This window comes from Endozoicomonas sp. Z74, assembly GCF_057680865.1.
In genome coordinates, this window is the sequence record NZ_JBLYZI010000034.1 from 1 (window position 1) to 50694 (window position 50694).

Below are 50694 nucleotides of genomic sequence, written 5' to 3' on the forward strand. Positions count from 1 at the left end.
TTAGAGGTCCCTGAAGAGCCGTTAAAGACTATGACGTTGATAGGTTGGGTGTGTAAGTGCTGTGAGGCATTGAGCTAACCAATACTAATGACTCGTGCGGCTTGACCATATAACGCCAAAGCGATTTAGAAATCAGTTGACAGAGGTCAGAGACCGGTTGTCAGTTGAAGCCATACGCAAGAGTGTGAAGCAAGAAAACAGCTTAATTACCGGATTCCAGACGAGAGAAATAGGTTTCTCTTGTTAAAGTTTCGCCTGGCGACCATAGAGCGTTAGAACCACCTGATCCCATCCCGAACTCAGTAGTGAAATGACGGATCGCCGATGGTAGTGTGGGGTTTCCCCATGTGAGAGTAGGTCATCGCCAGGCACTTATTAGAAAACCCCAGTCGAGCAATCGATTGGGGTTTTTGTTATAGGCAAAAAAAACCGCCTGCATCCATCCGTTTCATTATTAGTTGTTTTATGCATCTTCTGTGATTGTTGCGCTTCGCGATGCTCAGTAGCAACCTAAAGCGTAATATTTGTGCGTGCAGTTATACTATTGAAAATAGCCTTTTGACTCATTTCAATGAATATATACGAAAAGTATTTACTTCCACGGCTGCTTAATTGTGCATGCGGCTTAAAGCCGATGACGAAACAGCGTGAGAAGGTTGTACCTCTGGCAGAAGGGCGGGTTTTGGAGATAGGAATAGGGTCGGGACTTAGCCTGCCTTTCTATACTCCGGAAAAGGTCAAGCATTTATGGGGTTTAGATCCCTCCAGAGAGTCATGGTCTTTAGCGCGTAACAAACAAAGGAATCTTGGCTTCGAAGTTGAGTTCATTGAGGCATCTGCTGAGAATATTCCACTGCATGATGGCAGCGCTGATACTGTAGTAATGATATACACTATTTGTACGATTGCTGACGTACCCTCTGCGCTTGGAGAGGTGCACAGGGTGCTCAAGCCTGGTGGTAGTCTTTTGTTTTGTGAACATGGCCTGGCACCGGACGAAGGCGTGAAGCGATGGCAAAACCGTTTAACCCCTCTTTGGGGAAGGATAGCAGGGGGGTGTAACCTCAATCGGCCCATTCCCGATTTGATAGAACAAGCCGGGTTTAGTATCCGCAGCATGGATGCCATGTACATTTCTGGATGGAGACCGGCTGCCTTCAATTATTGGGGAATTGCAAATCATCGTTAATACCAAGTTTTTTAATCTGCAGGTTGTGAAGTCGGCTTAAAGTGAGAAGGGTGAATGTGGCTCCAATGAGCGCCAGGCCCATATCAGACTGAGTGTCCCATACATACCCCTGGGTTCCTAAAAATGCATCAGCGCTCTCGCCGGTTGCCAGAGCTACCCACCATTCAACGAGTTCGTAGAAAGCACTCAGAGCCAGACAGAAGCAGAGAGTGAAGAAAGCCTGCCAGTGTACACCGTTAATAATATGCTTTCGGATGATAATTTCCCGTGCAATCAGGGCTGGTACCAGGCCTTGAAAAAAGTGCCCCAGCTTGTCGAAGTTATTTCTGTCTGACCCCAGCCATCCTTTCAGGTCATTAAATAATGGCACTTCTGCATAGGTATAGTGACCACCGATAAAGAGTATCATGCAATGGCAGAGTACAAGTGTGTAAGCCAGGGGTGTCAGTGGAAAGCGACTGCGCGTCAGTAACAATGCCAATGCGCCTATGATTGCTGGTGTCACTTCCAGAAACCAGATGAAATAGTTTTCTGGATTAATAAAAGACCATGTCAGCATGATAAGGTAAATAACGATCCAGAGTATTGTGCCCATCTCCCGCTCCCAAAGTGTCCAGTATTTTCTTCCTAGGTTCGTGTTGACTGTAAAGTCCGCTTCTCCCAAAGAGGGCGGTTATCAGCAATAGGTTTTCGAGGTAGCTGTTGATAAGATTCTGGCCCATTTAACACTGTGCATGGAGAAGTTTTGCATGATGATTGAGCGTCAGGAAATCAAGCAACGTATGAGCCGGATTGTTAAACACAATGGTACTGTCTACCTGTGCGGCCAGGTAGCCGCTGATGCCAGTAAGGGAATCAGAGAGCAGACGGAAACCATGCTGGCTAAAGTGGATGGTTTGCTTGAGCAGGCAGGCAGTGACCGGGAGCATATGCTGTCGGCAACCATCTACATCAAGGATATGGCGCTATTTTCTGAAATGAACGCTGTCTGGGATGCCTGGGTGCCTGAAGGGCACGCTCCGGCAAGAGCCTGCGTGGAAGCCAGCATGGCGAGGCCGGAGTTACTGGTAGAGATTTCAGTGACAGCTGCGATTAAAGAATAACCACTTTATCTATCACGTCTTTTCTGAGCTACTTTAAAGGCTGCTGGTTTTTTAAGGCATTGTTATGCATCAGTCGCCTGTCATGCACCCAGCTGCATGGACTCGATCAGAAACGGGCAGCATTGCCGCTTTCAGTGAACGTTTCACCGACGATGAGCTTGAGTCACTGGAACGGATTGTTGCCTGTTATCGCCATCACTTGAAAAGTAACAGGGTGGAGTCCCTGTGGGTGGGGTCTGACGTCTTTAAAAGCCTGAAACCATCGATTAGCCGATGGCAGGCCAGGCTTTTTTCTGGCAGAGGGGCTCTGATTCTTAAAGGTTTTCCACTGGATCGCTTCTCACCCAGAGAAAGAGACTTATTATTCTGGATGCTGGGGCAGAGCCTTGGTACGCCGATCGCCCAGTCTGTTAAGGGAGAGTTGCTGGGGCGGGTCGAGGATGAGTTTGGAGAAAAGCCCGGTGCCAGAGGGTTTCGAACAAGGAAGGAGCTGGAGATGCATCGGGACCGTGGCGACCTTGTCATGCTATTGAATGTCAGGCCATCCAGCCATGGTGGAGTCAGCAGATTGGCCAGTGGTTATGCCGTGTACAATGCCATTGTTGATCAGGCTCCTGAGCTTTTAAAGGTGCTTTCTCATGGGTTTCGCTGTCAGCTTTCTGACAGTATCCGGAAAGGGGAAGGCGGGACGGTTACGCCCTTTCGCTGGCCTGTGTTTTCCCGAAGAGAGGGCAGGTTGACGGTTCAGTTCGTCAAGTCATTGATCATCAAGGGCGCTGGAACTCTAGGAGAGCCCTTGAGTGATAAGCAACTGGCAGCCATTGAGTGTTTTCAGAATCTGGCCGAAAGTTCGGAACTATGTCATGGGTTTGAGATGGAGCCTGGAGATCTGGCGATATACAACAATCACATGATATTGCATGGACGAACCGGATTTACGGACCCGGTGGGGGAGAAAGGGCGCCTGCTGTTGAGGCTCTGGCTTCTTTCTCACAAGTCCTGGCCCCTGGCTCCAGTGTTACAGGGCATTCATCATGACTGCTGGTATGCCACACATACGGTGGCTGGGCCTGATCATCCCTTCCGGGCGATTGCCCGGAAGGCAGTACATTGACTGGTGGTTGTAGATGTTACTCAGCTTCTCACAACGGCCTGTTTGGGAGCCACATTAAGGGGAATATTGAGTTTATGAACCAGGAAGTTCAACAGAACGCCGTACATAGGCAGGAAGAACAGCAGACTGATTAGAAGCTTGTAGCCGTAATCCACCATGGCGATTTCCATCCAGTGAGTGGCCATGAAAGGGTCTGCGGAACCGGCAAAGGCCAGGCTGAAAAAGCTAAGGGTATCGATCAGGTTGCCGGCCACGGTGGAGCATGCAGGGGCTACCCACCATGCCGCATACAGCCGGAGACGGTTGAACACAGTGATATCCATGATCTGGCCAATCAGATAAGCGGCAAAGCTGGCAACGGCGATCCGGGCGACAAACAGGTTAAACCGGGCCAGGCTCTCAATGCCCTGAAACGCGCCATCCACAAACAGAACAGACACCAGATAGGAAATCAGCAGGGCCGGGAACATGGCCAGGAATATGATTTTACGAGCCTGCTCTGAACCATAGATTCTTACGGTTAAATCGGTGGCCAGGAAAATAAAGGGAAAAGTAAAGGCCCCCCAGGTGGTGTGCAGACCTCCCAGCTGGAACGGAATCTGTACCAGATAGTTACTGGCGGTAATGGTGATGATGTGAAAAACCGAAAGCAGGAAAATCAGGTTGAGGCTGCTATTGCTCTTTTGCATTGCAAATCCTTTTTGGCTGAGGTGAGGGAACTCAGGTACAGAAAGGAGCCTGCACCAGTAAGAAAACGGGGCATTATATCCCTAATTCCTTTAAGGAATAAAACACAATTTTTGATAGGCCATCGCTCTATTTCGAAGCTTCCAGAAACAAACTATGATAGTTTCCGGCCTTGATAATAATAACGATAAGTGGAGTACCCCTATGATGACCTGGCTGAAGCGGGGCTTTTTTCTGCTGACAGCACTTTTGTTTGTTGTCATTCTCAGTGTGTTTATTCTATTGCGTCAAAGCCTTCCCGCTCTGGATGGAGAGGTTAAGGTTCCAGTGTTGCAATCTTCAGTCACTGTGAAGCGCGATAAGCTGGGAGTGCCCCATATAGAGGGGAGCTACCGCAATGACCTGGCTTTTGCCACCGGCTATCTCCACGGACAGGAACGTTTTTTCCAGATGGATCTGAACCGGAGAAACTCTGCAGGAGAGCTGTCTGAACTGGTTGGCGCTGTCGCTCTTGAGCATGACAAAAAACAGCGGAAACACCGGTTTAGAGACGTAGCTAGTGTAGTGGTCCGGCAGGTTCCCGATGAACAGCGAGCCCTGTTAGAGGCTTATACTGCCGGGGTTAATCGAGGTCTTGGGGATCTCGCCGCCAAGCCTTTTGAATACCTGTTGCTGAATGCTGAGCCGGTACCCTGGCGGAATGAAGATACTTTTCTCTCTGTATTCAGTATGTACATGGATCTCAATGATGATGAGGTCAAGCTGGATAATCTGAAAGGGTATCTCAGTAGAGTGGTGCCTACTGTGGTGATTGATTTCCTTTCGCCCCTGAAAACCCGGTGGGATTCTCCTATACAACCGGGTGAACTGGCTCTGGTGCCTACGCCTGGCGAAGAGCTGGTCAATCTGAGAAGTCAGCCGCCCGAACTCTATGCCAATCTTGCGGGTACATACCAGGAAGCGGATTTGGGAGACAGTGTTATTGGTAGCAATAACTGGGCGGTTTCCGGAAAGCTGACGGAACATGGTGGTGCCATCGTAGAAGATGATATGCACCTCAGTCACAGGGTGCCCACCCTCTGGTATCGTGCCCGGTTGACTTATCCACACCCGGATCAACCGGGCGAGACTGTGGATATCACTGGAGTGACATTGCCTGGCACTCCTATCATTGTGGTGGGCAGTAACACCAATGTGGCCTGGGGCTTTACCAATACGGCCGGTGACTGGGTCGATCTGGTGGAACTTGATATTCAGGGGAATCAGTACAGGACGCCGGAAGGGCTCCGGCCTTTGGCAGTATGGAAAGAAGTCATCCGTGTGAAAGGGCAGGAACCGGTAGAGGTTGACTATCAGGGAACCCACTGGGGGCCGGTTATTGAGTCGGCCTATGACAAGACCCGTTACGCTTTGCGCTGGACAGCCCATCAGCCAGAAGCGACCAATGTTAATTTGCTGCACCTGGAACTGGCCAGCAATATTGACCAGGCCATGGCTATTGCCAATACCAGCGGTATCCCTCCCCAGAATTTCACCACCGGTGACCGGGAAGGGAATATCGGCTGGACGGTGGCTGGGCGCATCCCTAACCGCTCAGGGATTGATTCTACTTATCCACTGCCCTGGCAGAAGGCGGATAAAAACTGGGATGGCTGGCTCCCTGCGGTGGATTACCCTCGAGTGGTTAATCCACCGACCCAGAGAATATGGACGGCCAATGCCCGGATTGCCAGCGGCAGTGACTATCAGAAAATCGGTAATGGGGGGTATGCCCTGGGGCCGCGTCAGATGCAGATCCGAGATGCCTTGATGGCACTGGACTCTGTGGATGAGTTAGCCATGTTGGACGTGGCTCTTGATCATCGGGCGCTCTACATGAATAAATGGCGTCGTCTTTTGCTGACAACATTGTCTGATGGCTTGTCTGAAGATAGCGGGGCTGGCCATGCCGGGCGGCAGCGCTTTTATGAGCTTGTGGATAACGGGGCTGCCATGGCGGCAACGGATGATGTGGGGTATCGACTGCTCAGGGAATATAACGATGCTTTGAAATTGAAAATCCTCTCTTCACTGGGACGGTACTTCCTTTCTCTCTCACCTGAGGCCCGTACAGATGTTGATGATGGGTTCATGCAGAAACTGAATCATGAGACGGAAATGATCTGGCGCCTTCTGGATGAGCGTCCTATGAACTGGCTTTCTCCTGAATACGGTACCTGGGATGAGCTTTTGATTGAAACGGTGGATGAAGTGGTGATTAAACTCGGTGGTGTGGATAAGTTATCCACTGCCACCTGGGGGGAAAGAAACCGGGCCGATATAAAACACCCTTTGAGCAGTGCTTTACCGGGTATCGGGAAATGGTTGAACATGCCTGCTGTCCCTCTGGCGGGGGATATATGGATGCCACGAGCACAGAAGCCGGATAAAGGGGTTTCCCAGCGTATGATTGTTGCCCCGGGCAGGGAGCAGGAGGCCATCTTTCATATGCCTGGAGGCCAGAGTGGCCATCCGCTCTCTCCCTTTTTTAAAGCGGGTTATGAGGATTGGGTGGAAGGGGCCGCCTCTTCTTTTCTTCCCGGAGAGACAAAGTATACTTTGACCCTGAAACCTGAGTGATGGTGTTACCCGTCTAGCAGCCTGTGGTGAGCCCGACAGGCTGCTAGCATTTCATGGCGGGGTAATCTGTATGTCAGTACTGTCAATAGACTGAAAAAGTGAAGGGCTAAAGTGACTTCCGATGTTAGCATGCTGCCCGGATATTCAATTCTGATCCTGAACAATCAATAAGAAAACAGGTGACAGGATGCGTTTTTTTCAGAAAAGAAAACCTCAACCAAGGTTATACCTTGGGGATGTTTTTGTCGTCAAAAGGCAAGACTGGAAGCGGTTTATTGACCAGTGGAGTCTGATGGGGGCGGAAAATTTTGACTGTATTTTAACGACAAAATTAAGAGACATTTTTGAGCTGCCACTGGCCAGAGACATTCGCTCCCCGGAAGATCGTGATCTGGCAATTGATATCATTGTGCCCAGGTATCAGCTGGGAGCAGGACTGTCAGGTTCATTAGCGGGTCATAGACTCTTCTTTTTCTGGCGCCCAAAGATTCAGGTTAAGGCCAGAATATACCGGATTAATACGGGAAAAACCCTTCAGGAAGTGCAGTGCCGGGCCTGCCTGGGGTGGAAGGCGTTTTTCTCTCGTATTTTTTCAATCAGAGGGATTCTGCCATTTCAACCAACGTTTGATTCAAAAGATATGGAACCCCTGCTTTATAAGGGGTGCCTTGATGCTATTGAAAAGCTGAGCAGCCAGAAATACAGCTGATTGGCAGAATTTCAAATTCCAGTCTCCAAATAATGAACCGGTTTTTTTCGGATACCAAGGCTGGTATAGCAAGCATAGCTCCGGCAGTCTCCAGACTTCAGTTGATCATTCCTGAATAAAATCTTATAAAGACTACCCTTTTGGAGAATGGTCTGTATCACCATGAGTCGCTTTATTCGGTTTGCCTTTGTTAGCCTTGCTCTTGTGTTGTTCGGTTGTGATCATCAGGAGGTCGCTTTTACGAGTCAGGTCAGCCTTGTCTCCACGGAACAGCCTGGTGTTTATGATGTAAACCTGGTTTTGGAAGAAGCTCAGGGCAAGCAGGTATTATTGGCGCTTAACCCTTCTCTGAGGGTGCTTAGTGGCGAAGAAGGTGAGCTGGAAATTGGGGACAGCGAAAATTCATTGAAGTTCAGTGCTACTGTCACGGGGAGAGACGCTTCTGAAGAAGCACGGGTTAAGGTTGTTCTGAGCAGAAAAGGAAGAGTCGTATACTCAGAGGAACGAACCGTGTCCATTAATGAGCACTGATATCGGTTGATTTCATGGAAACATCGAGTTGGTAGGTAAAGTTTCAGTTTTTTTAAATGCTAAATGCTATCCAGTTGCAACTGATATCGGTCTTCCCAGCGGATTGCCAGAAGAATAAGCAGCATGCTCAGGGTGGCGGGCCAGAGCCCTGGAGCAAGAAGGTAGCCTTTGCTGCAAAGCCACTCCAGCATCATTGGAGTGATTCCTCCAAAAAAACTGAATGCAAGGTTGTGGCAGAAAGCGACACCGGTATAACGGGTTTCAGTTGAGAAGAGCTCTACCATACTGGCTTCGTAGATGCCCATGATCATTCCTGCAGAGATCAGCAGAGGAAGAATTGCCATAAAAGGCGAAAGTACCCCTCTGCTCAGGAAAAACAGGGAGGCAGGGACTGCAAACAGCATGATAAAGGCACCTGACCAGATCAAAGGAAGTCTGCCGATACGGTCTGATAATATCGCCATAACCAGGCTGATGGAGGCCAGCAGTAAAAAAGCAATGAAACTCATTGATAGAACTGTTGTCTGATTCAACCCAAGATAATGCTGTTCGTAACGGGGCATGAAAAACAGAACCGAAATGGCCACTGCAGGAACACCGGACAGAATGACTCCCCTGGTTAGATCCATTCCGTTCTTTTTAAGCAGGTGAAGGCTTGGCCATGTTTGTTTTCTTTCTCTGTTCATGGACTTATAAACAGGGGTTTCTTCGAGAGAACGCCGAAGCCATAGGCTGATCAGCCCGAGCCCGGAACCCAGCAGAAAGGGAATGCGCCAGCCCCATTCGTAGACAGCCTGTTCACCTAACAGGTAAAAAAGCAGGGCGACAGAACCGCTGGCAAGCACATTGCCAAACGTTACTCCGCTGACTACCAGACCTGTCACCAATCCTCTTTTGGCCTGGCCTGTATATTCTGAGGCAAAGACCACCGATCCGGGGATTTCTCCCCCCAGAGACAGTCCTTGAAGAATCCGGAGTACCAGCAGGGTAAAGGGAGCCATTGCTCCCCAGAGTTCATGGGTTGGAAGCAAAGCAATACCCAGTGTGCTCAGGGACATGGTGATGATCGAAATCATGTAATAGCGTTTACGCCCTCTGGTGTCACCACCGTGGGCAAAGAACAAACCGCCAAAAAAACGGGCCAGATAGCCTGCAAAGAAAAGCATCAGTACAGGCATAATCCCCCCGAGCCCTGAAGAGGCGGGGAAAAAATTGGCGGCCATGACGGGAGCCAGGAAGATCAAAAGGGTAAAGTCAAAAAACTCCAGAGTCGCGCTTAATGTAGTGATGGCTCTTAATCGAAGAAGAGGGTTCATATTGTACATTCGTATTGGTTCTTAGTTATTGATAAAAACGGATAGCCTTAATCATGGAAGGAAATGGGTGTCGAAAAAAAATGCTCCAAAATTTTTTGAATAATGTTGTTCAAAAGCAAAAAGATAGCTATGGAATGAGTGTTGTCAAATAAAAGGTTGAGATGTAAATAGAATTTTTATTACTCATCCTTTATTGATAACAGGGCGTTATTTAAATATTTTTGAGCTCTTTCTGGTAATTGTCTTTCCAGCGAAATGCAAGCAACATTAGTAGGCAGGTAGTCAAGGCTGGCCATATACCAGGGGCGATCAGCCATCCATGGCTACATAACCACTCCAGAAGCATGGGGGTTGCCCCGCCAAACAGGCAGTATGCCAGATTGTGACATAAGGCTACGCCGCTATAGCGATTTTCTGTGGAAAAGAGTTCAATCATGGACGCTTCATAAACACCATTGATCATGGAGAGGGATAAAATCAGGGGAGTGAGAGACCAGGCTAGTGATAGATAACCATTTACGAGTAGATAAGTGGCTCCTGGCACAAGAAGTATCATTGTCAGAGCACTGCAACGAATGAAAGGGAGTCGGCCTATTTTGTCAGAGCAGATAGAAAACACCAGACCAAGAGCGGCAATCAATGAAAAGATGATAAAGCTGAGTGAGAAAATAGAAATATCACTTATTTTCAGATATTCAATTTGAAATCTGGGAATATAGAAGAGAGTGGAAACAGCAACGGCAGGCACGGAGGCCAGGCTGACTCCCTTCAGTAAGGAAAATCGACAGAATTTCAGTAAATGAAGGCAAGGTACTGACTGCTTTTTCAGGCTGCCCAGGGAATGGTAGACCGGTGTTTCATCCAAAGCATAACGTAGCCAGAGACTAATGATGCCAAGGGCAGATCCACAGGCAAAGGGAATGCGCCATGCCCACTCATTAACGGCGGGTTCTTCAAAAAGATAATAAATAAGGCTAACCACAGCGCTGGCAAGAACGTTTCCCAGCATAAGGCCACTGACGATCAAACAGGTGGCAAGTGCTCTTTTTCCTTTTCTGGAATATTCTGCAGCATAAACCAGGGATCCTGGTACCTCTCCACCGAGAGATAATCCCTGTAATATTCTTAAGACCAGTAATAGAACGGGGGCTATGGATCCCAATAAATCATAACCGGGAACCAGGGCAATCCCAAGGGTACTTAGAGACATGATAATCATGGAATTCATGTAATAAGGTTTTCGGCCCCTGGTATCACCGCCATGACCATAGAACAATCCGCCAATAAACCGGGCAAGATAGCCAGAAAAAAACAGAATCAATACCGGCATAATGCTTCCAAATCCTGAAGAGGCTGGAAAAAAGTGATAGGCGATCGCCGGAGCAAGAAAAATAAACAGAGTAAAATCATAAAACTCAAGGGTGGCGCTAAGAGTCGTTATAAGCCTTATCCGGAAAGACAGTTCCATAATCAGGCCTTTTTACCTGGGGCAGGGAATGTTAGATTTTTACCTTATTGGTTTAAAAACTAAAGATAGGTTTTCCAAAAGTATTGTCAAATAAATGGAGTGTTTAGTTTATGGTTTGAGATTAATATTATTTTTTTGTTGGGGTAATTTGATTGATGGCTATTTTAATAGTTGATTGTTACCCATTAATTGAGTCACAAAAATTCAGGGCCGTTCGATACCAGGTGTTATAAACCGGTAGTATGTCTTTGAGAAGAATCCATTCGTTATCTGCATGAACATTTCCGGAGTGAACACCGAAGCAGTTGATGACTGGTGCCATATGGGCCAGAACACAGCCCACACTGGTAGGGCCACTGGCAACCAGAGGGAGAGCCTGTCCGGTGGCACGCTGGGCCTCGGTATGAACAATCTGGACCAGCCGGGATTCCGGGGGGGTAAGAAAGGCTGGGTAATACTGCACTTCTTCGAGACTGAAGTGGCTGCCAGGAAAGGCATCGACCACCGAGGCAATGGTTGTATTCAACTGTTCCAGAACACTGGCTTTGTTCATGGAGGGAAGCAGCCGGATATCGAGAAAAGCGGCACAGAGATCAGGAACCTTGTTCAGGGCATCCCCCCCCTTGATCAGGGTCGGCTGGAGTTGGCTGCCAAAAGGGAAAAAGGCTTCCTGAGACTCTGACAACGTGGTTTGTCTCAGTACTGAAAGTGCCTCCGTCATAATTGTAATGGCGTTGACCCCTTTTCGGGAGCGTGAGCCCGGGTGAGCAGAAAGGCCCTGAATTTTGAGCCAGAGACGGAAAAGGCCCCTGGCGCCAATGGAAATTTCATTGGCTCCCTGATAGCCAAGAATAATACCATCCGGTTTGGGGGCTTGACGGATGATTTCACGAATTCCGGTAAAGCGGCCAGACTGTTCATCCGCATCAAAGGCAAGCACCAGTGTTCCCTTAAACTGGTTATCCTGGGATAACTGCCGTGCCAGCACAGAAAATAGAGCGACTGCCAGCCGGGCATCGGCCACGCCGCGACCGGTCATTCGATCGCCATGTATTTCAGCCTTAAAGGGGGATTCCGTTTTCCAGTTGGCCGGGTCTCCCGCAGGTACTGTATCCAGGGGACTTTCCAGCCAGAGCACCGGCCCATTTCCTTTTTTGAGGGTACACAGGACAGAGGGGTGTTGTTCAGGTCCGATGAGGGTTGGGGATAAACCAAAGTGGGTCAATTTGTCATGAACAAAGTTGGCAATGGCCTGCTCCGTGTCCAGGTCGGTCTGGGCAGGGATAGCGGTCAGATCTGCCGTCAATTGAATAATTTCTTCTGTTAACGAGTCGTAGGAGAAGGAGGGTTCAGGCATGACAGTGACTGGCGGTTAATTATTCCATTCATTATTTGATTAAAGCAGTGATTGCAGAGGGTGTGTTGTATTTATTAAAAGCCCTCCTGCACGTTCTGTACGGCAGGAGGATTTTCAGTCAGTGGCTGGCGATGAGTTGATCCCTGGGGGCATAGGTTTTGTGAACGTAATCCTCGATCATCTGTTTATATTCTTCGGTGATATTGTCACCTTTGAGAGTCGTTACCTTGACGCCATCCACAAATACGGGGGCTGAAGGCGCCTCTCCGGTTCCCGGCAGGCTGATGCCGATATTGGCGTGTTTGCTTTCACCCGGCCCGTTAACCACACAGCCCATCACCGCGACTTTCATCTCTTCCACACCTACAAACTGGTGCCGCCAGTTGACCATTCGGCTGCGCAGGAACCCATCCACTTCATCGGTGAGCACCCGGAAGAACGTGCTGGTGGTTCGGCCGCAGCCTGGGCAGGCCGTAACTTCCGGTGAAAAACTGCGTACATCCAGGGCCTGGAGTATCTGCTGGGAGACGATCACTTCTTTGTCCCGGGAGGCGTCTGGTTCCGGGGTAAGTGAGGTTCTGATGGTATTGCCAATACCCTGCTGCAGAAGCACCCCCATGGCGACACTGGAAGCAACGATCCCCTTGCTGCCCATGCCAGCCTCGGTCAACCCCAGGTGCAGAGCATATTGGCAGCGGTCTGCCAGCATCTGATAGACACTGATCAGGTCCTGAACCCGGGAGACCTTGCAGGAAATGACGATCTTGTCTTCTCCAAGGCCATGTTTCACGGCGGCATCTGCACTGGTCAGAGCTGAAAGCACCAGAGCTTCGTGCAGAATCTCCTGAGACGATTTGGGGTTGGCCGACTGGGCGTTCTCATCCATGAGGCGGGTGGCAAGTTCTTTATCCAGGCTGCCCCAGTTCACACCGATTCTCACCGGCTTGTTGTGCTTGATGGCCACATCAATCATGGTATTGAAGCGGTCATCTTTCTTGTTGCCGAAGCCCACATTACCGGGGTTGATCCGGTACTTGTGAAGCAGCCTGGCGGTTTCATCGTATTTGGTCAGCAGGGTATGACCGTTGTAGTGGAAATCGCCGACGATCGGCACATTACAATTGAGCTTTGCCAGGCCTTCGTAGATTTTCGGAACGGCTGCTGCTGCCTCTTCTGTATTGACCGTTATACGCACGATTTCTGAGCCCGCATCCGCCAGCAGCTTAATCTGGTCGATCGTTCGTTTTACGTCCGCCGTATCCGTATCGGTCATGGACTGCACCACCACTGGAGCATCACCACCGATGGTGACATGTCCAACCTGAACAGCATGGGTTTTATGGCGCCTGTCCATTAACGGGAATCTCCTGAAATTTAAAATAGGGTGATGACAGTTTATCAGAACTTCACGTGCTGTCTTGTCCTGTGCGCTTCTGTTGGCCTGTCCGGATCAAATTAAGTACTTCAGTGCATTATTTTGGGAGGAGCTGTCGGTTTAAGAACTGCTGGTGTAACGAAGAGTACCATGCTGATAATCTGGCAGCGCCGGTAGCATCCATTTTCTTTGATTCATCATTCAGGTTCAGTTCCGGCCAGGAAATGTAGAAACGCCTGGTTGGCCCTGGAAAGGGTTCGTCCCTTCAACCAGGCCAGTGCCAGTCCAAAGGATTCCTCTTCCACAAGGTCGATGCCCACAATGCCAGGCTCCTTTTCCGCCATCATGGTCAGGCCCACACCGATGCCAACCCCCTGGCGGATCATGCGAGCAATCAGTGGCAGGAAGTTGGTTTCCAGCTTAAGGGTGGGAGTGACCCTGTTGTTCAGGCAGAGCTGATCCAGTCTCTGGCGAAGGTGGTAGTCGGGCTGATAAACAACCATGGGTTTATGATGGAGTTCGTGGATGGATATTGCTGTTCTGGATGACCAGGGGTGGTTTTCAGGAACACACAGCTGCATTCGCTCACTGACCAGTGGCTGAGTGCTCAAGGCTGAGGGCGTATTGTCCAGGGTTATTACACCCAGTTCACACTCCTGTTCGAGCAGTTGTTTCCGGATATTGGCTGTTCCCGCCTGTTGGACTGAGGCGTTCAGGCCAGGGTACTGCTCCAGAAAAGGCGTCAGCAGCTCAGGCAGTGCATAGTTGGCCAGCATTGCCGGGCAGAGCAAAGTGACGGTGCCTGTGACCAGGGTGTTGACCTCCCGGAGCTGGCTTTTGAAGCTTTCCATTTCAGCCAGGACTTTCAAGGCCTGGTGATAGGCTACCTCTCCTTCTGCAGTGAGTTGAATTTTACGACGGTGTCTGTGCAGTAGCGGGCAGCCGGTCTGTTCTTCCAGCTTTCGGATGGCAATGCTCACGGCGGGTTGGGCCATATGAAGCAGGCGTGATGCCTCACTGAAGCTGCCAAGTCTTGCCACTGTCGTAAAGATTTCAAGCTTGCGGATATCCATACCGGTAAATCATATATGAATGATATTAAATAGATATGAAATATATATTTAATTTATTTTGCCTGGAGAAGTAATCTGATTTCCATCAGAAACCTTCTTATTAATGCGTCAGAAGAGAGATAACAACGCTATGGGTGGATGGGCACAGATGGACTGGCAGGACCCTTTCTTGCTGGAGCAACAACTCAGTGAAGAGCAGCGACAGATTCGGGACAGCGCCCGGGAGTTTGCCAGGGAACAACTGCTGCCCGGGGTACGTGAGGCTTTCCGTCAGGAGCAGACCGATCCGGAGCTGTTTCGGGCCATGGGACAGTTGGGGCTGCTGGGATCAACGTTAAAGGGATACGACTGTGCCGGGGTGGATTATGTCAGCTATGGACTGATTGCCCGGGAGATCGAAAGGGTGGATTCTGGCTACCGCTCCATGATGAGTGTCCAGTCGTCCCTGGTGATGTATCCGATTTATGCATTCGGCAGTGAAGCCCAGAAAGAGCGGTATCTGCCAGCGCTGGCCAGGGGCGAAAAGATCGGCGCCTTTGGATTAACCGAGCCAGATCATGGTTCGGACCCGGGAGGTATGCTCACCCGGGCAAAAAAAGTGGAAGGGGGATATTCCATCAGTGGTGCCAAGACCTGGATTACCAACAGCCCGATAGCGGATGTGTTTGTGGTCTGGGCAAAAACCGATGATGGCCAGATCCGGGGATTTGTCCTGGAGCAGGGAATGACAGGGCTGACCACCCCGAAAATTGAAGGCAAGTTGGCGCTTCGTACGTCGGTAACCGGACAGATTGTCATGGACGAGGTTCGAGTGGGTGAAGCCCAGATGCTGCCCGGAGTTTCAGGGTTGAAAGGTCCGTTCAGCTGTCTGAACAATGCCCGTTACGGGATTGCCTGGGGAGCGATGGGGGCTGCGGAAAACTGTTGGCACACGGCCCGGGACTATGTGATGGATCGAACCCAGTTTGGGCGCCCCCTGGGAGCGACCCAGCTGGTGCAGACCAAACTGGCCAATATGCAGACGGAAATCGCCCTGGCGTTGCAGGGAGCTGTCCGGGCGGGGCAGTTGATGGAGTCTGGAACCATTGCGCCGGAGTTGATTTCTCTGATCAAGCGCAACAACTGCGGCAAGGCCCTGGAGATAGCCCGGCAGGCCAGGGATATGCTGGGTGGGAACGGCATTTCTGATGAATATCCGATCATGCGCCATATGTGCAACCTGGAAGTGGTGAACACTTATGAGGGCACTTACGACATTCATGGTTTGATTCTGGGAAGGGCACAAACGGGTATTCCTGCATTCTAACAACATGGACTGGGAGCGTTGCATGGGGGCATTGACGGGAATCCGTGTGTTGGATCTTTCCAGAGTCTTGGCCGGACCCTGGGCGGGCCAGTTACTGGCGGACCTGGGGGCGGAAGTGATCAAGGTGGAACGTCCGGAGCGGGGGGATGATACCCGTGCCTGGGGGCCGCCGTTTCTTAAGGACAGTCGGGGAGAGGAAACCGCAGAGTCCGCATATTACCTCTGCGCCAACCGGGGCAAACGATCGGTGTGCCTTGATTTGAGCAAAGAAGCGGATCAGAGGAAATGCCGGGAGCTTGCCGCCACCTGTGATGTGTTGATCGAAAACTTCAAGGTGGGTGATCCGGTTCGGTTGGGACTGGATTATGAGCGGCTGAAAACGTTAAACCCGGCTCTGGTTTATTGTTCCATTACCGGTTTTGGTCAGACCGGGCCTTATCGTCATCGACCGGGTTACGATCTTCTGGTCCAGGCCATGGGTGGGCTGATGAGCATTACCGGAGAACCCGATGGTCGGCCTCAGAAAGTCGGGGTGGCCGTCACCGATATTATGACCGGGCTATATGCCACGGTGGGTATTCTTGCAGCACTTAAGGAAAGGGAAGCCTCTGGCCTGGGGCAGCAGGTGGATCTGGCATTGCTGGATGTGACCGCTGCAACCCTGGCGAACCAGGCCAGTAATGCGCTGGTGGGGGGCGTTAATCCGGGCAGGCTTGGCAATGCTCATCCAAACATTGTGCCCTACCAGAGTTTTGTCTGCTGTGATGGGGAGCTGGTTCTCGCGGTGGGTAATGACCTGCAGTTTTCTCGACTGTGTCTTGTTATGGAGATGCCTCAGTTGAGTTCTGATTCACGCTATAGCACGAATGCCGCCAGAGTGGCCCATCGTGATGCGCTGATTCCTCAGTTGGCACAGCGCTTTTTGCAGCATTCCAGAGACCATTGGCTTGGCTTGCTGGAAGAGGCGGGGATTCCGGCCGGTCCTATTCATTCGGTAGCGGAGGTGTTTGATGATCCGCAGATTCAGTCCCGGGGGATGGTGGTGACCTTGCCCCATCCGAAAGCAGGTGCAGTGACAGTGGCTGGAAATCCGATCCGGTTGTCGCGAACCCCTGTTGAGTACAAGGGGGCTCCTCCTGAACTGGGAGCCGACTCTGAATCGGTTCTGGATGAACTGGCTCTAGGAGTCTGTCGGACTTACGACAATTCCGGCCTAAAATCCAGAAAGAACGGCCAAATTTTCCGATGAATTCGATTAAATAGGTCAACTATTCGCACAAATCCATCGAAAAATACGACTCGTTCTACTGAATTTTATGCTCGGAAGCATAAGTCCGACAGACTCCTAGCAGCTTGTCCCCCCTGATGCGGGTGAACCAGGGGAATCAACGCACTGTCGTTGTTGGAGTGTTCTGTACTACAAGGGGCTGGCGGTTTTCCGCCAATGTCAGAGTTGCAGCCTCTTTACGGGAGAACATCCGAACGGGCTGGTTTTGAAGGCTGCTGTAGATGACCCGGAAGGACAGGACATTCTGGACGTAGTTGCGGGTTTCATCGTAGGGGATGGTTTCAACCCAGATATCCAGGGGCAGATGCCCTCTGTCTCTCAACCAGCGCCGGACCGGGGTGCTTCCTGCATTGTAGGCGGCTGTCGCATAAATCCGGCTGTTATCGAAATTATTGGCAAGCCAGGCCAGGTGGGCGGTGCCCAGGGCGATATTGGTTTCCGGATTGAACAGTTCGGAGGTTTTGCGATAGGGGATTCTGTGTTTTTGCGCCGCCTGCTTTGCAGTGGCAGGCATTAGCTGCATCAGCCCCCTTGCACCGGCACTGGATTTCGCCCTGGGGTGAAAAGCACTTTCCTGTCGGGCGATAGCGATCACCCAGGGATAATCCAGTCTGCGCAACCGGGCATGTTTGTTGAATAACCGGGATTGAGGGGATGGAAATCGGAGATCAAGGTCATTCCAGATGGATTCCCGAGCCGCCATCATAATTGCCTGATGGTGCCAGTTCCATTGCTGGGCAAGGTGGGGAACCAGCTTGCGTTGCTGACGGCTCAGCATGGGAAGGATTCGATTTAGCTCAGACTGGGCACGGGTCAATCGTTCGTGATACAGCCATTCCCGGATACGTTTGAAGCCCTGGAACTGGACTTGCAGTTTATGGAGGGCTTTCCGGTTCACCACGTCGTCTTTGTGATTCAGCTGGAATGTCTGTTCCTTAAGGTCGGCCACCAGAAAAGCATAGAAGTTTCGTTTCTGGCTTAAGGTGGCCAGTGGAGCAGGTGTTTTTTGCTTCTTATCACTGAAACTGAGTTTCAGGCGGGCCACGCCTGACCAGTATTGCCAGCGACTGTGTTTTTGGAAGGATAGAGGCAGCTGGCTGGTCAGGGCCAGAACCTCCCCCCAGTTCTGGTCCTTGAGAGCCAGGCGGATGCGCCATTCGGTAATATCCGGGTAGTGAAAGTCTGGATCAATTCTGGCGATCTGCTCGCTGGCATTGCCCATAAAGTTTTTGGCGGCCTTGAGAGCAAGGCGCTTATCAATGGTAGACACTTGTTCTTCGGAAAAGGGGTAGATGTCCCTGAGTTTCAACCAGAGTTCAACCGCCTGATCGTAGTCTCGGGAGATCAGCCGTTTCAGACCATGGAGCAGGATGATCCGGTGGTGTTCAAGCCGACCGTTCAGGCGACTGGATTCAATGTGTGCGGGGTTGTTATGAATGCGCCAGAACAGCCGGGTTGAGGCTTTGAAGGAGGGGTCGGTGATGCTGCGGTCCAGGTATTTTGCCAGGGCGGTGTTGCCGGTTTCGGCCACCATCCAGAAGCGGGCAATGGCCAGGTTCTGGGTCAGCCCTCCTGCTTCTTTCCAATTGGCAAACAAAGAGTCGCAGGCTTCATGCTGTGACTGTCCGGTCAGCCACAAATGGCGGGCTTCTTCCCAGGCCTGTTTTACTTTGCCCAGCTTAAACAGGGCAGTTCCTTTCAGGCATTGAAAGCGGCCATTGTCATCCTCCTGATAGGCGGCCAGGTAGTCTTCCCAGCGTTTCTGTTTTGCCAGATAACTGAGCCACTGGCTGGCTAGTTGTTCGGACTGTGGAAGATCAGGGTGCTGATTGATAAACCGGTCGACGTCTTCCTGTTTGATAGAGCGGAGCCGACGGGTAAGAAACAGGTACTCAAGGTAGGGAGCCAGCGGATAGCTGTTGAGGTTCACCCGATGTTGGAAGTAGGGTTTGAAGTCCCCCCGTTTGAGGGCTTTTTCCACTCTGATGAAGAGGGCCTGCTGTCGGGTGGGGACTGCTTTTTTTGAATCGGATTCTGAGCCCGAAGATGCTGCGGCAGCAGAAGTCAGAACTGTCAGAAGAAAGAACGTTTGAAGCAGGCCATTAAGAGTGAACTTGCGCATAGTGAAAAAAGCCAATCTCAGGTTCCAGTTTGTCGTTAAAAATAACTTCCTGTTATTTCTTGAGAGCTGCTTAAGACTTGTGCTTTTCGTGTTTATGATGCCTGTTTCTGACGTCAGCACGGGCCATTTTTGCCTCACGGAAGCAACGCCTCTGGGGCGCCTTTTTAATAAGCCACAGCTATTGTTATATTTGGCAGGCTGATACGAGTCAATCGGCAAATTGTCCACCGACTGTAGCAGCGATTGCTTACAGAGCGGTTAAGGTCCTGGTACACGGGTTCACACGGTGGAGTAGCAGTAGCTGGTACGGAGATAGATTTTTTTCTTTTCAAAGGCGCAGTTCTATTAATGAAGAGTCATAATGTGCTCAGTCTTTGATAGCGGGAGTGCAATAAAACGATGGCAAAAGAGACAACGGTCAGGGCGCGGATGGATGAATCTCTGAAAACAGAAGCGGAAGAGATTCTCCGACAGCTGGGATTGACCACCTCTCAGGCGATTAACCTCTATTTCAGTCAGATTGTTTTGCACCGGGGAATGCCTTTTGATGTTCGTATTCCGGATGAGGAGGCATCAACGGGCAGGCAATAACACGTTCTGGCTGGAGCCTGGTCACCAGTACAAAAGGTATTGGCTGCTGTTTTTTAACACACCGTGCCCCTGCAGGGTGATGCGACGCTCATCGGGCTGAAAGGTTTTAATGGGGGCGATCTGATGCAGCAGATTTCCAGAATGGACCGCCAGGTAGCCGGGCTGATAGGCCACATACTGTCTATTTTCGTTATTTCCATGCCATGGCAGCAGGTCTGACAGGAAAGGAAGCCGGTCCAGAGCCTCTTTATCCTGTGGCCAGGTGTTCAGTCCTGCTCCGCTGGTCGGAAGCTCCAGTGCCAGAGTAAAAGACAGGGTATGGTGTTCAAAGTCGATGGACTCCGGGTCTTCCCACTCCAAGTCCTGGTATTGAAGGTCAATATGTCGGCTGGCAACGGGTTCCAGGAACTGTCGATGGGATTTGAAGATATGAAACCCTGGCAGTGCCTGGCCATCTGCCAAAGCACAAGTGTATCCGGTGGCTTGCTCCAGTGTTTCAATCAATCTTGAATACAGCCAGTCAAATTCTGATTTCAGAAAAGGGTTCAATCGGGCGGCTTTGCGATAATACCGAACATTGCTGATTTTTGAACTGTCCAGGTAGCTGGCGGCGCCCAGGGTAAAAAAGGGGAGTTCAAAATGCCTTTGTTCCCAGAGGTCGGATAACCTGTCCACCTGGCTGATGGCCTGGGTAATCTGATCATTGGAGAGCATGGGTATCAGTTGCATGGCCATTTAGTCATTCAGGGTTGTTTCTTCTGTATCGGAATGGCTGTTAAAGTCCTGATGGTGATCATCGTTAAAAACGGAGCAGGAATGATTCCACTGTGTTCATTGGGAGAACTGGAGGACCCGGGCAGTAAAGGGTTCAGTCATGAAAAGGGGCAGATCTTTGCTGTGCGAAAGGGGGATCAGGTATATGTTTATGAAAATGTATGCCCACACTTCGGAATCAACCTGGAGTGGCAGCCTGACCAGTTTCTTGATTCTGAGAAGCGATTGATTCAGTGCGCCACCCATGGTGCCCAGTTCCTGATTGAAAGTGGGGAGTGTATTGCCGGCCCCTGTCCCGGTGATCAGCTTAAGGCGGTTCCTGCTGAGATTCGAGACGGCGTTGTGTATCTGCTTTAAGCTGAATACCGCCTGTTTTCAGCCTCGGCGAGACCGTTTTACTCTACGGGAAGCCAGCTTCTCTTCCTGTTGGAGTGGATCTGCGTCAGTCTCCGGGAGTAATCGATACAGCAAAAACGTTAAATCACCCAATGCCCTTTGAGTGACACCACACTGTTTGTGCCTTATCAGATCTGAAACCAGCTCGGATTCCAGTTGAATGGCTGAGAAGTGGTTCTCTGTCAGGTGAGCGGGTTTGGGGGGAAGATGCTCTGTGACGCCACAGGCTTCACCTATCTGATACAGCCACCCATTAATGGAGGTTTCTGTCATTTCTCCGTGGATGCAGTTGAAGGCTTTCAGAACCAGTTCAAACCCTGCAAACACATCATCGTACTGCTCAGTCAGGTAATCCCGATCCCCAAGATTGGCATAGACGTTTTCCTGAAGCTGGGACAGTTGATCAAGCTCACTGATACTTCCGGAAAGAATATCATCCAGTAGTCGGCTGTGTGCCGCTTGAGGTCCTGCCAGATAGTCCGAGAGCTGCTCAGGGGGGGCTGTGTCAATCCGGTGATAAAGGATGTAGGTCAGGTCGCCCAGGGCAGTCCTGGCCAGATCTGACCCCCTGTATTGATGGATTTGATCAAGGGCTGTCTGGTGAAAATTGAACCCTGGAGGAGGCACTGAAGGCTGCTCTTTACTGGCAGCGGTGCAACAGAATAACTCCAGCTGAGCGAGGACGTCCGGCAGGTTATCTGAGGTTACTGCTGAAGCATTGATACCTGAAAGCATGGCCTGGGTCAGGGAGGCGATCTGTAACTGTCTGGGGTATTCGGTGAAGTCCGGTGACTCCTGAACCAGGTAAAGTATCCGCCTTTTAAGCGCTTCCAGCTCAGCGGGGTCTGTTAATTCTCCTCTCTGCAGTCGTTCCCTGAGCAAGCTTCTGGTGGCGTCCGGAGACCTCAGATATTGTTGCTTTTCGGCTTCGAGTTCGTCCACTGCCTGCTTCAGAAAGCCAAGGGTAATGGCTTTTCTGGATTGCAAGGCTGTGACAGCCCTTCCTCTGATATACGTGGGCATTGCCCGGGCAAGTCCCATCATTTCTTTCTCAGCCAGAGCCTGACAGTGCTCTTTCCAGGTGACAGAGCGGTAAATGCCCAGGACTTTTTTTAATCCGTATACGATATAGCCAAGCCAGCTGGCTATGGGGTCACCCGTTGTCACTTTTCCCCTGTGGAGTCTGACCATAGTGGAAGAGGCTGTGTGGGCGCTTTTAGCGTTCAGGAAAGATTTCAACTGGTTTAGTGAAAGAGGTCCACGGGCTGATCTCATCCAACGGGTTCCTGATGGTTATTATTTTGGAAAAGGCACTTCCTGTATTTGGAAGGATAGCCTGCTGTTACGATACACCTGCGTTTTTATTCAGAAGTGATCCTTCGTCAGAATGTGCAGCTGCTAGTGTTAGCTCTTTCCAAGTACCTGTTTTTAATAGCAGTCGGCTGGTTTGACGATGAAACTTTCTCAATACGGTCATGTAGCAACGTTCGCCGCTACGGTTATGATGTTGTTATTCACTGGCTATGGCTCTGCAAAGGACGAAGTTGCAAAGGACAGGGGAGCTAGTGTCAAAACTCTGATGCCTGTCAGTAAAGTGATTTTCATGGGGGACAGCCTGACGGATGACGGTGGCAAAAACTCTACTTACCAGCTGCTGAAGGTACTGAATGACAAGGAAGACAGTGCCTATCTTCAGCCCTATGTTCATCGTTTCCTGAGAGACCGTTTTTCCCTGTACAGCGCCTTGTGCAAAGTGGCCAATTGCAAGCTGTATGAGCAATATGTTCTGCTGAATCTGGTGTCACTGACGAAGCACCTTGATATCCCTGTTATACCAGCCCCCCCTTATGTCGATGGCAAGTTCAGCAACGGCCCAGTATGGGCTGAGTACCTGACAGCCCGGCTGGGCCTGGACAAGAAGAATCCCGCGCACTATGTGAATCGATCTCATGGGGGGAGCTGGAGTCTTTGCGCAAGGGATAAGCTGGGGTATATCACTCATCTCGGGACTGAGAAAGTGACCGCGATTGTGGAGAAAATGTTTGCTGGAAGCCTGATTCCTCCCTGTTCAGACCTTCTGGTTCAAGCCTATCTCAGGGAGTACCCAAAGTTTGGCCCGCGTGATGTTGTTGTTTATTTCTTTGGGGGTAATGATTATCTGAATATGCACAGGAATCCGGGTGATGTGGTTAAGGCACAGAAGCGCAGTCTTGAGAAAATGATGAAACAGGGCGCGCGTCATATTGTCTGGGTCAATATGCCCGACATGACCCGGGCGCCCAGGTATCTGAAGTCTGATTATCGAATCAGAAGTGAAGCAAAATACCTGATCAGCCTGCACAATCAGTGGCACCTGAACACACTCAATGAGATGAAAGCAAAATACGCGGGCAAAGGCATCGCCATTCACCTTCTGGATGCCAGGCAACTTTTCTGGAGTGTGTTGAATAATGCATATGCTTATGGCATCACCAATCTCAAGGAGCCTTGTGCCATGGTCAGCTTACCAGGGGTAGGGGATGCCCCGGAGCAGGCACCTCCAGCCGGTGCTATTGCCTCTTTGGTTGGCGCTTCAGCAATGACGGCAATGGCGCCCGTTGTTAGCACGGAGTTTCTTCGTAACCCGCAACTGGCCCATCTATTCAAGAGTGCTGGCCAGACACCACCGGTCTGCAGCAAGCCTGACCAATATGCATTCTGGGACGACGTGCACCCGACCACCCGCTTTCATGCCATCTTTGGCCAGAAAATCTGTACCCGGTTTCGGGAAATGGGGTACCAGTGTGATGATAAAGCGCCCTATTAAAAGCCCGACTTGTGTTTCATGATTTCCCGTCTCTGTTTTTTGTCGGGGCGGTGCTCCGGTCTCGGGGTGGCGCCACGAAGCGCTTTCCGGTTTTCGGCGGCGTCAGCCCGGGCCTGAAGGCTTTCCGGGGTTTCTTCATAAAGCTGCTGAGCCAGCTCAGCCTTCTGACGTTTGTCGCTTAATGCCCGGACGATCACGGTGCGCTCATCCCATCCCGCCCGCAAACGAATGGTGTCCCCTGGCTTGGGCTCTTTGCCCGGTTTGCAGCGCTGGCCGTTCAGGTGCACCTTGCCTCCGTCGATGGCTTCTTTGGCAATGCTCCGGGTTTTGTAAAAGCGTGCGGCCCAGAGCCACTTGTCGAGTCGAACTTTGTCGGTAGCGGTCATTGGTTGGGATCACCAGGTGGATGGTTCTTTAGAAGGCTTTTCAGATGCCATCAGGACGGCATCAGCAGCTCCCGGAAATCGTGGACGGCCGGGTAGTTGCCGGTATCCCAGGCACCTTTCTGACTGTCCGGATAGCGGATGGCCAGTAACTCAGCGATGCCATAGGTTCGGGCAGCCTCAAGAATACCGGTATTGTCATCAATAAACAGTGCCCGTTTTTTGTCCAGGGCGATATCCGCCTCCAGTGCCTGCCAGAAGCTCTGGTCTTCCTTTGGATAGCCGTAATCATGGGAACTGATCAGACGATCAAAATAGTGGGCCATGGGCAGCCGCTCAAGCTTCAATGACAGGCTGTCCCGGTGAGCGTTGGTGATCATAATCACCTGCTTCCCCTGGTCTTTGAGATTTTGGAGAAAAGTGTCGGCATGGGGTCTGAAGGAGATCAGGTGAGTGATTTCCCGTTTCATGGCCATGATATCCAGTGCCAGCTCCCGGCCCCAGTAATCCAGGCAGTACCAGTCAAGGGTGCCATAGGTTTGGGTGAACCTTGGCTCCAGCTCTTCTTTTGCCCTGGCCAGAGGGATGTTGTGCTTTTCGGCGTACTTCAGGGGGACGTATTCCTGCCAGAAATAATTATCAAAATGAAGGTCAAGCAGGGTTCCGTCCATATCCAGCAACACTGTGCTGATTGAGTTCCAGTTGATCATGGGTATTGTCAGTTGAAGGCTCGTTTGAGGTTTCATCAGGCGGGTTCGAACCTATAATACCCTTTCATGTTCAGGCCGAAAACACCGTCAGGGAACCATGACCATAAATGCAGCCCATAAGCCAAAACCACAGATCCGCTCTGCCAGAGAAATTGCCCGAACCCGCCTGTTCCGGGTCGAAGAGCTGGATATTCGTTTTTCCAATGGGCAGGAGCGTATTTATGAGCGCCTTGGGGAGTTTGATTCGGGCCACCGGGGGGTGATGGTGGTGCCGCTGGTGGATGATGACCACTTCCTGATGATCCGGGAGTATGCTGCCGGAACTGAAGATTACCAGCTGACCCTGCCCAAAGGGCTGGCCGAACCGGGAGAGAGTCTGGTAGAAGGGGGTAACCGCGAACTGAAGGAGGAAGTGGGATACGGTGCCCGTGAGTGGCACCATCTGGATGACTTTACTTTGTCGCCTAACTATATGTCCCGCAAAATTCACGTGATGGTGGCCCGTGACCTCTATGAAGAACGATTGGAGGGGGATGAGCCGGAGCCGCTGGAGGTGGAAACCTTTGCTTTCGCTGAGTTGCTGGAGCTTTGTGGCCGCCCGGATTTTACCGAGGCCAGGGCCATGGCTGCGCTTTTTCTGGTTCGTGAACAGCTGGGATCAATGGCGTTTACGTGCGGTGAATCTGAAACATTACGGGAGTCTTCATAAGTATGTTGGATCAGTCACTGGAATCCTTGTTTCCTCATCTGGAGGCCATCGCCGAAGAGGCCGGTCGCGCCATTCTCGATATTTATGAACAGGACGACCTGGGCATCGAGACAAAGCAGGACAGTACCCCGGTAACCCGGGCGGACCTTGCTGCCAATACGGTCATTGAAAAAGGGCTCAGGGCGCTGCCTGTTCAATATCCCATTTTGTCCGAGGAGTCAGAGCACACTCCCTGGCCTGAGCGCAGAAACTGGCATCGCTACTGGCTGGTGGACCCTCTGGACGGTACCCAAGAGTTTATCAACCGGAATGGACAGTTTTCGGTGAACATTGCCCTGATAGAGGGCAATTATCCACTGCTTGGGGTCGTGTATTTGCCGGTTTCCGAGACCTCCTACTGGGGGGGCAGGGACCTGGGGGCCTGCAAAAAGGTTCCGGATCAGCCTGCCCATGAGATTCACCCAAGACCCTTTCAGCCAGAGCGTGAAGTGCTCGTTTTGGGCAGTCGGAGTTACGGGACAGAGCGGGCAAAAGCGTATCTGGAGGGGCTGAAGGCTCTTTATCCAAATCTTCAGGCCCAGAAAGTGGGCAGTTCCCTGAAAAGTTGCTACATCGCGGAAGGGCTGGCGGATGTTTATCCCCGGCTTGGCCCCACTTCAGAGTGGGATACCGGTGCGGTTCAGGCTGTGGTTGAAGGGGCTGGTGGCGTGCTTCTGGATCCGGAAGGTCAGCGGTTCAGTTATAACCGGAAAGAGAGTTTGATCAATCCGGATTTTCTGGTGCTGGGGGATCCGGCTGTGGACTGGTCCGCGTTCTGGAATCAGGAGGCGCTTAACTTTCCAACGAATCCTCAAAACACATAGCGAATGTTGTCAACATCCACCTGAAGGGGCCACAGGGAGGATTTTTCCACCTCGCCATTGAGAATCACCGGCAGATTGAAGGGAAGTCCCTGGGAAGGGATCAGGTCGTCATCAATAAAGACCTTGATCTCGCCGGTCTCATCCCTGAACAGATAGGTGTTGCATTTCACTTTCTGGATAATTTCACCAGAGAGTTTGACCAGCTCAAGATCCTCGGAGTGGTCAAGAATGTCATCAATGTTTGCTTTGTGGTACTGCTTTTTTTCGGAGAGAGCCGGGTTTTCCGCCGGTAAGGGGGGAGCATTTTCCGAGCCTCCTGGAAAGGCAAGCAGAGCCAGAATCAGTACGCCAGTGAGCGTAACCAGCATCCATAACTGCTTTTTAGTCATTGAACATTCTCTGAAGGTTGTTCACTGTTTTTTCGGCTGGCAGACGCTTTGTTGAAGGCTTGCCCGGAGGTATAGTGGGAGAGTTCTGTGATGGCGGTCTGTTCGTAGAAGAAAAATAAGGAGAGTGACTGGATGCCAAAGCCTGTTTCATTGTTGTTCTGGAGCCTTTCCCTGGCATACCTGCTCCTGGTGGGTGTACTGCCCGTAGAGGCGGGGATTGTGGCAAAGGCGGCTCCAGTTGTCCTGTTGATGGTACCGGTCTGGAGTCAGCTCACAGGTAAGTTAAGAGTGGGGATGCTGGTTGCACTGCTGTTTTCTGCGGGCGGTGATGTGTTTCTTGCACTTGATGGCGCATTTGGAGATTTTTTTATACCCGGCCTGGGCAGTTTCCTGATAGCACAGCTGACCTACAGTGTGCTGTTCTGGAGTGATCGCACTTCGGATGTGAATCGCAAATGGCTGGCGCTCGGTTTTTTACCTGTAGCATTGATTCTGGCCGGAGTGATCCTGCCGGCCACCGGTGAATTACTGATCCCTGTTCTGGTCTATCTGCTGGCGATCTGCTCAATGGTACTGGGAGCTGCGTTCTGTAACCGGCCATGGCAATGGTTGTTTACCGGAGCCGCTACCTTTGCGGTGTCTGATAGTCTGATCGCAATCAACAAATTCCTTTTACCCATCCCTTATGCCACTGTTCTGATCATGGTCACTTACTACCTGGCGCAATATCTGATTGTGGCAGGAATGCTTAAGCCGGAAGAGAGAGCGCCGTGAAAACCATTGGACTGCTCGGGGGGATGAGCTGGGAATCAACGGCCCATTATTACCGGTTATTGAATGAAGGGGTGAAGCAGGCCTTGGGCGGTTTGCATTCAGCCAGAATTTGTCTCTACAGTGTTGATTTTGCGGAAATCGAACAGCTGCAGAATCGAGGAGAGTGGGGCAAGGCTGGAGAGTTACTGGCAGAAGCTGCCAGGAACATTGAAGCTGCTGGTGCACAAGGGATGATGATTTGCACCAATACCATGCACATCGTTGCTGGCATGGTCGAAGAAGCGGTTCAGTTACCTCTGTTGCATATTGCCGATGCTACGGCTGAAAGCCTCCTGGAAGACGGCATTGAAACGGTGGGTTTGCTGGGCACAGCCTTTACCATGGAACAGGATTTTTACCGGGGTCGTCTGGAAAAGAAGTTCGGTTTGAAGGTTTTGGTACCCGAGCGCAGTCAGCGACAGATAATACACCGGGTTATTTACGATGAACTCTGCCTGGGGAATATCAGGGAAAGCTCCCGGGAGGCCTACATTCAGGCCATTCACTCCCTGAAGGAAAGAGGTGCGGAGGCGGTTATTCTTGGTTGTACTGAGATTGGAATGCTGGTTGCTGACCATCATGTTGATTTGCCATTGTACGACACCACAGCCATACATGCCCAACGGGCTGTGCGCTGGATGCTGAATTAATAATTTCAGTGTTTCAGGTTATCCTCTGGCCGGCTGTAGGGGAGGTGCTTCAACAAGTGCGGTAGCCTGGAGTTGGTTTGTTGGTCACGAATAAAGATGTGACTGTGGCTGAGTCCTCCAACACTTCTTAATTTGGGAGCATTAACATGAATCACCCACTCGATTCCAGGCTCTTGAAAGAGTTCGGGTATCTGTTCTCGAAGCATCTGCTCCGAATGTTTTTTAATGGCTGCCTCATTCCAGTCTTGGCTGGTTGTGAACATGAGTAATTCGAAGACACCGTCCTCAACCCAATAGTGGTAGCTATTGATGACCAGCTTGGAGTGACCAGGGCACTGATGCTGAATGCAAGTGATGGCCTGGTATTCATCCATTTCAAACACATCATGAAGAATTGCAAGTTCTGGAGATATATTGTTGGATTTGAGGTTATCCAATTGTTGTTTGTATCGTTTGGTATTTTCTGGGGTGCGGTCAGGAATGAATGTTCCTGAAACAAGATCCTTCCAAAGAATCATTTCAGCGATGGCCAGAGGTGGCAAGGAAGAGGCCAGAAGAAAAATAATTAACAGTGTCTGTGCCATTCTCATGAATCAGATCTCTTAACCGGAGAGATGAATGATTCAAAATAGTTAAAGTTGCTCTATTGACAAGCTCTGTTCCATGAATTGCCCGAGATATTATCTTTTTTTGATTTGCAAATGGCTCAAGAGAAGAGATTGAGCTCAAAGTTTGAGTCAGTAGACAGGGTTGGGGCGGTGTATGGCTATTAGTTGGCTGATTATTTGCATACATATTTAAAAGCTGATCAAATGGTCAGCTCTGCTTCCTTGAAACTATAACAATGAAACGTCACAAGGTTCGTGGCTGTAAAGGGGAAATGCATGAATAATCAACAGGCAGATAGGGAAAACCCGGAGCTGATCTATCAGCTCAATGACCGTCCTCCGGTTCCTCAGGCGTTTTTTGCGGCGCTTCAGCATGTGCTGGCAAGCTTTGTAGGGGTTATAACTCCAACATTGATAATTGGTGGTGTTTTAGGGTTGGGAGAGCAGGTTCCTTACCTGATCAGCATGGCATTGATTGTCTCAGGTGTGGGCACCTTTATTCAGGCGCGACGCTTTGGCCCGGTTGGTGCGGGGATGATCTGCCTGCAGGGCACCAGCTTTGCATTTCTGGGATCGGTACTGGCTGCCGGATTCATCGCCAAAAGCCGGGGTGGTGGCCCGGATGAAATCCTGTCCCTGATTTTTGGTATCTGCTTTTTTGGTGCCTTTGTGGAAATGGTGCTCTCCCGGTTTCTGGATAAACTGAAAAAAGTGGTGACACCGCTGGTGACCGGAATTGTCATCACCATCATTGGTATCTCTCTGATCAAAGTGGGTATGACGGATCTGGCGGGCGGCTATAAAGCCCCTGATTTTGGCAGCCTGGACAACCTGGCTCTGGGGGGGACCGTGCTGGCTGTGATCATTGCCTTGAATCGCTCTTCAAACCAGTGGCTTCGACTCTCTTCCATCGTTATTGGTTTACTGGCAGGAATGGCTCTTGCTCTGACCATGGGCAAAATGTCCCTGGGGGCGGTTATGGACGCGATTTCCCAGCAGCCCTGGCTCAGTGTGCCCGTCCCTTTCAAATACGGTTTCTCTTTTGACTGGGTAGCTTTCTTACCCATTGCCATTATCTATCTGATCACGGCCATTGAGTCTACCGGGGATCTGACGGCTAACTGTATGATTTCCCGGCAGCCTATCCAGGGGGATGATTACCTGCGGCGCATTAAGGGCGGGGTGCTGGGAGATGGCTTCAATTCCATGTTGGCAGCCGTGTTTAATACTTTTCCCAATACCACATTCAGTCAGAACAACGGGGTGATTCAGTTAACGGGTGTGGCCAGTCGCTACGTGGGTTACTTTGTGGCAGGGCTGCTGGTGATATTGGGGCTGTTTCCTGTGGTGGGGGCCATTCTTCAGCAGATTCCCAAGCCGGTGTTGGGAGGCGCTACCCTGGTGATGTTTGGAACGGTGGCTGCCGCTGGCGTAAAGATTCTCGCTACCGAAGCTCTGGATCGCCGTAAGTTGTTGATTATGGCCGTTTCTTTCGGTATCGGCCTGGGGGTCACCATGGTGCCTGACTTGCTGGTGGCCACGCCCAAGGTGGTTCAGAATATTTTTGGCTCTGCGGTCACCTCCGGAGGCCTGTCAGCCATCATTCTCAGCCTTTTACTGCCACAGGCAGAGGATGAACCATCCGTAGATGGAGTGGTTGCAGAGCAGTCATAGGTCCATAGCAAAAGGCTTTTTACAATACATACAGTGCTGGGGGCTGAAAAGCCTCCCCTGTTTTCTTTTGCAATGGGCTTCAGGGGAGACTGCTGTCCATTTATTGAGAAGGTTGTTGAGCTTTTCGATAACTCATCCACTGGGCGTAGGCCTCAATCATGGACTGACTGGCCAGGTCATTCCGGCTTGAGTCAGATTTCTGGCGCTCTGCCTGTTTTCTGTAGTGTTCAATCTGTGCGTTGATGGCCAGGGACTGGAGGTTTTCAGGGTGCTTTCTGCTGTCCTGCCACTTCTGGAAAGCCGATCGAATCGAGTTAAGCCCTTTTCCCGCCTGGTTGTCTGCATCTGTGATGGTGGTGGCTGCATGAACGGGCTGGTGCAAGAGAAGAAAAAGAATAGCGGTTATGGCCAGTTTAAAGCGGGGTTGAGGCTCTTCACTCATGACATACTCCTTTATTGTCAGTGAACGTTCTTTTTAAGAATAGGACTGGATTTTCCGGTGGGTTGGCGCAGGAATGGTTTTGTGTTGGGTGGCCGACGAATGGTTTTTTTACTGGGCACATTGGGAGGGCAAAAAGGTTTTGGTCTTGAATTGATCATTGAGAAACGTGCTGTTTTTGCAGTCTGCCAATGGATTTGTATGTTTTGCGAATCAAGTAAGTTGAAACGAGGGCAAATGCCGTTATCGCCGAAAGACTCACAACTCCACGGCTGTATTGAGCGATCGTATTGCGAACATCCTGCAAAGCATGGGATATAGACTGATGAGAAGAGGGCGGTGCCTGAATAGCCCACCGGCAGCCTCCCGGAATAGGGGTTAAGAGGGAAGGATACTCCCCTTTTCCATGATGAATGATCATTGCAAGTAATAAGTGATTGGCCTCTTTTTCATTCAAAAGATTACGTTTCCACTCGGTAAACTGGTTGCTGTGCTGTTGTATTGCCTTGGCTTTTTCAGCGGGGGTGATCAGGTTACTGAAAACGGGTTTCAGGTGGCCTGAATGATCAAATTGAGCCAGATGCTCGTTAACTCCACTTTGAAGGCTGGTGTTTGGAGAGTATAGGGGCAACATTCCGAGGGTAATGGCCAGAAACAGGCTGTGGTTGCTGGTGGTTCCCATGACGGGCTGGGCATGCATCAGCACTTCAGTATATAACTCATCATTCAACCAGGGCAGCTGAACCAGATTAACAGTGGCTCCTTCCCCCTTCTGGGTAACGATCTCTTTTACTGGCTTGTTCTGTTTGTGATAAATGACTCTGGCAATGCCGTGGGCGCCAAGAAATCTTGAAAAGAGTTCTCCTCCAAAGACAGATCTTTCATCAATATTGGCCATGACCCATGACTCGGTATCGTGCCCTTCAAGGTAGCTGGCTATGGCCAGGAATTCACCTAGATCCAGAGCCCCATGTTTATAGGCCATGTAATAGTGAGGAGGGCTATCCGTTGACTCAGATGGCAGTTTTGTCATGAGGTTCGCTAAATCGGGTGATACCTTCTTCAGCTTATGAACTGTATTTGCAAAGGAGATGTTTTTGTCCTTCTTTGTCTTTTTCCGAACAAATGGGTCGACCAGCATGCCATCGCTCTGGCTTGAAAAGCCCGTAGCCAGAGAATATTGACACTGGCAGCCCAAGGAGAAATGTGACTGGTTTGAATGCCTGTGTTGCGCAATTTGCTGTTGAATGTCTTTTGAGCTTTGCCCGCTGGCCATTAGGGAGGACAGGACAGCAAGATCTTCCATGGAAATGTCAGTCCGGTCCAGCCAGTAGTTCTTGAGAAGCCCATAGCCAATGCCAGAAGTGTCCGGTAAAGAAAGAACCTCCGCTGTCAGTGACATTGATTTCTGGAGAGATCGGTAATTCCTGATCGTCTCTAGCTGTAGCTGTGAATCGGCGGAGGCACCCAAGAAAAACAATGGGGTATTGATTTGTTGAACATCGATGCAGTTGTAGTAAGGAATGTTTATTCCCTGAAATCGAGCTTCTGCTGCCAGCAAGATGATAAAAGACTCATTGATCCATTGCTGAACTTTGGTTTTATCGGCCTCAGGGTGAAGGTAAACTTGATTTTCTGGTGAATAGCTTGAAGGCAGATAAAAGACTTCGGCTGTATCCGGGTAATAAAATAGGGTCTTATCGTTTGCAGCTTGCTGCCTCGAACGCCCAGAAAAATCTTCTATGACGACCCGGATACGCCAGCCTGGAAAATAAAAATGAATAAAATGGGACAGGGTGAGGGCATAGGCTTCATACCCAAGCCCATTGATGGGAGAGGTGAGAATAGTGACGGAGTAATCGGCTTCTGAAAGAGTGTCCGGTGGGGCTGGCAGGGGTGAAGAGTATCCGGGTACCAGAAAAAACATCAAGATAACCAGTGACCACAGGCTTTGTACAAGCAGGTTCTCTGGTTTTGGTTTTGCCAATAACTGATGATATTCACCCATGGCAGAAAAGCGTAGCAGATGAAATGGATCTCGTGAGTGAGATTTATCCATTGTTGAGTGTGTGGGGATTACACATCTCAGATCTCAGGGAAGCCAGTCTTCTTCCATAATTTGCTCGAATGACCATGGGCTGCTTTCAGGAAAGCTTTCAGGGGGTAGAAAGGTCTCCTTTGCGGCTTCGAGGATGGCATATTCATAAGCACTTGAAAAAATATCATCCAGGCGGTGTTTCAGGCTGGGGTTTTCGTTCAGACAATGCGCTACCTTTTTTCTTTGCTCAACAATGGTGTATTGCCAACTATAGCCCGTAAGCCTTTTTTCTGGTTGGTAGTGCCATTTCAGGCAGTGCGACAAAAGATGAGTCAAGTGGCTGTGAAGGCTTTTTACTTCTTTTTTGCCCATATCCTCGATTTCTTCTCTCAGATTTTCAAAATCAAGCTCATCCAGACGATTCTGTTCGATCAGTTTGATTTGTTCCTGTGTCCACTGGTAATAGTCACGATCGTACAGGTTATTGGTGGTCATTGAAGAAGCCGCTCTTTATCGTTTGAGTTTCAGTATAGAAGGGGTTGCCCAGTAATGGCATTGGCAAAGAAAAAAACTGCCGTTCACCGGGCACACCATTGGACAGGTAGTTCTGCTCAGTCCAGTGCAGAGTTTCCGCCTGGTCGAATATCAGAACACTGGTATTGCGTGTGCCATAGTTGTCACTGGCAATAAAGCAGCTGGATACCAGCTTTTCAAATTCCAGACTGACCCCTGTGTCTGGTAGCTGCTCAACCGGGGGTCTTTTGTCGTCTTTCATTAACTGAATCAATTGATCCGGGTCCGGTGATGCTGTGATGATATCGGCAAAACCTTGGCGGGCTTGCTGCAGTTTTGGCCAGGGAGTATCCAGAAGGTGGTTGCAAAGTCCATAAATGCCCGGTTGCAACGGCTTGATGGTCTGGTCAGGTGCTCTGTTGGAAAAATAGTAAAGGCCAGAGTGGTCAGCGATCAGCAGATTAAACCCTGACCACTGGCGGGCCCGCTCTGAAACAGAGCTCAGGTATTCACGGGCTGAGAGCCTGGAAGTGAGGAAGCCGGAAACCAGCTCGCCCCGGGATCTATTCCCCTTGTTAACAGGAACTTCCCGGTAATTGGTAACCGCAGCAAAGCGCCCATTGCGGTTCACAGCCAGCCAGCTGCCACTGCCTTCCAGGTCGCGGCCTCCAAAAATATCCGGGTCATCCTGCCAGTGGCTGACGTCCAGCGTGGGTCGCTGATAATATTCATCACGGTTGGCTGCCAGAACCAATGGATGTTTACTGCCTGGTTGCCAGGAAAAAACAATTAAACACATGACGTTTTATAATGGCCTGATGAATGGCTTTTTGTTTTGTGTTCCAGCTATCTTATAGGTGGATGACCGTGCTCAGCAATTGGCGATTCATTGGGAGGGGGAGATGGCGAACCTGAACGCTGCAGTGGTTCAGTTGAATTCCGGGCTGGAAGTGGCCGACAACCTGGCTTGTGTTGAGCAGCTGTTGGCAGGCAGTGAAGTCACCAATACAGATATCATTTTGCTGCCTGAGTGTTTTGCCATGCTGGGTGGGTCCCAGGCTGAGCTGGGTACTGATGCTGCAATGTTGAGAAGCTGGATGGCGTCCATAGCGGTGAAGCACAATAGCTGGTTAGTGGGTGGGTCCATACCGGTGCTTGAAGCCAGTGATGGCCGAAGTCATGCCGCCTGTTTTGTTTACAGCCCTGCCGGTGATGAAGTGGCCTGTTATCACAAGATGCATTTGTTTGATGTGCAAGTAGCAGACAGCAAGGGAAGTTATCAGGAATCCAGTGATTTTATTCCCGGTAACAAACCTGGGCTCGTAGACATAGAAGGTGTTCATGTGGGGCTTTCCATTTGCTATGACCTGCGGTTTCCTGAGTTATACCGGCATCTGACCAGGCAGGGTGCCCGCATTCTATGTGTACCTTCCGCATTTACCCGTGTGACTGGAGAAGCTCACTGGGAGCCGCTGTTAAAGGCAAGGGCCATTGAAAACCAGTGCTATGTTCTGGCAGCCAATCAGGTGGGGAGGCATCCTGATGGCCGGGAGACCTGGGGGCACAGCATGATTATTTCTCCCTGGGGAGAGGTTCTGGCCAAGGTCGATAGGGAAGGGCCTGCAGTGATTCAGGCAGAGCTGGATCTGGGGCATCTGGAGCGGATTCGCCAGCAGATGCCCTGTCTCCATCATCAGAGGTTATAAGCTCACTCTGTAGAGGGCTTGTTGGCAATCACGCCCAGAGCATCCAGCAGGCGAGCCTGGGTATTTCGCTTCCGCTGGCCCCGGGTGGGTTTGTTCTTCTCGTAGGAACCTTCACTTTGCAGTAGCCAGCTGCGGGAATTATCGGTCAGATAGTAATCCAGCTCTTTTTTCACCCGGGCTGCCAGCTTGGGGTCTTCAATGGGGAAGCAGGTTTCCACCCGCATATCCAGGTTGCGGATCATGGCATCGGCGCTGGAGCAGTATACCAGGGCATCCTCATCGCCATTTTCGAAATAATACACCCGGGTATGCTCCAGGAACCGGCCCACCACGGAACGGACTCGAATATTATCAGACAGACCTTCAATGCCGGGTCTGAGGCAGCATATCCCCCGGACGATCATATCAATCTCAACACCGGCCTGGGACGCTTTAAACAGAGCCTTGATAATGTGTGACTCGGTCAGTGAGTTGATCTTGATAATAATCCGGGCAGGTTTGCCTGCCCTGGCATTGGCTGCTTCCTGGTTGACCAGCTCAATCAGGTTTTTCTTAAGGGTGAAAGGGGCGTGAAACAGCTTTCGAACCCGTACTGCACGACCCATACCGGTCAGCTGCTGGAAGATCTTGTGAACATCGTTGGTCAGAATCTTGTCACAGGTGAGCAGGCTGTAGTCGGTGTACAACCGGGCATTACCGGTGTGGTAGTTGCCGGTTCCCAGGTGGGCGTAGCGTTTGATCTGGCGGCCTTCCCGGCGGACGATCAGCATCATCTTGGCGTGGGTTTTGTAGGCAACTACACCGTATACCACCACAGCCCCGGCTTCCTGGAGTCTTCGGGCCAGTGCCAGGTTTTCTTCTTCATCAAAGCGGGCTCGAATCTCAACCACGACGGTGACTTCTTTGCCCGCTCTGGCCGCTTCCACCAGAGCATCCACCATTTCGGAATGGGCACCGGTACGGTAAAGCGTCTGGCGAATGGCCAGAACGTCAGGGTCTTTGGCCGCCTGGCGCAGCATGTCCACAACCGGGGTGAAGGATTCGAACGGGTGATGCAGAAGAATGTCCTGCTTGGCCACAAGATCCAGAACATTGTTACCGTGCTTGCGCTTGCTGTGGAGCCCCTTGGGGTAGCCCGGCGTAAAGGGAGGGAACAGTAATTCCGGCTTGTCAGTGCGGTCGCAGATGGACATCATCCGGGTCAGGTTAACTGGGCCATTGACCTGATACAACTCATTTTCCGAGAGGTCAAACTCTTCCAGAAGGAAATCCACCAGGGGCTGGGGACAGTTATCGGCCACTTCCAGGCGCACTGCCTTGCCATAACGTCTGGACAACAGTTCACCCTGCAGGGCTTTGGCCAGGTCTTCCACCTCATCTTCCAGGTCAAGGTCGCTGTTCCGGGTGATCCGGAACTGATAACAGCCTTTCACGTCCATGCCCGGGAACAGGTCACTGGCGTGGCGGTGAATGATCGAAGACAGGAATACATAGTCATTTTCGTTGCCGTCGCAGACGTCGGCGGGCATTTTGACAATCCGGGGCAGGGACCTGGGCGCAGGAATAACCGCCATACCGGTTTCCCGGCCAAAGGCATCCTTACCTTCCAGAGACACAATGAAGCAGAGCAGTTTATTGGCCAGCCTGGGGAAGGGATGTGCGGGGTCCAGCCCGATGGGACTGATAATGGGCATGACTTCGTGGTAGAAGAAGCGCTTGATCCAGGCTTGCTGTTTTTCAGAGAGCTCATTACGCCGCAGGAAACGGATGCCTTCTTTTCTCAGGGACGGTAACAGGCTTTCATGAAGAATAGTGTATTGGAGCTTTACATACTCTTTGGCCTGTTGACTGATTTGCTTCAATACCTGTTGTGGGCGAAGGCCGTCCAGACCCACCTGTTCCCGGGAAAATTCAATCTGCTGTTTGAGGCCTGCCACACGGATTTCAAAAAATTCATCGATATTGGAGCTGAAAATCAGCAGAAAACGAAAACGTTCCAGCAGGGGGTGCTCTTCATTTACCGCCTGATCCAGAACCCGGAAGTTGAAGGCCAGGTGGCTGAGTTCGCGGTTGATGTAATAATCGGGGTTTTGGTAATCAGTGACCCGAGGGGGCTTGTTGACCACAGGTTCTGAAGATTTCGATGAATCAGCCAGAACCTCCTGAACATCCGTATGCAGGGTAGTATCCATAGGACCTCTTGATGGTAGTGATTCTGACATTGCCCCGGTTACCCCTGGTGGTTTGCCATGTGTTGAGTGGCGGATGGTGCAGATGAATCAGAGCGTTGCTATTTCTCTTTTTATTCTATCAGAAACCGGTAGAACTATTGTTGTGAAAACCAGTTTGCTTCCGCCTTTTCTGTGATAGAGGGGGGTGCAAAATGGTTTTCCTGAGCTATGGGCATCTGTGTCTATCGAGCGTATGACTGACACAAGGGGCCTCAGGTTCACTTATTTTTTTGTGTTGTTGTCCGATGGAAGTTAAACAGATCTGATTTCAGGACATGGAGATGGATAATATTCCTCCTGAGGGAACCGGGAGCGTCAATCGTTATTCCGGCGCTGCAACGTCAGGGAAAAAGCCGTTCACCCTTAAGCCTGGGGTCCACAAAGGCAAAAAGGTGACAGAAGCGGCTGCAAGATTATCTGGCTCAGAGTCAGGCCTTCCCCCGAAAGACAGGAAACTGGCCGAGAGAAAGGGAAAGGACATTCCTGGCCAGACGATACTCAACTCTTCTGGAAACAAAGATACAGCAAGCCTGGCGGAGCACAGTGTTGAAAAGCTCAATGATATTGCCCATGAGTTGATGGGTGAAATCAGAGGCAGCCAGAAGAGCAGGATGTTTAGCTCTGCCGGCGAGGGAGTGGAAAATCTTCTGGAAGCTCTGGACAACAAAGGCGAGATGGACCGAGTTCAGGGAGGGCTGGCTGGACTGAAGCTGCCGGGGGATATCCATGTGGAGATCATCAGGAATGGACAGGCTGTCAGTATTATTCCTCCTGCTAAAAGCCTTCATGACTGTACGGTTAAAGAGCTTCGATTTTATTGCACCTTGTGTTTAAAAGTGATTCGTCAGGAAAGTGGCAATGACCCACTCAGCGCCGAAGACCATTCGAGCAACATAGAGCAAGCCAGAGCAAAATTGCAGGTTGTTCACCGTCAGATTGTTGAAAAAGCGGGAAAGTCAGACCTTTCTGGCCAGTTGGAAAAGCTTGACAGTGAACCCTGCAGTCACAGTGTTGATTTGAAAAAAGAGGAAATTGAGCAGCTGGTTCCAGAAAAATACCGGGATATAGCCACCGACTGTATCGTCAAGCTGGCAGCTCACGCCCGCAAAAATACTACCGCAAGTAAGCCTGACCCAAAGCCTGAGCGGAGAATGTCCCGGCAGGAAAAGGAACGTTTAAATCCGCAGAGGAAAAGGGAACTCTCCGAGGGAAGGCCGTCCCTTGGGCCTTCAACGGGTAAGGTAACGTCAGCCAGGCCAGAAAACCTTGGAGAGGGCGAGAAGAAGCGTGAGCTTGAGGCCAGGGTAAAGGCACTGGAAGCAGAAAATCTGCGGCTGAAAGACTGGGTGGTTGAGCTGGAGAGTGGAGATGCTGACAATGCGGCACTCTCAGAGCTGAATCGGGAGCAACAGAAACAAATTAATGACTTGAGCAATGCCCATCAGCGACTGATGGAAGAAAACCACCAGTTGGTAGCAGAAAACCAGCAGCAGAAAAAGTTAAACGTGGACCAACAGAAACAAATCAAGGAACAGAGCAATACCCATCAGCGGTTGATGGAAGAAAACCGGCAGCTGAAGGAAGTCAGTCAGAAAAATAGAGGACGCATCAATACCCTGGAAAGCAGGCTGGAAGAACAGGAGCATGCCAATGATCAGCTCAGAGCACAAAACCAGCGGTTGATTCAGTCAGGTGAAGCCGCGTCTGGCAGTAACACTGAACTGGAAAGGAAGCTGGTGGAGTTGGAAAAAGCCAACCACTTGCTGAATAACGAGCGCAGTCAGTTGAGGGAATCCAACCAGGTTTTGTCCGAACAGGCTCGGCGTTTGGAGGGTGACATTCGAGCCCTGGAATCAGATGCACGCACCTCCTCAAAACGCCTCCAGCAACTTCAGGCCAAATATGAAAGGCTTTCTCAAAGGCCCCCAGCTCAGCCAGCTATTGACAGTTCAGCAGAGCTGGCCCAAGTGAATCGAGCCCGGGACCAACTGAAACAGGAAAACAGCAAGCTCATCGAAAGCAACCAGTCAATGGCTGCCCGTAATAAGGTTCTTGAGGAAGCCGCACGTCGACAACAGGGGAGTGAAAGAGCCAGTGCCGAAAAAATCCGCCAGCTTGAGGGTGAGAAGGCCAGGCTGGTTAGCCAGCTAAATCGTCAGGAAACACAAGGAAGGCATCAGGCCCCAGAGCAGGATAAGGCGTTAATGGGGGAGATTCAGAAGCTGAAAGACCAGATTAGTATCCAGGGTCAGAGGCGGCAACGATTGGAAGAAGAGAAAAGGCAGATTCAGGAAGAACTCAATGAAGTGAAGACCCGGCTGTCAAAAGCAATGGGGAACCAGCTTACGGATAATAATCCCGGTATTGCGGATCTCAGTGACCAGAACAGGCCGACAAAGCTTGGGGAGCAATGGAGTCAGCTATACGATAATGAGTGGACGGATGCTTTTGACCAGCTGACTGTTAAGCAGGGCAAGTCAGAGAATGTTGCGATAGAGCGCCTGTTGAATGCCTGCACTGATACGCATTCACTGGCAAATAAGATGGTCTCAGAAAAAAAACAGGCATTTGCAGAACTTTTTGGCTGTGATCGGTACGAAGCTGTTGATCTGGAGGCAAGAAAAGCCTTTGTCAGTGCACTGAAAAAAACAGGGTATAAGAGTATCAGTCAGCAACTGTTCAAAGAAATGCAATCTCGGGTGAAAGCCGACGGCAAAATGAAGGAGTATCTCCAAACATTATCAGAGTTCATGGCCATGGCTGCAGTTCAGGATCCACCTTGTGCATTGAAGTTGCTTAAAAAAGGGGATGCGTTAATTGATCCTTTCAAACACTACACAAGTTCTGGAGCCAAGGTTCAATTTATGGTCTGGCCTGCCTTCCTGATACATGAGGGGGGGCAACCGCTTGCCAACGGCTGCGCCCAGGGCGACGGCTCAGAAGTGGAAAAGGTTGCAAAAAAGAAGTAAAGATAAAGGTTTCCACTCAGGCAGCTCTCAGCTGAACCGGACTGACGTCAACCTCAATCCGGATCAGAGCATATTCAATGGATTATGACTGTTTGAGGCAGCGTGCAGCCTCTTTGGCAAAATAGGTCAGAATGGCATCAGCACCGGCCCGTCGAAAGCACATCAGGGACTCCATCATCACTGCTTCGCCATCCAGCCAGCCATTGGCGGCTGCGGCTTTGTGCATGGCGTATTCACCGCTGACCTGGTAGACAAAGGTGGGGACCTTGAATTCATCTTTTACCCGGCGGACCACATCCAGGTAAGGCATGCCCGGTTTAACCATGACCATATCTGCACCTTCCGCCAAGTCTGCCGCCACTTCATGCAGGGCCTCGTCGCTGTTGGCAAAGTCCATCTGGTAATTGAACTTGTTGCTTTTGCCGAGATTAGTGGCAGAACCCACCGCATCACGGAAAGGCCCGTAATAGCTGGAAGCATACTTGGCGGAATAAGCCAGAATACGGGTGTTGGTGAAATTCTCCGATTCCAGGTGGTTGCGGATGGCGCCAATCCGGCCATCCATCATATCCGACGGGGCCACAATATCGGCACCGGCCTGGGCGTGAGAGAGCGCCTGGCGAACAAGCACTTCCACGGTTTCGTCATTCATCACGTACCCTTCTTCATTGATCAGGCCATCCTGTCCATGAATCGTGAAGGGATCCAGAGCAACATCGGTGATCACACCCAGCTCAGGGAATTGGGTTTTCAAGGCTCTGGCGGCTCGCTGAACCAGCCCTTCCGGGTTCCAGGCTTCTTCTGCGGTCTCTGACTTTTTGTCCACAGGGGTTACGGGAAACAGGGCGATGGCAGGAATGCCCAGCTCAACCAGCTCTGCGGCTTCCTCCAGCAGCAAGTCAACACTCATACGCTCAACACCCGGCATGGAGGCTACCGCCTGGCGTTGGTGAGTGCCCTCAAGAATGAAAAGAGGGTAGATCAGGTTGTCCACCGACAGCTGGCTTTCCCGCATCAGCCGTCGGGAAAAATCATCGTATCGCATTCTTCGGGGACGGGCTGAGGGAAATGGGCGTTGAATCAGTTGCGTCATCAAGGGAATCCTGTCTATGTCCAGAGGCGGCTCAATGTAAGGAGGTGGCTGTAAATCCATCTTGTATGGAAAACAAGCGACAGCGCAGTGAGCTAAGGACGGTTTTTGTTCGTCACCAAGGAATGGCATTATAGGAAAACAGCCATGACCATGCACTCCTGCATCCTTCTTTGCCCAGCCAGAAACGGGGAGCACGATGAATAAGAAAAAAATGCTGTTATTGGTGGCGCTTGTGGGGTTGATCGGGGCCTTCTTTGCCTTCGATGGACAACAGTATCTCACCCGGGATTTTTTTCAGGGACTGAACCGTGATGACCCCACCCTGACCATGGTTGTCTTTTTTGTTATCTATGTGGCGGTGACCGGACTGTCTCTTCCGGGGGCAGCGGTATTGACGGTACTTTCCGGAGCCATCTTTGGCCTCTTGCCGGGGCTGCTGCTGGCTTCTTTTGCCAGCTCCATCGGGGCAACCCTGGCTTTTCTTTGCTCCAGGACGTTGCTCAGGGACTGGGTTGAGAAGCAATTTTCCGGTTATCTGGACACCATTAACCGGGGGGTGAAAAAAGACGGTGCCTTTTATCTGGTCACTCTGCGGTTAATTCCTGCAGTGCCTTTTTTTGTGATCAATCTGGTGATGGGGCTGACGTCCATGAGAGTCACCACCTTCTACTGGGTCAGTCAGCTGGGTATGTTGCCGGGAACCGCTGTTTATGTGAATGCCGGAGCCCAGCTGGGGCTGGTGGAGGAGCTTTCCCTCAGTGGAATTCTGACTCTGCCGCTCATTGGTTCTTTTGTCCTGCTGGGGATATTCCCCTGGATTGCCCGTTTTGCCCTGGAACGGCTGAGAGTCCATCGTCTCTACTCCCGTTACCAGAAGCCGGAACAGTTTGACAATAACCTCACCGTGATCGGTGCCGGTTCTGCGGGACTGGTCAGCAGTTATATTGCAGCGGCGGTCAAGGCCAGGGTCTCTTTGATTGAAAAGCACAAAATGGGCGGAGATTGCCTTAACACCGGGTGTGTTCCCAGCAAGGCATTGCTTCGTTCGGCGAAAATGGCTCATTACCTGAAGCGTTCTGCTGATTATGGGATTGAAAATGCTACAGCAGACGTCAACTTCAAGGCGGTGATGGAGCGGGTGCAATCGGTGATCAGGAAAGTGGAGCCCCATGATTCTGTTGAGCGTTATTCCGGATTAGGGGTTGACTGTATTTCCGGAACCGCGCGCATTGTCAGCCCCTGGGCTGTGGAAGTGGAGGGGCGTCTGATCACTTCACGAAATATTGTCATTGCCAGTGGCGGACGCCCCTATGTTCCTCCTCTGGCGGGTCTGGACCAAGTTCAATACTACACCTCGGACTCCATCTGGGAGATTCGTGAGAAACCGGAACGATTGCTGGTGATCGGCGGTGGTCCCATTGGCTGTGAACTGACCCAGGCGTTTACCCGGCTGGGGGTCAACGTCACTCAACTGGATCATGGAACCCGGCTTCTGCATCGAGAAGACGAGGAGGTTTCGGAGCTGGTGATGGAACAGTTTCAACGGGACGGAGTGGATCTTCGCCTGCAGCATGAGGCCCGTTCTTTTCATAAAGCCTGGGATGAGGATAAAGAGGCTGAGCGGCAGTGGCTGGAGGCCGGGTTCCAGGGGCAGCGGGTTGAAATTGACTTTGATGCCGTGCTGTTTGCCACCGGGCGGCAGGCAAATACGTCAAACATGGGGCTTGAAGATCTGGGGATTGAGCTGACCGAGCGGGGCACTGTTGAGGTCAATGAATACCTGCAGACCCGCTACCCCAACATCTATGCCTGTGGTGATGTGGCAGGCCCCTACCAGTTTACTCATGTTGCCGCCCATCAGGCCTGGTATTGTGCGGTGAATGCCCTGTTTGGCCGGTTCCGGAAGTTCAAGGTGGATTATTCGGTGATTCCCTGGTGCACCTTTACCGACCCAGAGGTCGCAAGAGTAGGCCTGAATGAACAGGAAGCCCGTGAACAGGGGGTGGCGTATGAAGTCACCCGCTTTGGGATTGATGACCTGGATCGGGCCATTGCGGATGAAGAAGCAAAAGGGTTTGTGAAGGTGCTCACTGTGCCCGGCAAGGACCGTATTCTTGGAGTGACGATTGCTGGCTACCATGCGGGGGAGCTGATCACCGAATACATCAGTGCCATGAAGCATGGTCTGGGACTGAACCGTATTCTTGGCACCATTCATATTTATCCAACGCTCAGTGAGGCGAACAAATACGCAGCCGGAGAGTGGAAAAAAGCCCATGCCCCTGAGGGCGTTTTGTCCCTTGTGGAAAAATACCATGCCTGGATGAGAGGGTGACTATTATTAAAAGACCAGAGTGAACACAGGGATGTTGAATGAGCGACCCGGATTCGACCTCTGGCAGCTGCCCGCAACCGGTGGCTGCCGGGGGAAATAACAAACCCTCCACAAACCTCTCTTTTGAAAAAAACAGCAAGCACTGGCATCTATCCCGGCATGTATCAATAGTGGCTGCGGCCCTTCAGCAGGGGCTGCGAGCCCGAATCCAATCCTTTCTTCCTTACTCGCTGTATAAATGGGTGGCTCGAATTGAGTCGGTCCGGCATCAAAAAAAGCTGGGCCGGATGATTGCTGCGGTTCGTGAGCAGAACGATTGTGCCTGGCAGAAGCTGGGAGAAGGTCGGTCCGGGGGAGCCAGGGGGCAAGCCCTGAGAAGGTTGCAGCTGGACTGTGAGCAGACCCAGCTCTGGCTGGATATTCTGGAAGGTCGGGGGGCATCCTCTGTTACTGCCGATAGAGCCCGGGTGGTTGACTGGCTCGATGTGTGTGCCAGCACCAGTGACCCATTGGTGTATAGAGCAGCAAATACCCATTACCTGGATGCCAACAACCGGCTGAAAATCTCCGCAGTCCACGAGATTGACCTTAAACAGGAGCTGCAGGCTCCCCACTCATCACTGTTTCTCAGCACGGAACTGAAACAGCTGGAGAAAATGCTGGTGGATGAAGAGAGCGCCCAGGAAGCTTACCGTCGTTTTGGAAAAGTCAGTCAGTGAACGCTACAGCTTTTGATTTCTGGTCTAGTCTGATCCTTTTTGTTTCCAGGCTGGACGCTTTCCATGATCTCAAAAAGGCAATTGATCAAACTGGCTTCTCTGGGCAGTCTGCTGGCTTCGGTCGGGCTCAGGGCAAAGCCTATGCCACCATCGACCGCCAGGGCAGCTTCGTACCCTCAAACGGTGAACAAAACGGTGAACATTGGCATCTGTGGGCTGGGGACCGTCGGGGGAGGAACCTTCAATGTTCTGAAGAGAAATGCGGAAACCATTTCCGGTCATTGTGGTTCGAGGCTGCAGGTCATGGAAGTAGCAAGCCGAAGTTTCAACCCGTCCTGTACCCTGGAAGGCGTTTCCGTCGCCGGGCATATTTTGGATATCGCCCGGAATCCTCAGATTGATATTCTGGTGGAAACCATTGGCGGTTATGATGCCGCCAAAATCCTGATTCTTGAGGCGATCCAACAGGGAAAGCACGTTGTAACAGCCAACAAGGCACTGATTGCGGAGCATGGCAATGAGATTTTTGCCGCTGCCCGGAAACATCAGGTCATTGTGGCTTATGAAGCAGCCGTTGCCGGTGGCATTCCTATTATTCGCTGCCTTCGAGAGGGGCTGGCGGCCAATCGTATTCAACAGGTGGCCGGTATCATTAATGGCACGGGTAATTTCATTGTTACCCGAATGGCAGAAGAGCATTGCTCTTTTTCGGAGGCATTGAGGGAAGCCCAGAGCCTGGGGTATGCGGAGGCAGACCCGGCCTTTGATGTAAAAGGAATTGATGCCTGCCACAAGCTGACCATTATGGGAGCCATCGCTTTCGGAATTCCCCTGCAGTTCAACCGTGCTTACACCGAAGGCCTGGAAAGTATTGATCCGGTTGATATTCAACAGGCTGCGGAGCTTGGATTGGTCCTCAAACATCTGGGAATAGCCCGAAAGAGAGGCGAGGGTATTGAGTTAAGGGTGCATCCGACGTTAATTCCGACTTCGTCCTCCCTGGCCTCAGTGGACGGAGTGATGAATGGCATCCAGGTAAAAGGTGATGCCGTTGGGGACAGTTTTTACCAGGGAGCAGGAGCGGGTTCAGAAGCAACAGCCTCTTCAGTGGTGGCTGATTTGATGGACATCAGCCGTATGATCCAGCACCCGGAGCTGGCGGTGGCGCCTTTTGGTTTCCAGAATGATTGGCTGGATACATCGGTACCCGTGATACCGATCTCAGAAGTTGAGTGTGGCCACTATCTCAGAGTGCAGGCTCGCAAAGGCAATAGTGGGGTGAAGTCCAGGGTTCTGGAGATTCTTGAGGCTCAACAGGTTCCCATTCGAGAAACCCTGCAGATCAGCAAGCTGGAAATGGTGGTGTTGACGGAGGTGGCCAGAGAAAAAAAACTGCTCGGTGCTATGAGTCTGATGAACAAACTGTCTGGCATTGAGGACCCGGTTATTCGAATTCGAGTTGAAGAGCAGGTGTAAGACGATTAAATCCTGTGGTTGATCAGGATATAAGGTTAAGCAATCAATATTCGAGTTATTGAATAGCCATATATTAAGGCAGCCATCCTCAACCATTGATAAAAGCTGGCCAACGTTATGAAACAAACCGATAGACAAGAGGGAGGGAGAGAAGCTTTATCTAAGGAATAATTTCTATTAGGTTTATAAAAAAGTAAGAAGGAACTTATGATGACACCCATCGGAGAGCATCTGCCAGATATCAGTGTTTTTGAATACACGGATGAAGATAATTCTCACCCGGAGGGGCCAAAGGTTTGGCGTCTGCCGGATCTGGCCCACAAAAAGAAAGTGCTGGCCATTGGTATTTTTGGTGCGTATACCCCGGTCTGTACCGGCAGTCATGTACCGGGCTATGTGGATGCTTTTGATGACTTCAAAAAAAAGGGGATTGATGAACTCTGGTGTATTTCAGTCAACGATCCCTTTGTGTTGTGGGCCTGGTCTAAGGAGATCGGCAGCAGAGGTAAAATAAGAATGCTCAGTGACGGTTCCGCAGAGCTGGTTACTCTGATGGATGTGACCATTGACCTCTCTGCCCGGGGAATGGGGGTACGATCAGACCGGTTTGCCATGGTGATTGAAAACGGTGTGATTACGGATTTCCTGAGGGAAGATCCGGGCCATTTTGCCTACACCGATGCCCAGACCCTGTTGAAAAGGCTGTAATTTGTTTCGGTGCTCAAGAGTGCGCCGTTTTTGAAAGCGGTGCTCAGGGAGTGATCGGGTTGAACATCGGGTCAAACTGGTCAGCCAGTTTTTTCTGCACGGCCTGCTCTTTCTCCAGGGTCAGCTCCGGCTTGATCTGTTCCGCCACATCCAGCAGGTTGGAAATGATATTGTCCAGCTCCTCTGCCGAGCTGTTTTCAGCGGTAATTCGATAAGAAAGCGTCAACCGTTCTCCAATGGTATCCCAGCCCAGAATCCCGCCCCTGGTTTCCAGACCATAGGCATTGATTTTCATAGCCGCTTCCAGCCTTTTACGACGAATTTCTCCGATGCCAATTTCCGCAAGCTCCATTATGACAAACAGGTCATCGCAATAAGGTGGCGCTTCAATACTGACCGGCAAGTGGTCGTTGTAAATAAAAGAACAGACTCGTCCGGTGCTATCCAGAATATCGTCTTCAGCGCCGGCTCTTTTGATCCATTGGTGCAATAAGTCGATGGTGGTCATGGGATTCCTTAAGTGTTGATGGAATGGTTAAGGGGCAATGAGACAGTAGGCCTTACTCTTTCCGGGTGAACAAATGTAACCGCTTTGCGTTGATGTCGCCCCATTGGGGGTTTTGATTTAAGGCTGTCTCCCGCGGAATTGCTTCTGCTTTTGTTTCTACTGGGCATCAGTCTGGCCTTCAGCCAGAGGGATCCGTTTTTGATTCGCTTGCCCAAAGCACTTAAACCCACCACGTGAGAGAGCGTTTTGGCGGTTTGCTTTAATTGCAATCCCTGGTATTTGACTTTGTCCTGGTACAGAACTTTCCGGAGTTTTTTCATGGCGGCTGCTCTGGGTGCCAGTTGCAGCTTTTTGATGGTTCCATCGGTGAGTCCAAAGTGCCGGAGAAAATCCACGGCTTCTTTCAGCTTTTCGCCACGGGCATGTCGGAGTCTTAATAGAAATGCTTTTTCTGCAACGCCAATATTGTGGGTGGCCAGAGCACTGGTGGATTGCCGGTACTCCATCAGGACGTCGGTTAATTGCCTGTTTTTTTTCATTTTCCGGTGATGCCAGGCACTGAAGGCACCGTTCCCTATGGAGACAGCGGCCCCGATGGCTCCCGTTGCAATAAAGGCTGCAGGAGCACCCACGCCCGAAGCTGTCAGGCCTATGGCTACCCCGGTGGATGCAAAGTTGACGGCGGTACTGGCCAGGTGCTTTCGAGCCTGGAGGGTTCGCTCCTGTTTGATGTGTCCGGCCAGAGCGTGAAGCAGAGGGTCTTTTGTGGCTGCTTTGGCCCGCGCCAGGTTATTCAGGGCACTGATCTGGGAACCGGTTTTGACCGCTGATTGCACGGTACTCATTGCGGCCAGGGCGATGCCCACTCCGGGGAGTGCCCTGGCGGCTACCTGGCTGCTGTGTTGCGCCAGCAGCATTGCAGAGTGGGTGATGCTACTGGCCTGTTCTGCCTGCCCCGCAATTTGTGTTAACCGGTCGATGGCTATCTGGCTCTTGCTTCGGGAAAGGTCTGAGCCTTTTTCGGCCATCAGGGTTTTCAACTTTTTCCGTTGACGGGTTCGGGTAGCCTGGTCAAATCCGCGGGTTTGGGGATCATAGGTTTTCAGCAGGGCCCTGGCTTCTTTCCTCTTCCCGTGGGCTGCGGCATCTTTTACCGCCCCATAAACCGTTTCGCCTGTGGATTTAATAAATGAGATGCCCTTGGTGGCAATATTGATTCCTTCCAGAGCTTCAAAAGCCGTATTGAAGGCTTCATTGGGGATATGGGTGGTGCCATGGGTAATCCGTCTAGCCATTCTGGCCATTTTCATCCCCAGCAGGGTCATATGGGAGGTCTCTTCAACCAGCTCATTGGTTTTTTCAGCGACCGATGCGGCTTTTCCTGCCAGAGATTTTTTATGTTTCGTCCCCACAGGGACCAGTGTTTTTGCGGACAGCCAGACTTTGCCTGGGGGACTGCTGAGAGACAGGTTTTGTTTTCCTCCGGGAGCCACAGGCACCTGGCTGGCCAACGGTGGCCTGTAAAGCCTTTTTGTCTTTCGGGTTCCTGAGAGGTGAGGAGGTACGGTGAAGTGCCCTCCAAGCCGGGTTAAGTTTTCCGTTCCTGAACTCATGCACCACCTCTCTTTTCAGGGGAATGAAGGTGTTCCAAGGTGGCTTCCAGGGCAGAATAAAGATCAACCTGGCGGTCAGTCAGTCTGACCAGCTCTGTGAAAATGATGCCGGTCAAATGACGCATAATGACAATGGCTTCGTTAATCACCGGTACCAGGTTTTTTAAAGAGGTCGAAAGGTTCAGCTGGAGCACCATTTGCTGATCAAGGGAGACGATTTGTGCTGGCGCAATGTTGGGAGAGAGGGACAGGGCAAATACATCCAGTTCGAGGTGTTGAGTGACATCCATTGCTGTCAACAGAGACAATTCTGCTTGCTGGGGACTGGAAGGCAGCACAATCAATTCAGACTGGATGCCCTCGGACAGGGAAAATACCAGACTCTGATAAGGTGTTTCCTGACTGTCCGGGTTCAGCTGCAATGTTTCCAGGTGGCTTCTGACCATCTTCAATATTCTGGAACTCATGATAGAGTAGCCCCGTAGCAGCTTTCAGAGAGGAAGTCCGCTATTTGCCGGGCATCCCTCACAGAGCGTTGACCCGATTCCAGCTGGGCCAGGGCAGATGTAAGATCATCACTCAACTGTTGTACCGAGCGAATAAAAAGAGTGGGGTCAGGCTGCACATCCATTGCACAAACCCGGTTCTGGCGCATTAAAACCTGTCTGGTTTGGAGGTCGAGCAAAAAGTGAAACGGTGATAGAACCATTGACAACTGGTTTAGAAAAGCGGCAATAGCACCAAGGTTTTCCCCCAGCTTTAAAGGCTTGCCTGGCAGGGCCGTCATGATGACATTGCAGGTGTCAGGCATCATGCCATTGGCAAGAATGATATAGCCCGGAATGTCCAGTTGATGAGAGGAGGAAGTAGAAAAATGAATAATGATCTGGCCATCTATTTCTTCGGCAATACAAGAGCAAAACCGGATTTTTTCAAGAATGCCTGTTATTTTTCTGGCTTTTTTTGCTAGTTTTTTATTGTCTGTTGCCATAATTAAATGCTGATTCTTCCTATCTTCTTTCCTTACTGTTCAATATTTTGAAACAATCATCAAGGGTCTGTTTATACCTTAAACAAGTCATTGGTTAATTCAATGGGCTTTGGTGGTTTTCCACTATCCAAGCGGTATTTTATCTGTCGTATATTCGCCGGGCTAATCTACCCGTTGAGTCGGGTTTTTAAAGTACCTTAGTACTAAAAAATGATTTCTTTTGAATCATTTATGGGGATTGCTCGGCCATGAAAAAGTACAAGTTTATTGTTTTATCGTTGTTTCTAACGGTTCTTTATGGGTGTCAGTCGGGAAGTGATAACCCTACTCCTGCTCAGCCAGAAAATGACAGGCCTTCCGCACAGAAGGAGCTGGTTTACTATAACGAATCAGTCCACCTGTTTTCCGATAAAGTATATGATGTTCTTCCCGAAATTTTGTGGCGTGAAGGAGATGTTCAGTATATTCGGTCAGTAACGATCAAAAATGCCCATAAAACCCGGGAATTCACAGATGTTGATGAGTTGCTGAACTATCGATTTGCTACCACTGACTGGATGGAGCCTGGGGATTATAAAGAACCGTACACTATGTCCCTCTCCTATCCAGGGCAAAAACATGATCAAGAATCAATCAGCCCAAGCACTTTCATCATATAGTCTTCATCCCAGCCACAGGTTTTACGTTTGTTCTTGATACCAGCCTTCACTGAAGTATCAAGCTTGAGAAGGT

At 50.9% G+C, this 50694-nt stretch carries 47 protein-coding genes and 2 rRNA genes; 25 read left to right on the forward strand and 24 right to left on the reverse strand.

Going from position 1 to position 50694, the window contains the following annotated elements; translation table 11 throughout:
- From ACNRUY_RS11780 to ACNRUY_RS11790, 3 genes are all read left to right on the forward strand, one after another.
- Window positions 1-109 (forward strand): 23S ribosomal RNA (locus ACNRUY_RS11780); the annotation flags it as partial.
- Between the two features lie 145 nt (window positions 110-254).
- A 5S ribosomal RNA gene (gene rrf, locus ACNRUY_RS11785) occupies window positions 255-370 on the forward strand.
- A 264-nt stretch (window positions 371-634) separates the two neighbouring features.
- Entirely contained in the window at window positions 635-1189 is a 555-nt protein-coding gene (locus ACNRUY_RS11790) for a class I SAM-dependent methyltransferase (protein WP_488111833.1), read from the forward strand.
- On the opposite strand, the gene ACNRUY_RS11795 is transcribed toward ACNRUY_RS11790, so the two are convergent.
- Window positions 1158-1853: a DUF2238 domain-containing protein gene (locus ACNRUY_RS11795; protein ID WP_488111834.1), complete on the reverse strand. Its 696-nt coding sequence runs from the start codon at window positions 1851-1853 to the stop codon at window positions 1158-1160. The genes ACNRUY_RS11790 and ACNRUY_RS11795 overlap by 32 nt on opposite strands.
- Window positions 1854-1938: 85 nt before the next feature.
- Here ACNRUY_RS11795 and ACNRUY_RS11800 point away from each other — a divergent pair, with 85 nt between their 5' ends.
- Together ACNRUY_RS11800 and ACNRUY_RS11805 are read left to right on the forward strand one after the other, a co-directional pair.
- Window positions 1939-2292, forward strand: coding sequence for a RidA family protein (locus ACNRUY_RS11800; RefSeq protein ID WP_488111835.1), 354 nt, complete (start codon window positions 1939-1941; stop codon window positions 2290-2292).
- Between the two features lie 64 nt (window positions 2293-2356).
- Window positions 2357-3406 carry a TauD/TfdA family dioxygenase gene (locus ACNRUY_RS11805; protein WP_488111836.1) on the forward strand — a complete coding sequence of 350 codons (1050 nt, stop codon included), beginning with the start codon at window positions 2357-2359 and terminating at the stop codon, window positions 3404-3406.
- Window positions 3407-3426: 20 nt separating this feature from the next.
- Here ACNRUY_RS11805 and ACNRUY_RS11810 read toward each other — a convergent pair whose 3' ends face one another.
- Window positions 3427-4095: a 7-cyano-7-deazaguanine/7-aminomethyl-7-deazaguanine transporter gene (locus ACNRUY_RS11810; protein WP_488111837.1), complete on the reverse strand. Its 669-nt coding sequence runs from the start codon at window positions 4093-4095 to the stop codon at window positions 3427-3429.
- A 154-nt stretch (window positions 4096-4249) separates the two neighbouring features.
- Here ACNRUY_RS11810 and ACNRUY_RS11815 point away from each other — a divergent pair, with 154 nt between their 5' ends.
- From ACNRUY_RS11815 to ACNRUY_RS11825, 3 genes are all read left to right on the forward strand, one after another.
- Window positions 4250-6712, forward strand: a complete 2463-nt coding sequence (locus tag ACNRUY_RS11815) for a penicillin acylase family protein (RefSeq protein WP_488111838.1) — start codon at window positions 4250-4252, stop codon at window positions 6710-6712.
- A 187-nt stretch (window positions 6713-6899) separates the two neighbouring features.
- The gene (locus ACNRUY_RS11820; protein WP_488111839.1) at window positions 6900-7421 is read left to right on the forward strand and encodes a hypothetical protein; all 522 of its coding nucleotides are present in this window, start codon (window positions 6900-6902) and stop codon (window positions 7419-7421) included.
- Window positions 7422-7583: 162 nt separating this feature from the next.
- Complete coding sequence (locus ACNRUY_RS11825) at window positions 7584-7952, forward strand: hypothetical protein (RefSeq protein ID WP_488111840.1); 369 nt, start codon at window positions 7584-7586, stop codon at window positions 7950-7952.
- Between the two features lie 59 nt (window positions 7953-8011).
- Here ACNRUY_RS11825 and ACNRUY_RS11830 read toward each other — a convergent pair whose 3' ends face one another.
- From ACNRUY_RS11830 to ACNRUY_RS11850, 5 genes are all read right to left on the reverse strand, one after another.
- A complete protein-coding gene (locus ACNRUY_RS11830) occupies window positions 8012-9277 on the reverse strand; it encodes an MFS transporter (RefSeq protein WP_488111841.1) in 1266 nt (421 codons plus the stop codon).
- 202 nt (window positions 9278-9479) lie between these two features.
- On the reverse strand, window positions 9480-10736 hold the full coding sequence (locus tag ACNRUY_RS11835; RefSeq protein WP_488111842.1) for an MFS transporter: 1257 nt from the start codon (window positions 10734-10736) through the stop codon (window positions 9480-9482).
- 178 nt (window positions 10737-10914) lie between these two features.
- Complete coding sequence (locus tag ACNRUY_RS11840) at window positions 10915-12093, reverse strand: M20 family metallopeptidase (protein WP_488111843.1); 1179 nt, start codon at window positions 12091-12093, stop codon at window positions 10915-10917.
- A 118-nt stretch (window positions 12094-12211) separates the two neighbouring features.
- Entirely contained in the window at window positions 12212-13447 is a 1236-nt protein-coding gene (ispG, locus tag ACNRUY_RS11845) for a flavodoxin-dependent (E)-4-hydroxy-3-methylbut-2-enyl-diphosphate synthase (RefSeq protein ID WP_488111844.1), read from the reverse strand.
- Between the two features lie 218 nt (window positions 13448-13665).
- Window positions 13666-14541, reverse strand: coding sequence for a LysR family transcriptional regulator (locus ACNRUY_RS11850; protein ID WP_488111845.1), 876 nt, complete (start codon window positions 14539-14541; stop codon window positions 13666-13668).
- Window positions 14542-14644: 103 nt separating this feature from the next.
- Here ACNRUY_RS11850 and ACNRUY_RS11855 point away from each other — a divergent pair, with 103 nt between their 5' ends.
- The gene (locus tag ACNRUY_RS11855; RefSeq protein ID WP_488111846.1) at window positions 14645-15847 is read left to right on the forward strand and encodes an acyl-CoA dehydrogenase; all 1203 of its coding nucleotides are present in this window, start codon (window positions 14645-14647) and stop codon (window positions 15845-15847) included.
- Window positions 15848-15851: 4 nt separating this feature from the next.
- Window positions 15852-17096 (forward strand): CaiB/BaiF CoA transferase family protein, encoded by a 1245-nt coding sequence (locus ACNRUY_RS11860; RefSeq protein ID WP_488111847.1) that lies wholly within the window; start codon window positions 15852-15854, stop codon window positions 17094-17096.
- 136 nt (window positions 17097-17232) lie between these two features.
- Here ACNRUY_RS11860 and ACNRUY_RS11865 read toward each other — a convergent pair whose 3' ends face one another.
- Window positions 17233-19272, reverse strand: coding sequence for a transglycosylase SLT domain-containing protein (locus tag ACNRUY_RS11865; RefSeq protein WP_488111848.1), 2040 nt, complete (start codon window positions 19270-19272; stop codon window positions 17233-17235).
- Window positions 19273-19656: 384 nt separating this feature from the next.
- On the opposite strand from ACNRUY_RS11865, the gene ACNRUY_RS11870 reads away from it, so the two are divergent.
- On the forward strand, window positions 19657-19848 hold the full coding sequence (locus tag ACNRUY_RS11870) for a type II toxin-antitoxin system RelB/DinJ family antitoxin (RefSeq protein WP_488111849.1): 192 nt from the start codon (window positions 19657-19659) through the stop codon (window positions 19846-19848).
- Between the two features lie 21 nt (window positions 19849-19869).
- Here the strand turns inward: ACNRUY_RS11870 and ACNRUY_RS11875 are convergent, their stop codons facing one another.
- On the reverse strand, window positions 19870-20583 hold the full coding sequence (locus ACNRUY_RS11875) for a hypothetical protein (RefSeq protein WP_488111850.1): 714 nt from the start codon (window positions 20581-20583) through the stop codon (window positions 19870-19872).
- A 33-nt stretch (window positions 20584-20616) separates the two neighbouring features.
- On the opposite strand from ACNRUY_RS11875, the gene ACNRUY_RS11880 reads away from it, so the two are divergent.
- Window positions 20617-20979, forward strand: a complete 363-nt coding sequence (locus tag ACNRUY_RS11880; RefSeq protein ID WP_488111851.1) for a Rieske (2Fe-2S) protein — start codon at window positions 20617-20619, stop codon at window positions 20977-20979.
- An 18-nt stretch (window positions 20980-20997) separates the two neighbouring features.
- On the opposite strand, the gene ACNRUY_RS11885 is transcribed toward ACNRUY_RS11880, so the two are convergent.
- The gene (locus ACNRUY_RS11885) at window positions 20998-22293 is read right to left on the reverse strand and encodes a hypothetical protein (protein ID WP_488111852.1); all 1296 of its coding nucleotides are present in this window, start codon (window positions 22291-22293) and stop codon (window positions 20998-21000) included.
- 178 nt (window positions 22294-22471) lie between these two features.
- Between ACNRUY_RS11885 and ACNRUY_RS11890 the strand changes: the two genes are divergently transcribed.
- Window positions 22472-23824 (forward strand): SGNH/GDSL hydrolase family protein, encoded by a 1353-nt coding sequence (locus tag ACNRUY_RS11890; RefSeq protein ID WP_488111853.1) that lies wholly within the window; start codon window positions 22472-22474, stop codon window positions 23822-23824.
- Here ACNRUY_RS11890 and hslR read toward each other — a convergent pair.
- The gene (gene hslR / locus ACNRUY_RS11895) at window positions 23821-24210 is read right to left on the reverse strand and encodes a ribosome-associated heat shock protein Hsp15 (RefSeq protein ID WP_488111854.1); all 390 of its coding nucleotides are present in this window, start codon (window positions 24208-24210) and stop codon (window positions 23821-23823) included. The two genes, ACNRUY_RS11890 and hslR, sit on opposite strands and share 4 nt — an antisense overlap.
- Window positions 24211-24260: 50 nt before the next feature.
- Window positions 24261-24953: a GMP/IMP nucleotidase gene (gene yrfG / locus ACNRUY_RS11900; RefSeq protein WP_488111855.1), complete on the reverse strand. Its 693-nt coding sequence runs from the start codon at window positions 24951-24953 to the stop codon at window positions 24261-24263.
- Window positions 24954-25014: 61 nt separating this feature from the next.
- Here yrfG and nudE point away from each other — a divergent pair, with 61 nt between their 5' ends.
- Together nudE and cysQ are read left to right on the forward strand one after the other, a co-directional pair.
- Entirely contained in the window at window positions 25015-25626 is a 612-nt protein-coding gene (gene nudE, locus ACNRUY_RS11905; protein WP_488111856.1) for an ADP compounds hydrolase NudE, read from the forward strand.
- A gap of 2 nt (window positions 25627-25628) precedes the next feature.
- Entirely contained in the window at window positions 25629-26489 is an 861-nt protein-coding gene (gene cysQ / locus ACNRUY_RS11910) for a 3'(2'),5'-bisphosphate nucleotidase CysQ (RefSeq protein WP_488111857.1), read from the forward strand.
- On the opposite strand, the gene ACNRUY_RS11915 is transcribed toward cysQ, so the two are convergent.
- Window positions 26477-26878 (reverse strand): NirD/YgiW/YdeI family stress tolerance protein, encoded by a 402-nt coding sequence (locus ACNRUY_RS11915; RefSeq protein WP_488111858.1) that lies wholly within the window; start codon window positions 26876-26878, stop codon window positions 26477-26479. The two genes, cysQ and ACNRUY_RS11915, sit on opposite strands and share 13 nt — an antisense overlap.
- Before the next feature lie 132 nt (window positions 26879-27010).
- On the opposite strand from ACNRUY_RS11915, the gene ACNRUY_RS11920 reads away from it, so the two are divergent.
- Both ACNRUY_RS11920 and ACNRUY_RS11925 read left to right on the forward strand, forming a co-directional pair.
- Window positions 27011-27652, forward strand: coding sequence for a lysoplasmalogenase (locus tag ACNRUY_RS11920; RefSeq protein WP_488111859.1), 642 nt, complete (start codon window positions 27011-27013; stop codon window positions 27650-27652).
- Window positions 27649-28341, forward strand: coding sequence for an aspartate/glutamate racemase family protein (locus tag ACNRUY_RS11925; protein WP_488111860.1), 693 nt, complete (start codon window positions 27649-27651; stop codon window positions 28339-28341). Before ACNRUY_RS11920 ends, ACNRUY_RS11925 begins: the two co-directional genes overlap by 4 nt.
- A 5-nt stretch (window positions 28342-28346) precedes the next feature.
- Here ACNRUY_RS11925 and ACNRUY_RS11930 read toward each other — a convergent pair whose 3' ends face one another.
- A complete protein-coding gene (locus tag ACNRUY_RS11930; RefSeq protein WP_488111861.1) occupies window positions 28347-28883 on the reverse strand; it encodes a DUF3605 domain-containing protein in 537 nt (178 codons plus the stop codon).
- Window positions 28884-29225: 342 nt separating this feature from the next.
- Between ACNRUY_RS11930 and ACNRUY_RS11935 the strand changes: the two genes are divergently transcribed.
- Window positions 29226-30623 (forward strand): nucleobase:cation symporter-2 family protein, encoded by a 1398-nt coding sequence (locus tag ACNRUY_RS11935; protein WP_488111862.1) that lies wholly within the window; start codon window positions 29226-29228, stop codon window positions 30621-30623.
- 100 nt (window positions 30624-30723) lie between these two features.
- On the opposite strand, the gene ACNRUY_RS11940 is transcribed toward ACNRUY_RS11935, so the two are convergent.
- The 4 genes from ACNRUY_RS11940 to ACNRUY_RS11955 form a co-directional block, all read right to left on the reverse strand.
- Window positions 30724-31065: a hypothetical protein gene (locus tag ACNRUY_RS11940; RefSeq protein ID WP_488111863.1), complete on the reverse strand. Its 342-nt coding sequence runs from the start codon at window positions 31063-31065 to the stop codon at window positions 30724-30726.
- Between the two features lie 154 nt (window positions 31066-31219).
- Window positions 31220-32989 carry a hypothetical protein gene (locus tag ACNRUY_RS11945; protein WP_488111864.1) on the reverse strand — a complete coding sequence of 590 codons (1770 nt, stop codon included), beginning with the start codon at window positions 32987-32989 and terminating at the stop codon, window positions 31220-31222.
- A gap of 165 nt (window positions 32990-33154) precedes the next feature.
- Window positions 33155-33595, reverse strand: coding sequence for a DUF29 domain-containing protein (locus ACNRUY_RS11950; protein WP_488111865.1), 441 nt, complete (start codon window positions 33593-33595; stop codon window positions 33155-33157).
- Window positions 33582-34412 carry an NRDE family protein gene (locus ACNRUY_RS11955; protein ID WP_488111866.1) on the reverse strand — a complete coding sequence of 277 codons (831 nt, stop codon included), beginning with the start codon at window positions 34410-34412 and terminating at the stop codon, window positions 33582-33584. The genes ACNRUY_RS11950 and ACNRUY_RS11955 overlap by 14 nt, the downstream gene beginning before the upstream one ends.
- A 58-nt stretch (window positions 34413-34470) precedes the next feature.
- Here ACNRUY_RS11955 and ACNRUY_RS11960 point away from each other — a divergent pair, with 58 nt between their 5' ends.
- Window positions 34471-35319: a carbon-nitrogen hydrolase family protein gene (locus tag ACNRUY_RS11960; RefSeq protein ID WP_488111867.1), complete on the forward strand. Its 849-nt coding sequence runs from the start codon at window positions 34471-34473 to the stop codon at window positions 35317-35319.
- 2 nt (window positions 35320-35321) lie between these two features.
- Here the strand turns inward: ACNRUY_RS11960 and ppk1 are convergent, their stop codons facing one another.
- Window positions 35322-37511 carry a polyphosphate kinase 1 gene (ppk1, locus tag ACNRUY_RS11965; protein ID WP_488111868.1) on the reverse strand — a complete coding sequence of 730 codons (2190 nt, stop codon included), beginning with the start codon at window positions 37509-37511 and terminating at the stop codon, window positions 35322-35324.
- A 320-nt stretch (window positions 37512-37831) separates the two neighbouring features.
- On the opposite strand from ppk1, the gene ACNRUY_RS11970 reads away from it, so the two are divergent.
- Entirely contained in the window at window positions 37832-40519 is a 2688-nt protein-coding gene (locus ACNRUY_RS11970; protein ID WP_488111869.1) for a hypothetical protein, read from the forward strand.
- Window positions 40520-40601: 82 nt separating this feature from the next.
- On the opposite strand, the gene hemB is transcribed toward ACNRUY_RS11970, so the two are convergent.
- A complete protein-coding gene (gene hemB, locus ACNRUY_RS11975; protein WP_488111870.1) occupies window positions 40602-41612 on the reverse strand; it encodes a porphobilinogen synthase in 1011 nt (336 codons plus the stop codon).
- A gap of 196 nt (window positions 41613-41808) precedes the next feature.
- On the opposite strand from hemB, the gene ACNRUY_RS11980 reads away from it, so the two are divergent.
- The 4 genes from ACNRUY_RS11980 (at window position 41809) to ACNRUY_RS11995 (ending at window position 46850) form a co-directional block, all read left to right on the forward strand.
- Window positions 41809-43947, forward strand: coding sequence for a dihydrolipoyl dehydrogenase family protein (locus ACNRUY_RS11980; RefSeq protein ID WP_488111871.1), 2139 nt, complete (start codon window positions 41809-41811; stop codon window positions 43945-43947).
- A 38-nt stretch (window positions 43948-43985) separates the two neighbouring features.
- Window positions 43986-44666, forward strand: a complete 681-nt coding sequence (locus ACNRUY_RS11985; protein ID WP_488111872.1) for a hypothetical protein — start codon at window positions 43986-43988, stop codon at window positions 44664-44666.
- Between the two features lie 141 nt (window positions 44667-44807).
- Window positions 44808-46142, forward strand: coding sequence for a homoserine dehydrogenase (locus ACNRUY_RS11990; protein ID WP_488111879.1), 1335 nt, complete (start codon window positions 44808-44810; stop codon window positions 46140-46142).
- Window positions 46143-46349: 207 nt separating this feature from the next.
- On the forward strand, window positions 46350-46850 hold the full coding sequence (locus ACNRUY_RS11995; RefSeq protein WP_488111873.1) for a redoxin family protein: 501 nt from the start codon (window positions 46350-46352) through the stop codon (window positions 46848-46850).
- Window positions 46851-46893: 43 nt separating this feature from the next.
- Here ACNRUY_RS11995 and ACNRUY_RS12000 read toward each other — a convergent pair whose 3' ends face one another.
- Genes ACNRUY_RS12000 through ACNRUY_RS12015 form a run of 4 tightly spaced genes read right to left on the reverse strand, consistent with a single transcriptional unit; the run spans window position 46894 to window position 49962 of the window.
- On the reverse strand, window positions 46894-47358 hold the full coding sequence (locus tag ACNRUY_RS12000) for a CesT family type III secretion system chaperone (RefSeq protein WP_488111874.1): 465 nt from the start codon (window positions 47356-47358) through the stop codon (window positions 46894-46896).
- A gap of 8 nt (window positions 47359-47366) precedes the next feature.
- The gene (locus ACNRUY_RS12005) at window positions 47367-48971 is read right to left on the reverse strand and encodes a hypothetical protein (protein WP_488111875.1); all 1605 of its coding nucleotides are present in this window, start codon (window positions 48969-48971) and stop codon (window positions 47367-47369) included.
- Window positions 48968-49438: a hypothetical protein gene (locus ACNRUY_RS12010; protein WP_488111876.1), complete on the reverse strand. Its 471-nt coding sequence runs from the start codon at window positions 49436-49438 to the stop codon at window positions 48968-48970. The genes ACNRUY_RS12005 and ACNRUY_RS12010 overlap by 4 nt, the downstream gene beginning before the upstream one ends.
- Window positions 49435-49962 (reverse strand): hypothetical protein, encoded by a 528-nt coding sequence (locus ACNRUY_RS12015; protein WP_488111877.1) that lies wholly within the window; start codon window positions 49960-49962, stop codon window positions 49435-49437. The genes ACNRUY_RS12010 and ACNRUY_RS12015 overlap by 4 nt, the downstream gene beginning before the upstream one ends.
- A gap of 248 nt (window positions 49963-50210) precedes the next feature.
- On the opposite strand from ACNRUY_RS12015, the gene ACNRUY_RS12020 reads away from it, so the two are divergent.
- Entirely contained in the window at window positions 50211-50621 is a 411-nt protein-coding gene (locus ACNRUY_RS12020; protein ID WP_488111878.1) for a hypothetical protein, read from the forward strand.
- Window positions 50622-50694 lie beyond the last annotated feature (73 nt).

Coding starts and splice junctions, on each gene's coding strand:
- ACNRUY_RS11790 (WP_488111833.1), top strand. CDS start 635: ATGACGAAACAGCGTGAGAAGGTTGTACCTCTGGCAGAAGGGCGGGTT.
- ACNRUY_RS11800 (WP_488111835.1), top strand. CDS start 1,939: ATGATGATTGAGCGTCAGGAAATCAAGCAACGTATGAGCCGGATTGTT.
- ACNRUY_RS11805 (WP_488111836.1), top strand. CDS start 2,357: ATGCATCAGTCGCCTGTCATGCACCCAGCTGCATGGACTCGATCAGAA.
- ACNRUY_RS11810 (WP_488111837.1), bottom strand. CDS start 4,095: ATGCAAAAGAGCAATAGCAGCCTCAACCTGATTTTCCTGCTTTCGGTT.
- ACNRUY_RS11815 (WP_488111838.1), top strand. CDS start 4,250: ATGATAGTTTCCGGCCTTGATAATAATAACGATAAGTGGAGTACCCCT.
- ACNRUY_RS11820 (WP_488111839.1), top strand. CDS start 6,900: ATGCGTTTTTTTCAGAAAAGAAAACCTCAACCAAGGTTATACCTTGGG.
- ACNRUY_RS11825 (WP_488111840.1), top strand. CDS start 7,584: ATGAGTCGCTTTATTCGGTTTGCCTTTGTTAGCCTTGCTCTTGTGTTG.
- ACNRUY_RS11830 (WP_488111841.1), bottom strand. CDS start 9,277: ATGTACAATATGAACCCTCTTCTTCGATTAAGAGCCATCACTACATTA.
- ACNRUY_RS11835 (WP_488111842.1), bottom strand. CDS start 10,736: ATGGAACTGTCTTTCCGGATAAGGCTTATAACGACTCTTAGCGCCACC.
- ACNRUY_RS11840 (WP_488111843.1), bottom strand. CDS start 12,093: ATGCCTGAACCCTCCTTCTCCTACGACTCGTTAACAGAAGAAATTATT.
- ispG (WP_488111844.1), bottom strand. CDS start 13,447: ATGGACAGGCGCCATAAAACCCATGCTGTTCAGGTTGGACATGTCACC.
- ACNRUY_RS11850 (WP_488111845.1), bottom strand. CDS start 14,541: ATGGATATCCGCAAGCTTGAAATCTTTACGACAGTGGCAAGACTTGGC.
- ACNRUY_RS11855 (WP_488111846.1), top strand. CDS start 14,645: ATGCGTCAGAAGAGAGATAACAACGCTATGGGTGGATGGGCACAGATG.
- ACNRUY_RS11860 (WP_488111847.1), top strand. CDS start 15,852: ATGGACTGGGAGCGTTGCATGGGGGCATTGACGGGAATCCGTGTGTTG.
- ACNRUY_RS11870 (WP_488111849.1), top strand. CDS start 19,657: ATGGCAAAAGAGACAACGGTCAGGGCGCGGATGGATGAATCTCTGAAA.
- ACNRUY_RS11875 (WP_488111850.1), bottom strand. CDS start 20,583: ATGGCCATGCAACTGATACCCATGCTCTCCAATGATCAGATTACCCAG.
- ACNRUY_RS11880 (WP_488111851.1), top strand. CDS start 20,617: ATGGCTGTTAAAGTCCTGATGGTGATCATCGTTAAAAACGGAGCAGGA.
- ACNRUY_RS11885 (WP_488111852.1), bottom strand. CDS start 22,293: ATGAGATCAGCCCGTGGACCTCTTTCACTAAACCAGTTGAAATCTTTC.
- ACNRUY_RS11890 (WP_488111853.1), top strand. CDS start 22,472: ATGAAACTTTCTCAATACGGTCATGTAGCAACGTTCGCCGCTACGGTT.
- hslR (WP_488111854.1), bottom strand. CDS start 24,210: ATGACCGCTACCGACAAAGTTCGACTCGACAAGTGGCTCTGGGCCGCA.
- yrfG (WP_488111855.1), bottom strand. CDS start 24,953: ATGAAACCTCAAACGAGCCTTCAACTGACAATACCCATGATCAACTGG.
- nudE (WP_488111856.1), top strand. CDS start 25,015: ATGACCATAAATGCAGCCCATAAGCCAAAACCACAGATCCGCTCTGCC.
- cysQ (WP_488111857.1), top strand. CDS start 25,629: ATGTTGGATCAGTCACTGGAATCCTTGTTTCCTCATCTGGAGGCCATC.
- ACNRUY_RS11915 (WP_488111858.1), bottom strand. CDS start 26,878: ATGACTAAAAAGCAGTTATGGATGCTGGTTACGCTCACTGGCGTACTG.
- ACNRUY_RS11920 (WP_488111859.1), top strand. CDS start 27,011: ATGCCAAAGCCTGTTTCATTGTTGTTCTGGAGCCTTTCCCTGGCATAC.
- ACNRUY_RS11935 (WP_488111862.1), top strand. CDS start 29,226: ATGAATAATCAACAGGCAGATAGGGAAAACCCGGAGCTGATCTATCAG.
- ACNRUY_RS11940 (WP_488111863.1), bottom strand. CDS start 31,065: ATGAGTGAAGAGCCTCAACCCCGCTTTAAACTGGCCATAACCGCTATT.
- ACNRUY_RS11945 (WP_488111864.1), bottom strand. CDS start 32,989: ATGTTTTTTCTGGTACCCGGATACTCTTCACCCCTGCCAGCCCCACCG.
- ACNRUY_RS11950 (WP_488111865.1), bottom strand. CDS start 33,595: ATGACCACCAATAACCTGTACGATCGTGACTATTACCAGTGGACACAG.
- ACNRUY_RS11955 (WP_488111866.1), bottom strand. CDS start 34,412: ATGTGTTTAATTGTTTTTTCCTGGCAACCAGGCAGTAAACATCCATTG.
- ppk1 (WP_488111868.1), bottom strand. CDS start 37,511: ATGGATACTACCCTGCATACGGATGTTCAGGAGGTTCTGGCTGATTCA.
- ACNRUY_RS11970 (WP_488111869.1), top strand. CDS start 37,832: ATGGATAATATTCCTCCTGAGGGAACCGGGAGCGTCAATCGTTATTCC.
- hemB (WP_488111870.1), bottom strand. CDS start 41,612: ATGACGCAACTGATTCAACGCCCATTTCCCTCAGCCCGTCCCCGAAGA.
- ACNRUY_RS11980 (WP_488111871.1), top strand. CDS start 41,809: ATGAATAAGAAAAAAATGCTGTTATTGGTGGCGCTTGTGGGGTTGATC.
- ACNRUY_RS11985 (WP_488111872.1), top strand. CDS start 43,986: ATGAGCGACCCGGATTCGACCTCTGGCAGCTGCCCGCAACCGGTGGCT.
- ACNRUY_RS11990 (WP_488111879.1), top strand. CDS start 44,808: ATGCCACCATCGACCGCCAGGGCAGCTTCGTACCCTCAAACGGTGAAC.
- ACNRUY_RS11995 (WP_488111873.1), top strand. CDS start 46,350: ATGATGACACCCATCGGAGAGCATCTGCCAGATATCAGTGTTTTTGAA.
- ACNRUY_RS12000 (WP_488111874.1), bottom strand. CDS start 47,358: ATGACCACCATCGACTTATTGCACCAATGGATCAAAAGAGCCGGCGCT.
- ACNRUY_RS12005 (WP_488111875.1), bottom strand. CDS start 48,971: ATGAGTTCAGGAACGGAAAACTTAACCCGGCTTGGAGGGCACTTCACC.
- ACNRUY_RS12010 (WP_488111876.1), bottom strand. CDS start 49,438: ATGAGTTCCAGAATATTGAAGATGGTCAGAAGCCACCTGGAAACATTG.
- ACNRUY_RS12015 (WP_488111877.1), bottom strand. CDS start 49,962: ATGGCAACAGACAATAAAAAACTAGCAAAAAAAGCCAGAAAAATAACA.
- ACNRUY_RS12020 (WP_488111878.1), top strand. CDS start 50,211: ATGAAAAAGTACAAGTTTATTGTTTTATCGTTGTTTCTAACGGTTCTT.